The organism is Pedobacter vanadiisoli, assembly GCF_042684385.1.
GTDB lineage: Bacteria > Bacteroidota > Bacteroidia > Sphingobacteriales > Sphingobacteriaceae > Pedobacter > Pedobacter vanadiisoli.
Genome location: NZ_JBHULL010000042.1, coordinates 1 through 56,950, shown reverse-complemented (window position 1 = coordinate 56,950; position 56,950 = coordinate 1). Strand labels below are relative to the sequence as shown.

The following is a 56,950-nucleotide window of genomic DNA, read 5'->3' as shown; positions in this document are numbered from 1 at the left end:
ATTTGCTGTGCCACAGCCACTGTCTGATCCTATTACATCTATCCGCCGTAACATCGGTTCGATGTATAATACCGGTATCGATTTGCAGTTAAGCGGCGATATCGTAAGATCAGATAATTTTAACTGGAATTTATTGAGCAACTGGTCGTGGTTAAAAAATAAAATCACCAAAATGCCTGCCGAAACACCTACTGTAACCAGTGGCACCAAAAGGCTTGAGGTTGGTCGCGATATTTATGCTTATTATCTTCGTCAGTGGGCTGGTGTTGATCCGACCGATGGTTCGGCTCTTTTTGAACCTAACGCCGGCGTAACAACTGATTTACGTACTGTAAATGGCCGTGTGCTTACCACCAATATCAATAATGCCCGGTCTGATTATTCTGGTTCAGCGATCCCTGATCTTTATGGATCTGTGACCAATACATTTAGATATAAAAACTTTGGTTTATCATTCCTGATCAGTTATCAGATAGGAGGTAAATTTTACGACCAGAACTACCAGGGGCTAATGGCTACTACTTATGGATCTGCATTGCATGCTGATGCATTAAATTCGTGGATGACCCCTGGCCAGGTTACCGACATTCCGCGTTTGGATATTGGACGTTCGAGCCAGTTTAACGGAACATCGAGCCGTTGGCTGATTGATGCCTCGTACATTGCTTTCCGTAATGTAAACCTGTCGTATACTTTGCCACAACGCTGGCTAAAGGCGGCAACATTAAGTAATGTAAGGGTGTTTGCTGCAGGCGAAAACTTAGGTTTAATATCTAAGCGCAAAGGGATGGATCCAACAGAATCTTTTACGGGCTTAAACACAACCAATTATGTGCCTTCCAGGATGATCAGTTTCGGCGTTAATGTTTCACTTTAAAATTACTATCATGAACTATAAAAAATATTTACTTTTTGCAGGTTTCTGTATGCTGAGCATTAGCGCCTGTAAAAAAGATTATCTTGATACAAAACCGACAGATCAGGTTGATAATTCTGCGCTGTTTACTTCCGCTGCAAACGCCAAAAATGCCTTAAACGGGGTTTACCGATACATGTACGAACGTACCACAACCGTAGTTTCTACATCGGCACAGAATAAACCCGGAGTGGGAGGTATTATGCTTTACATGGATTTTATGGGTGAAGACCTGGGTATATCGTCATCAAATTGGTATACCTCTGATGGTGGATCGTGGATCAGTCACCGTACCGATAACAGCACCATGCTCGAATATATGTACCGTACGTATTACCGCATTATTGGCAACGTAAATTATATTATCGATAACATTGACCAGGCATCCGGCGCCGCTGCGGATAAGAATGTAGTTAAAGCCGAGGCACTCACATTAAGAGCCTATGCTTATTTCGGTTTGGTGCAACTTTTCGGCAAACGTTATGATGCGGCTGCCAAACCCAACAACCAATTGGGTGTACCGCTTTTATTAGCTTCTACAGATACCAATAAACCCAGAGAAAGCGTAGAGAATGTGTATGCTGCTATTGTTAAGGACCTGGAAACAGCCATCACGCTTAATGCAACCGCTTCTAATAAAAGCCATGCTGGGATTGCGGTAGCAAAAGGAATCAGGGCAAGGGTCGCTTTGGTAATGCAAGATTATCCTAATGCAATTAAATATGCTAAAGATATTGTGGATGCCAACCAATATCCGCTAATGTCTGTTACAGATTACCAAGCCGGATTTAATAATGCCGGTTTAAGTGAGTTTATCTGGGCTTCTATGCCAACCCTTGATCAGGGAGATACCTTTGGTTCGTATTTTGCACAGATTGCCTATAACGCGAATACCAGTTTTATGCGGGCCAATCCAAAACGGATCAACTCGGCATTATATGGCCAGATCGCTGCTACAGATGTAAGGAAAAAAATGTGGGAACCGGCACCAACAGCTGCAAATTTCCCGCTACCCGCAACAAACTTTTCCCGTCAGCCATATATGAGCCGTAAATTCTCGGTTAAAGAAGTAGGCGGACCATCTTTGGGCGACGTACCATTAATGCGTACTGCCGAAATGTACCTTATTTTGGCCGAAGCTTATGCCAAAACCCCTGGTAGTGAAGCTGCAGCGCGTACGGTATTGTTCAACCTGGTTAAGCAAAGGGATCCTGCGGCAGTAATTTCGATAAATAGTGGACAGGCTTTAATTGATGAAATCCTTTTTAACAGGAGGATTGAGCTTTGGGGTGAAGGTCATAGGTGGCTCGATTTAAAGCGGTTAAACCTGCCACTTGATAGAACAGTTGTTCCCAACTATGTTTCTGCTTCAGTTGCGGGTACATTAACTATTCCTGCCGGAGATGTTAAATGGCAGTTCTTAATCCCGAGGGCCGAGATGGAAGCCAATTCAGGCATAGCCGGTCAGCAAAATCCATAATCGTTTAAACAAAGATGATGTGATTGTTTTAGCTGTTCGTTAAAAGCTAAGGCAATTACATCATTTTTTAATTTTATCACATTTTAGTTACCTCATCATTAAGGTGTTATCGGCATATTATTTTTCTCTGATCCAGCCGAACTTTAATAAAAAAAACACCGACAATTATGAAACTAAAAGCTTTAGTGATTTTATTACTAGGTATTACAATCACCAATTATGTTGCGGCAGCAGAAAAACCAACAGCGAGCCATAAATCAGTGATCAACTATTATATGGACAGCTATATGAATTCTGATTACAAGAAATTAAAAGCCGTTTTAAGCGAAGATGCCGTTTTTACCTCAAACAGGGATGTAAGAGTAGTTAAACATAAAGCAAGTGAAATCCTGAACCAGCTGAAAAAGAATGAGGGAGTAATACAACGCGATTGTAACATCAGCTCTACCATTATATCCGAAACCGATGCACTGGTAATTGCACGGGTAGATATTAACTACGAATTATTTGATGGCGCACAGCAGAATTTTGTGGTTATCGAAAAAAATAATGATGGCGATTGGAAAATCACCAATGTTTACAAAGTATTTCTTTCAAGTGAAAGTGAAGCTAAAAAACTGGTTTCCAATATCCGTTAAAACAAAAGTCCCGGCTAAAACCGGGACTTTATATTTTTATATCGTTTTAGTTTTAAAAACTGATTGGTAATTCTACCTGTGTTTTATCCCAACCGATTACCAGGTTTGCACCATCACTAAGTGGCGTAAAGGTTAACGAAAAATATTCGATTGGTTTAACCAGCGTTTTTACCGGAACATTTACCCTTACAATATCTTTGGCCTGGTTATAAGTAAAGGCGCCCCATTTATCAGTTTCGCTGTTTACAATAATCGTCCAGGTGTCCTTATTCGGAATGGCAAACAGGCTATAGGTACCGGCTTTAATTTTTTTGCCGCCAATGTTTACTTTTTTAAAGAAATGCACCTCCGTACTTTCATTAGCACCAAAACGCCAAACCGTTCCATATTGTTCCAGTACACCGAAAATATCGCGTCCTTTTTTCTGCGGACGGGAGTAAATGATTTTTATAATCGGTTTTGTAGGATCTCCTGCTTTAGCTTTGGGAGCATTAAGCGGAAAATATACAATATCGGCCGGGCTTGGGTCGGCAGCAGGAAATTTTACTTCGGCAGCATCCGGCTGTTGTGCCTTCGCACCAAAGCATAAAAGAGCGAAAACAACAATGAAGATATTTTTCATTTATAGGTTTTTGTTTTCTGTGGCAATGCTTAACTACGATTCTAAGCCATCCCTGGCAATAACCATAATATCTTATCTGCTATGGAATTAATAGGTAAAGCTAAAAGAAACTAGTATTTTCTTCCTTTTACAATAGCGTTTAAAAATAAACCAGCACTTAGCAAACCAAAAACACCGCCTAATAAAGCGAAAATATAGTTTTGCGTAATGATGGCCCCGGTTAAAACTCCGAAGAATAAGCCTAAAGCATAATATAACCAGTTGAAATTATTGCTGCTGTTCTCTTGTACACTCATGTTTTTTGTTATTTGGAGGCAAAGTTAATATTTATTTTAAAATTTAATTTGCCAATTGCTCCAATAATCTAATTAATTATCAATCCTCTCCAATTTATAACCCGCATTTTTTAAATAGGTAATCAATTCTGCCAAGCGATTATAAAACTTATCGGATCTTCTTGCGTCTGTTCCGATGTGCAACAGCAGGATAAAACCATTTAAACCATTTGGCCTCTTTTCATTAAAGGAAGTAATCGATTTATAAATTTCATCGCTGGACCTGTAACTTCTGCCCATTTCAGGGTAGGTATAATCAGCGTTTGATCTTGTACCGGGCGTAAAGTTGATCAGTTCCAAACCGTGCTCCCTGCTCCAATCGGCAATAGTTTCATTGTACCACTCGTAAGGAGGAAGAAAATATTTTGCCTCTCCTTTCTTAATTCCAAAAGCTGCCATTGCATTGTAGTTATCGTTAAGGTCTTTTTCGAACTGCGCTTTAGTAAGCAAAAGGCTATCCCGTTTGGTCCAGTCGCAATATAATAGATGCTGATCAGAGTGAGGGCCTAAATAATTTCCCTTGCTTTTAAGCTTTCTGATCAATCCTTTAAAATTGGGGTTCCTGTAAAAATTCCCGGTAAGAAAAAAGGAAGCTTTCACCTTTTCGCGATCCAGTACCGCACTTATTTTTTCGCCCCCATCTCCAAATTCATCACCAGTAAAAACCAGGTAAATTTTCTTTTGGGTAGAATCTCTGCGGATATTAGCACCCAAATAAAAGGTTCTATGATCGGTTAAGGTTTTGGCGCCGGCCTCTTTAGCTGCCAGTAAATAAATGAGCGATGCTGTCCCATCCATGGTTGGCTCATTGGTGCTATAGTCGCCGTAATCATCATGATAAACAGCCAGGTCGCTTTGAAAATCAGCATATTCGTCCGCTTCATTTAGCTTAATGCCGATTAAAGATTTATAAATACTGGTGTACACAGGACCATCAACCAACCCTCCATTAATCGGGTAGCCTTTCAGATGGGTAAAAGCCGAATGGGGATCTATTGGCGTGTCGCCCCATTCTGGTAATCCGTAAACCATGCTCGTACCCCATGGATTACAACCAAAAAGCCAGTCGAAATTAGCCTGCCCCAGTTCTGTATAGGTTTTATCGCCACTTAAAGTAGCATACCAATCGCATTGTATGGCAAAAGCTACCGTTAAATTATTGCTGCACCAGATAAATGGAACACCGCGGTAAAAAGCGTTGTTCTTTGCCCTGTCCCAAACCTTTTCAATCCCTTGTTTATAATAATTCACCGTTGTTTTTCCTTTTTCTTGTTTGGCAACTTCGTAATGCCCTAAATTGATAAAGGGATAATATTGATAATGTGCTGCCGTATCTTTTTGCATCCATGGGGTAATGCTTTCCTGCCCGGCATACCGTAAAGCCTCAGTCACTTTCTTTTGTCGAACCTTTTCACCAGAAAAATTGAATGACGCTTCGGCCAGTTCCATATCATCCACCCAATTGTCTTCTGCATAAATGTATGGCGATTTTACTGAAGCGGTTTGGGTAACGCCCGGTTTTTGTAAAGCAAAGTGATATGCGGTTTTAGCTTTTTTAGCAAGTAGTTGAGCATAATTACGGTCTGCTTTAAACAAAACAGCCCCCAGGTTAAATGCACTTGTAAATTTAGCTGCGGTAGAGCTGGTTCCGGTGGTATTGTTCATAAATTTGCCGCGTTGCTGCGGTTCTCCGGTAATAAAATAGAGCGGGCGCTCAAATCCTTTGCCGTACTGACTGTCTTCCTTTGGTATCCGCATGCTGATGTGGTCTCGGTCATCGGCTAATTGGTTAAACATGACGTTTTTCTTCGGATGCATTTTCAGCAGCCAGTCTAAACCCCATTTTGCTTCATCCAGAATATCAGCCCTGCCATTTTTTCCATCCAGGCCATTTGCCTGTTGTTTGTCGCCAAAAACTTGCGGAAAATCACGGTAGGCCATTAATAGATGATAGGTGGCATTGGCAGTAGTGGTCGAATATTGCAGGTAATCACTCGCATCGTGCCAACCGCCCATTGCGTCAAAATGTGTGCTGTCTTTAATACCTGCTTTTGCACCATATAAGACAAAACCATCATGAGTGTGGCAACTATCTTTTAAGTATGGATTAAAACCGCTCCTTTGCTGCCGCATATATTGCAGGCAAAAATCGGCCGCTCCTTTATACACTTCATCATTAATAAGCAGCAGAGGAGAGATTGTGCCATTTGCACGGATATAAAAATTCCCCTGTTTTTTAAAATCGCTGAAGTTTAAACGGGCGGTTTGCTTAAACGGGCCGTAACTGCCAAAAGGCCTAATACGGGTTGAGGTATAAACAATGTTACCCGTTTCTTTTTCTACGATCTCAAAACTGGCAGGTATTTCATCGGTTTTACTGGCCCATACTGCTACTTTAACTGCTTCGGTAGGGTAGCCCAGCAGGTTGATCCTGATCCAGCGCTGTTCCTGTTTTCTTTTTTCGCTGATAAATGAGATGAGGAACCACGAAATACTTAGGAGAGCAACGACCAAAAGGGATTTATTTTTCATTTCGATGGATGATTGGGTGATTAAAATTAGGGTTTTATCAAGATAATGTAAAAGAAGCATCAAAACATTTGGAAATTAATCAATCGTTTGATTAATTTTGTGTCGTCAAAAAGAAATGAAAACAGAAAAAGTAGATAAAAGACAGGCCATTTTGGAGGCAGCCGAAAAGCTGTTTTGCGAAACCGGCTACGAGGGGACTTCTACCCGGCAGATTGCGAGAGAATCAGGGGCGAATATGGCCATGATAAATTATTATTTCGGGTCTAAAGAAGGGGTTTTTGTGGAGATTATGAACGAGCGTATTGCTGGCTTTGCTTCTCAGTTAAAAATCATCAATGAAGATAAGATTTCGGCATTAGAAAAATTGCACAGGGTTATAGAGGGTTATGTAAATAGAATATTGAGCAACACTGCATTTCATAAAATGATGCACCGCGAGTTGTCTTTAACCCAAAGGCCCGAAATGTACGATAAGATTAAGGGAGCCATGAGCCAGAACATGCAGCTAATCGAACGGATTATTACAGGTGGTATAGAAGATGGAAGCTTTAATCAGGTAGATGTGCGGATGGTAATCGCATCAATTATGGGGACCATAACCAATATTGTTATTGCACCCTATAAGGTAGTGTCTTGTTCTAATTTCGACCTTACCAACCCGAAAGACAAAAAAATGATTAAAGAGCGGACGATCGCTCACTTACAGGATCTAACAACAGTTTATTTAACAACAAAAAGATGATACCCAAATCGATTAGATTAATGCTTGCGGCATCATTAATTCCCGCAGCTTTGTTTGCACAGGGCAGCAAGGAATTAAATATTAACCAGGCAATAGAACTTGGCATAGCCAATAGTAAAAACTTAAAACTTTCTCAGAACAAAATTGATCAGGCTGTTGCAAAGCTTGAGGTGGTGAAAGACAATGCCTTACCAACCGGAAATGCAAGTTTTATGTACAACCATGCTGAAATTCCGACCACCACATTTTCACTGCCAGGAGGAGGATCAGCTTTCCACTTACCAAAAAGGGCAGATGCTTTTGTAGGTACAGCAGCCGTACAGGAATTGGTATATGGCGGAGGCAAATTAAAATACGCAAAAGAATCGACTAAGTTATTGGCCGAGGTGGCACGGTTAGATGCCGATAAAAGCAAAGAAGAAATTACCTATGCTGTAATCAATACCTATTACTCTTTATATAAGGTAATACAGAGCAGAAAAGTGGTTGATCAGAATTTAGAATCGATTGCCGCCCAGATTAAACAGGCACAACGTTTCTTCGAACAAGGCATTGTAACTAAAAACGATGTACTGCGTTTCCAGTTGCAACAGGCAAATGTTGAGTTAACACAGATGGATATCGAAAGCAACCGTAAGGTGATCAACTATAACCTGGATATCCTTTTAGGTTTACCGGAAGATACCGAAGTTAAAATTGTTGATCCAACCCTTGGCTTAAAAACACCAGGCTCGTTAAACGAGTACATTGGTCAGGCTTTTGCTAACCGCCAGGAGTTAAAACAGCTTGATATACAGAACAAAGTGGCTGATTTTAATGTCAAAACCGTTAAGGCAAACACTTTACCTACTGTAGGAGTCGGTGCAAACCTTTACTACATTAACCCGAGCGGCAATTTTATTCCACCAGCAAACCAGTATTTAATGCCGGTTACATTAGGCGCTACGGTTTCATGGAATTTCGGAAACCTTTGGACAAATAAAAATAAAGTAAGCCAGGCAAAAATTGAGCAGAGCGAAATTACCATCCAGAAAGATATTTTATCTGACCAGGTAAAAACCGAAATCAACAAAAACTTTCAAAATTACCAGGTGGCCATGAATAAGATCCAGCTTTTGGAAACTTCAATTGCACAGGCTACAGAAAACGATAAGTTGCTGGCATCCAAATACAAAAACAATGTGGCTTCGGTTACCGACCGCATCGATGCAGAAACTTTATTATACCAGGCAAAAATAAACTTAGAGATAGCGAAGGCAGATGCAGGTTTGGCTTACTATACATTATTAAAATCAACAGGAAAAATAACGCAATAAATACAGCAATGACAACTGAAAAGAAAAAAAAGAACGTAGTAGTACCCATCATTTTAGGTGTCTTACTAGTAATAGGTATAATCTTCGGGATTACAGAATGGAATTATTATAGCAAACACGTAGACACGGATGACGCTCAAATTGATGGCGATATCAGTCCTGTTGTTGCACGGGTAGGTGGTTATGTTAAAGACATTAATTTTGAGGAAAATACACATGTAACCGAAGGTCAGGTTTTAGTTAAACTTGATGATAACGATTATAAAGTGAAATTAGAGCAGGCACAATCTGGCCAAAAAGGCGCAACAGCTGGTGTAGGGGTGGCTCAATCACAAATTATAGCTACTCAGGCCAATACCAGCACAGCTAAAGCCAATGTTGAAGCAGCTAAAGTTAAATTAAACTTAACCCAAAAAGACTACGACCGATATGCAAACCTGGTTAAAGACGGATCGATTACCCAACAGGCTTTCGATCAGGCCAAAGCGGCTAAAGAATCAGCCCAGGCAGCTTACCAGGCAGCAGTTGATCAATACAATGCTGCGGTTAAGCAGGTGGGTACCACCCAATCGCAATTGGCTGTTAGCAACAATGTAATCAGCCAGCGCCAAAGTGATATCGATTTTGCTAAACTTCAGTTATCGTATACCGATATCAAAGCGCCTGCTACCGGTATTGTTTCTAAAAAGAATGTGCAGAAAGGCCAATTGGTACAGGCAGGTCAGTCTTTATTTTCGATCGTAAATGACGGAAGCATTTATGTAACTGCAAACTTTAAAGAAACCCAGCTTGAAAAAATCAAAGAGGGTTCTAAAGTAGAGGTAGAAGTTGATGCCTATCCTGATGAAAAAATTGAAGGAGAAGTATACAATTTTGCTCCAATTACCGGTGCAAAAGGATCTTTATTACCGCCAGATAATGCAACGGGTAACTTTGTTAAGGTTGTTCAACGTGTTCCGGTAAAAATCAAAATTCATCCATCAAAAGAGCTGTTGGCTAAATTACGCCCGGGTATGAGCGTTAAAGCTTCAGTAAGCACTAAATAAGATTAAAATGGCCGAAGTAGGTTTAAAAAAGTGGATTATTACGTTTACCGTAATCACAGCTTCTTTGTTGGAGCTGATTGATACAACGATTGTAAACGTGGCAATACCACAGATACAGGGAAACCTGGGTGCCACCCTGGAGGATGTGGCCTGGCTTTCCACCGGTTATGCGGTAGCTAACGTTATCGTGTTGCCAATGTCGGGCTGGTTGGGTAACCGGTTCGGAAGGAAAAATTATTTTCTTACCTCCATTATTGTTTTTACACTGGTTTCTTTTTTGTGCGGAAATGCAACCTCACTGGGAGAACTGGTTCTTTTCAGGATAATCCAGGGTTTAGCTGGCGGTGGTCTAATCTCAACTGCTCAGGCCATCCTGATCGAAACCTGGCCACGTGAGGATGTTGGTATTGCAACAGCCTTATTTGGTTTGGGTGCGGTAGTTGGACCTACTGTAGGCCCAACAATAGGCGGGTACATCCTGGATGTGAGTTCGTGGCCATGGATTTTTTATGTGAATATTCCCGTCGGAATAGTCGCGGCCTACTGTACATACACCTTTGTGCGGGCTACCCCGAAAGAAGGGCAGGGTCAACCTGTCGATTGGTGGGGTATCGCATTACTGGCTGTTGCAGTAGGTAGTTTACAAACCGTTTTGGAAAAAGGAGAGAGCGAAGATTGGTTTGCTACCCCATACATTACCGCTTTAGCAGTTGCATCGGTATTTGGATTATTGCTTTTCATCTGGAGAGAAATGAGTACCGACCATCCGATCGTAAACTTTAAAATTATGCGTCACCGGAGTTTTGCGGTGGGGATGTTTACTTCCTTTGTGCTGGGATTTGGTTTATACGGTTCGGTATTCGTATTCCCGGTATTCTGTCAGAATCTGCTCGGTTTTTCAGCCTTGCAAACAGGAGAGTTGCTCTTCCCGGGTGGCTTGTGTACCATTATCATGATGCCTTTTATTGGTATTATGCTTAAAAAAGGTATCCCTGCACAGTTTATGGCTACTTTTGGTATGATAGCATTCTTTATTTTCTGCTGGATGCTGAGTAACTCCACCTTACAATCGGGCACGGGCGATTTCTTCCTGCCATTGGTTATCCGTGGTATTGGTATGGCCCTTTTGTTCGTACCATTAACAACCTTAGCGATCCAGGATTTGAAAGGAGCCGAAATTGGCCAGGGTTCGGGGTTGAATAACATGATGCGCCAGTTAGGTGGTTCTTTCGGTATCGCCGCTTTAACCACTTTGATCCATATTCGCTCAGGTCTTCACAGAAGTAATCTGTTAACCAATGTGAATGAATATAACCCTGCATTTTTGGAACGTTTTAATACTTTAATTAAGGGATTTATGGCCAAAGGCCAGAGTTTATTTGAGGCTAAAATTATGGCCACAAAAGCAATGGAAGGAATTGTTACCAGGCAAACCATGTTACTTACTTATGACGATGCATACTGGGTTGCAGGCTTGATCATGCTGTTTTCAATCCCATTACTTTACCTTCAAAAGTTTAAGAAAAATGCAAACATTCCTGCCGATGTACACTAAAATTGGCAACGAAATCGCCTAAATAATGGCAAAAAACAAAAACAGCCGGTGTATTTTATCACATCGGCTGTTTTAACCCAAAAAATTAACAATCAATGCAATGCCCTTAAACATTGCAAATGTTCTTACTTAACCACATGGTGGCCAAATAAGATTTTAAAATTAAAATTTATTCTACAATTTTCCAAATTGTAAGCCTTAGAATTTTAATACCTTACGCATTTTTTGTAGTATTACGGGATACAAAACTATTGCATAAGCCATGCCTAAACTTCGTTTAACTACACAACGAGAATCTATTTTTAACAATGAGGTAATCTCAAAATTCGAACTCTTTAACAGTTTATTTCTCACCCTGCCTTTTTACAAAATTAAAGATACCGGAACCCTGCTTCCTTTGTTTTTTAAGAGCTGCGAAGAGGGCATTGCAAATGGAGAAAAACCTGCACAGATTATTGAAGGTTTTTTTGGCAAATACACCAGTTATACCGACCAAAAGGATATCATTGATTTACTTTTCAGGTTCATTCAATATATCGAACGTCAGGTAGTACTTTTCGATGCCGTAGAAGATGCTTCTTTTACCAAGTTAAATACCACCGATGAGCAGAGTACACTGGCCTTTACCTTAAAGAAAAATGCTGATAATAAACCAGTGCTGGCGAAAATCGAGAAACTGATTGATGAGCTTTCGCTCCGTTTGGTATTAACGGCACATCCTACCCAATTTTATCCGGGCAGTGTGCTGGCTATTATTACCGATTTAACCAAAGCCATCAGGGATAACGATATCATTTCGATGAACTCGCTTTTACAGCAACTCGGTAAAACCCCGTTTTTTAATAAAAAATCGCCTACTCCTGTTGATGAAGCATTAAACCTGGCCTGGTTCCTCGAAAATACTTTTTATTTTGCTGCTGCGAACATACAGGAAGAGATTGATCAGAATCTTGACGAATATAACCTGGAAAGCAAAAAAATTCTCGAACTTGGCTTTTGGCCGGGCGGCGACAGGGACGGAAATCCCAATATCCACGCCGATACCACTTTAGCGGTTTCTAAAATGTTGCGCCAGATCCTGTTCCGTTGTTATTACCGCGATTTCAGGGTGATTAAACGCCGCATCACTTTTAGAGGCGTTGAAGAAAATATTGCAAAACTGCACGATGTACTTTATCAGAATGCCTTTGATCAAAGCTGCGAACCTCACGATATTTCAGACGAATTAAAGGAAAACCTGAACAAGATCAAAGAAACGTTACTGGCCGAGCATGAAGGCCTGTTCGTCGACCTGGTAAACAACCTGATCCGAAAAATTGATTTATATGGAAATTACTTTGCTTCGCTTGATATCCGCCAGGATAGCCGCGTGTTGAGGAAAGTACATGCGTATTGCCGCGAAAATAAACCAATCTCCTCTCTGTATCCTGCAGACTATGATAAACTTTCAGAAGCTGAAAAACTGAAGCTTATTTCATTTAAAGAAGCCACAATTGCATACTCGACCGAGGCCGATGCCTTAACAAAAGATACCATAGAGGTAATTAAGGAAATTAAAGGTATCCAAAAACGCAATGGTGAAAAAGCTTGTCACCGTTTTATTATCAGTAACTGCCAGCAGGCCAGTGATATTTTACAGTTAATCGAACTTTTCCTTTGGAATGGCTGGAGCAAGGATTCGCTTACCATTGATTTTGTGCCGCTTTTCGAAACCGTTAACGATTTGAAGGGGGCCGCCGAAATTATGGATACGCTTTACAGCAATCCTTTCTATAAGGCACATTTGGCCAGCCGTGGCAATAAACAGGATATTATGCTCGGTTATTCCGACAGTACTAAAGATGGTGGTTATTTAATGGCCAATTGGTCTATTTTTAACGGTAAAACATCTCTTTCTGCGGTTTCGGCTAAACACAATATCCAGTTGGCATTTTTTGATGGCCGTGGCGGACCGCCTGCGCGTGGCGGAGGTAAAACCCACCGTTTTTATGCTTCGATGGGTAAAGAAATTGCCAATAAAAACATGCAGTTAACCGTTCAGGGGCAAACCATCAGTTCGCAATATGGTTCGGTAGAAAGTGCCGAATTTAATATCGAACAACTAATCAATGCCGGCTTAACCTCCGGATTGAAAGAAAAACACAATATTCTGCTTGACCCTGAAAATAAAGCATTGCTTGATGAAATGGCCGAAGAAAGTTATAAAGCTTTTGTCGACCTGCGCGAGCACCCGTTGTTTGTAAGTTATTTAGAGAAATTATCGCCTTTAAAACTACTGTCGCAGGCAAATATCAGCAGCAGGCCTGTAAAACGAAACGGTGGCGGCGAGATGAAACTCGAAGATTTAAGGGCCATCAGTTTTGTAACTGCCTGGAGCATGCTGAAACAGAATGTGCCTGGTTTTTATGGAATGGGAACAGCATTAAGAAGCCAGGAAAAAGCCGGGAACTGGGATAAAGTAGTTAAGGTTTACGAAGATTCTGATTACCTGAAAACCATTGTGGATAACTGTATGATGAGTATGAGCAAATCAGACTTTGTAATTACAGCCCATTTGGCGAACGATAAGGAGTTCGGTGCTTTTTGGACCCAATTACATGAAGAGTTTAAATTAACCAAAGAGATGCTCTTAAAACTCTCAGGACAGCCAACTTTAATGGCTAATTATCCTATAGATAAAAAATCGATCGCCACAAGGGAAAAAATTATCCTCCCTCTGGTATTGATCCAGCATTTTGCCCTGGAGAAACTGCAGCACGATGAAAACCAGAAATACCAACATGCCTTAGAAAAGCTGGCGGTACGAACGGTTTTTGGTATTGTAAATGCGGGAAGGAATTTAGCTTAACTTCCTGCTAAATCTGTAGGTTTTTAAAGAACAAGCTATCAAAGGTCTGTGCCCGCACAGGCCTTTTTTATTACGTCAGTCATTCTGAACGCAGCGAAGAATCTGCAAACGAAGAATTAGATAACCGAGACAAAAGATTCTTCACTGCGTTCAGAATGACAAGTCATTTATAAAAAAATCCCCTGCAGATCTTTTCATCTACAGGGGATTTTATATTCGAAAAAGCCCGATTAAAGTTTAAGACGATTATCTGTCAATCGAACCCATTACTTTCTGGCCGAAAGCATTTAATGCGTCTTTTTCGGCTGCGCCTTCGCTTACCATCTGGTGCACTTCCAGCGCACCACAAATGTTGGTAATCATTTCGCCTGCTACATCAATCTCATGCTCACTAACACCTCTAAATTCGCAAAAAGCCTCTAATACTTCCAGGGTATTCTCCAGTTGTGCAGGAGTGGTGTTTTGAAATAATTGTCTTATAACTGGAATCTTCATTACTTTATCTTATTAAATAGTTCAATCAACCTTTCTGCTTTGTTGGTTTGTACCTGATCTACCAAAGCACCACCTTCAAAAGCTGCAAAAGTTGGTAAATTATCAACGTTTGCAAATTTGCGTGAGTTCGGAAGTTTTTCGGCATCAACAATCAAGAAAGCTACATCTTCATTTTCCGAAGCCAGTTTTTTAAACTTAGGTTTCATGATCCTGCAGTTACCGCACCAAGATGCCGCATACTGAACCATCACCTTTGAATTATCGGCCAGGTATTGCTGAAGATTATCTTCTGTTAATTCTAAAAACATAACGTTTTGTTTAATTAGTTAGCGGCTAAGTACTCAGCTACGCCAGCTCTGTTTGCATTCATGGCTTCTTTTCCTTCTTCCCAGTTTGCCGGACAAACTTCTCCGTGTTTCTGCACATGGGCATACGCATCAATTAAACGTAAATATTCTTTAACGTTTCTGCCTAGTGGCATATCGTTAACACTTTCGTGGAAAACTTTACCGGTTTCGTCGATTAGGTAAGTAGCCCTGAAAGTTACGTTAGAACCTGAGAAAGATTCGTTTCCTTCTTCGTCGTAGTTAACTTCCTGATCTAAAATATCAAGTATACCAGATAATTGTCTGTGTGTATCTGCAAGGATCGGGTAAGTAACACCTTCAATACCACCATTATCTTTAGGTGTATTTAACCATGCAAAGTGAACTTCGTTGGTATCGCAAGATGCACCGATTACAATTGTATTTCTTTTTTCAAACTCAGGTAAAGCAGCCTGGAAAGCGTGTAATTCGGTAGGGCAAACGAAAGTAAAATCTTTTGGATACCAGAACAATAACACTTTACTGTTTTTATTTACAGCTTCTTCAAATACGTTGATTTTCAAGTCATCACCCATGTCTGACATTGCATCAATACTAACACTTGGGAATTTTTTACCTACTATTGCCATAATTTTTTGTCTTTAATTTTGTTGGCACAAAGGTAAGGCTAAAACAAGTGTATATCAACCCTGTTTTATCAATAGTTAATTGTATTTATTGATATCGATATAGATGAAAACTATATCGTTTGTAAAAAATATAGCAGTGTTCTATTTTGTTTGTTGTCGTCATCCCGAGTGGAGTGCAATGTAGTCGAAGGATCTACCTTAAGGCAGATCTCTCCATTCCAGTCGAGATGACAGACTTTTATTAAAAAACTACTTCTTCAAAGTATTCTCATACAATTTAAATATTCTCTTATACTCATCGGTCCAGCTGCTTGGTTCAACAAAACCATGATCTTCTACCGGATAAACGGCAAGCTCCCAATTGTTTTTGCCCAGCTCGATGAAACGCTGTGTTAGGCGCACGATGTCCTGAAAGTGAACATTTACATCAACCATTCCGTGTGCCATTAAAAGATTTCCCTTTAATTTATCGGCGAAGTAAATCGGTGAACTTCTTTTATAAGCAATCGGATCGTTATAAGGTTCATTTAAAATATTTGAGGTATAGCCATGGTTATAATGAGCCCAATCGGTAACCGAACGTAAGGCAGCACCACTGGCAAAAACATCTGGTTCATTAAACATGGCCATCAAGGTAATAAAGCCCCCATAAGAACCTCCATATAATCCTACATGCTGGGGGTTAACGCCATATTTCTCTACCAAAAACTTAACACCGTCTGCCTGGTCGGTTAAATCTTTCCCACCCATGTGGCGGTAAATACCCGTACGGTGATCGCGGCCATAACCAGAACTTCCGGTGTAATCAATATCGATTACAGTGTAACCATTGTCGGCCAGTAAATTATTGAACATAAATTCGCGGAAGTAAGTGCTCCACCCAAAGTGTACGTTCTGTAAATAGCCGGCACCGTGCACAAAAACTACAGCAGGATGGTTAGGGTGCGGATGATCTGATTTATAAACCCTTGCATAAATATCAGCACCGTAACGGTTTTTAAATGTAACCATATCTGGTTCACGCCAATGGTAAGAATTAAATTCTCCTGAAGTAGATTGAGTAACCTGTATCGCTTTAGCTCCTGCTTTATTGGCTTGGAGGTATAATTCTCCAGGTTTATTCATGTAAGAATAATTAATGGCCAGGTACTTTTCATCAGGAGAAAGGATAATGTCGTTCAAGCCTTTCATCGTGGTAAGCTGAACAAGTTCACCACCGTTTACACTGATTTTAAAGAAATTGGTAATTCCCGGATGTTCTTTGTTGGCCTTGATATAAAATGTGCTTCTATCTTTCGACAGCTGTACTGATTGTACTTCCCATTTGCCGGAAGTAAGCTGTTTTTTATCGCCCGTAGCTACATTTGCTACATAGAGGTGTGAGTACCCTGTCGCTTCGCTTTGATAATAAAAACGATTATTGTCGATCCAGCCTGTGCTGCCCTGGTAAAAACCACTAATACCCGGACCACCTATCCAAGCTTCATCGCGCTGACGGTCGATCAAAGAAAAACTCCCTGTTAAAGCATCCAGTTTCAAAATCCAGCGGTCTTTATTATCTGTCGAAGTAGCCACAACGATTGCAGAACTTCCATTATCATTCCAAAGCGGGCCAAAGAAATTTACAGGCCGATCGGCATTTTTCTTTTTTAAGGTATCCAGTTCTTTTGGATAATCTTTCAGGTAATCAGGCAGGTCTTTTATGCCTGTGATGGTCGAGGTCTGAATCGAGTAAACCGTATCCCTTTGCGTATCATATATAAAACCCTGTGAGGTGTTTTCATTTTCGCCAACTTTTGTCCTGCCCGGAATATCTTCGGTATAACCTGAAGAAGTAATGTAGTTCGGAACAATGGTGCTGTGGTTATTCTGCGCCGGCGTAGTTAATTTATAAGTAATAAAGCGTCCGTTCGGGCTAATGATTACGCCATTCAGAAACTTATCTTCCGTATAGAGTTCTTTTAATGTTTTGGTGTCTGTAGAAGGATTCGAAAAGCGGCCCCTTCCACGGGAACCGTTTTTGGCTTCGGCATTTCGTTTTTTAATAATATCGAAAAGTTCGGTCTGTTGTGCTTTTAACCATTTATCCTGGTCTGTAACGGATTTGCTGTCTGCTCTTCCGGCTTTTTTACCTTTAACAAAATTGGTAAGCTGTTTGGTTTCGGCTGATTTTAGATCAACAGCGAAAAGATTATCGCCCAATTGATAAACAACATTTCCATTTGTTAAAAAAACCGGGTTGCTTTCCCTTTCCTGTGTGTTGGTTAGGCGCGTTTCCTTATTCGTTTTGAAGTTCTGTAAATAAATATCCCCGCTTTTTTCAACTAAACCAAGTGAACGATCGGCATTGTAGGCATAATTTAAACTCAATAATTTTTCATCTTCCTTTTCCGCTGCTTTAACAGGTTTAGAAGAAGTGGCCGAAACTTTAAATAGTTCTTCTTTGGTTTTATTTTCAGGATTCCAGTTAAAGTAAAGAGTTTTGCTATCCGCGGTCCAACGGAAATTGGTTGGTGCAATGCCTATCCATTTGGGATCGCGCATTATTTTTTCGACGGTTAAAGGCGCCAGTTGTTGCGCAAAAGTATATTCGCCTGTGCAAAGCAAAAGTAAAAGTAAATATTTCTTCATGAATTTTAGGTTTGGATGCAATTTAGGCAAAGCACAAACTAATTTTAAAAGGAAATGGAAATGTTACAACACCTTATTGAGAAAAGAATTAGCCTAAGGGCACAGAATTCATGGAGAAGATTGGGTATATGAATCTATCTGTGCAAATATTTGGCAAAAAACTAACGAATCACCCTCCCGGTTTTATCCACATTCACATCGTCGAATGGCTTTAGGTATTCGTTGATGATGACCGAAAATTCGCGCCGGGTAAGTGCCTTTTTAAGGTCGTAGCTGGATTTGAACCTATAATTCTTGTCCCATTTCTTCTGAAGTTCTGCTTTTGTGGCCTCAACTGATTTATTACCCACGTAGCAGACCAGAGAAATGGTATTTTCTAAATTAATTGGGATATTCTGATGATCATCAAACCAGAGCTGTGCCTTGTAATAATATTCTTTAATCGGCTCCTTGATTTCGGCATATAAAACCTCTTTTTCAGGATTAAAATAAGCTTTGTTTTGCTTAATCTCCGCCTTGATAATTCCGGTTATTCCAACCTTTTGAATCGCCAGCCAATTAGAGTCGGCAGGTTTTACATCCTCAAAGGGCATTAATGCGTGTTTGTAGTTTAATAACTCACCTTGGATCCTTTTTAAATTCGATACACTGGTTTTGGTATCAAAAAATGCAGCATAAGCTGCAGTTGCCCCGGCTGCCGGCCCAATCTCAAACTGATCGGCAGGAATATAAAGCAGGTTTTCCTGATTGGGAATCAATAAGCTGTAAAGCGATAAAAAATTGGCCCCAGCTGAAGCAACACTGGCTACAGTAGTACGGTAAGTATTTTCGTTATAATTTAACAAGGTTGAAGATGCCGGATTTAGTACGTTAATTTTTAGTGCAGCGATCAATTTTTCGGGATTATCTGCCAGGACAAGAATCTTGGTTTTAATGCTTTTATCTTTGGTCAGTTTCACTTCCCAGCCACTTCCTGATCGTTTGATTTCAGTATAAGGGGTATTATTGATTACATTTAAAAGTAGTGTGCTATCTACAACAATTACTTTTGTCGGGTTCTTTTTATCAGGCTTTTGTTTCGGACTTTCGAGGCTTTTTGCATTTTCGGTTTCGCGTTTTAAAAAAGCCTGATAGAAGGCCTTATTGGCTGCAGTTACTTTATTTAAATCTAATTGTTCTTTTTGAGTGAGCAGAATGGTTTTTACCCCAGATTTAAAAGATTGAAAAGATGCAGCATAGGCGGCGTTGCCGTTACCGATAACCAATACATCTGTTTTTAAGGTTTGGGCATGGATAACCAGTGGAATTATGAATGCGAAAACAAAAAACAATCTTTTCATCTTTGATTATTAAAATTTGCTGCAATATGCTTTAAATGAATGAAATTTTAATGAAACACGGGCATTTTAACTAAATTTAACCTGTAATTTCAAGAAAATCGATTTTGAGGCAAAGCAAGCGTCATGCAAATGCACGACAACAACAAACCTGGTTTTGAAATTACAGTAACAACATCAATAGCGACAAGCATTATGTCTTTTTCTCTTGATCTTTGCGCTTAAAAAATCGATAATTCTCCTTATTTTGGTTTCATGGATTTAGAAAAACTCAAATATCCCATCGGTCAGTTTGCCATGCCTGATGTTTTCGATCAAAAACAGGTAGATATATGGATTTCTGAAATAGAAGCATTACCGGGCCAGATTAAAAAGGCGACAGAAAATTTAACCGATGAAGAACTGAATCAACCTTATCGCCCCGGAGGCTGGACATTGAGGCAGGTTGTTCATCACGTTCCCGATAGTCATCTCAATGCCTATATCCGTTTTAAACAGGCCATCACTGAGGACGTGCCGGTAATCAGACCATATGATGAGGAGCGCTGGGCAGAAACCGAAGAAGCCAAAAATGGCAACATTAAGCTATCACTTGATTTATTAGCCAGTTTACATATCCGTTGGGTTGCTTTTTTAAAAACATTGAGAATAGAAGATTACGAAAGAAAATACATTCATCCGGCCTACACGCAAGAGCTCACTTTGGCCAATATGCTGGGTATGTATGCCTGGCATGGAAAACACCATTTGGCACACATTACCAACGCCCTAACAAAATGAAAAAAATCTATTTGTATTGCCTGGTTTTAATTCTTGTTGGTTTTTATAGCAATATTAAAGCGCAGCAAGCACCATTAAGAATCTTTTCTTTTGTACTCGGCTCATGGGAAATGCAAACACCCAAAGGGAAGATTGTAGAACAATGGAGCGTGGGTGCTGATAAGACACTGAGTGGGAAGAGCTACCGTATAAATATGAAAGGAGATAGCGTGCTTACCGAGGTATTACAAATCAGAACAATTGGAAAAGATATTTTTTATTGTTCAACCGTAGCTAATCAGAACAATGGGAAAGAAATTTGTTTTAAACTGATTTCTACAAAAGACCAGATTTATATTTTCGAAAATAAGGAACACGACTTCCCGCAAAGAATTGTGTACCAAAACAAGGGAAAAAGTGAAATGCTCGCCTGGATTGAAGGTGAGCTTAATGGAAAAAGCCGAAAAGCGGAATTTAAATATGAGCGGCAATAATCCATTTATATGCAAATCGGAATTGTAATAAAGCTGCTTCTTGTTCATTCAAATCGTTATACGTATATTTGAGTAAATCACACGTGTTATGACAACTAAGCTAACATTGACCGTACAAAAATCGACCATAGAAAAAGCAAAACATTATGCAAAGCATACTGGACGTAGCTTATCTGAATTGGTTGAAAAGTATTTAGAATCCATTACTGTTAATGAGGGACCTGCTGTTTCGTCAGGGTTAAAAGGTATTGTAGGAGCGGTTAAACTCCCAGATGATTTTGATGAAGATGCTGAACTTCGTGATTATTTTGAGCGTAAACATCGATGAAAAGGATTTTTGTTGATACGAATATTATTGTTGATTTAATTGCAGACAGAAAACCTTTCAGCAAATTGGCTATAGAACTTTTCGAAAAAACAGAACGCAAAGAAGTTCTGTTGTTTACCTCTTCACACTCAATAGCAACAACACATTATTTGTTAAAAAAATACCTTGAAGAACAACATTTAAGGACGGTAATCTATAATTTGCTTGAATATATCCAAGTTATTGCAATAGATGAGGATATTATTAAAAGAGGATTGAAATCTAAACATAAAGACTTTGAAGATGCCTTACAGATGCTTTGTGCTTGTAAGATAGAAAAGCTGGATTACATAGTTACCAGAAATATTAAAGATTTCAAAGATTCAGAAATTCCAGTTTTTCCACCCGACGAGCTTTTGACTAAAATTTAACTACATCAAAATCAACATAGCTGCGCTCATAGAAATCATAAGTGCGTCTTCAACAATGGTTACTGTGCTCATGGGTAGGTTAAACACCGCGCCTAAGCAGGCACATTGAATTTTCTTTTTGTTTAAAACGCTTTCTAAAACCCCGAGAATACTGATGGTCATTACGATTAAGGTAACCCAATTCACAATAACAGGCGATAGGTTTAATGCAAAGGATAAGCCTAACCCTAATTCGATAAAAGCATAGATATAACCCCATGCACTGAATTTTTTAGCCACGATATCGTACATAGCATAGCTTTCGGCAAAGGCTTTTAAATTGAGCATTTTAAAGAAAGAAAAGGTAAGGAAGAAGCCGGCCATAAAAATTCGCATAAATAGCATAAAACTGATGGCATTGCCTTGCCACGAAACCACTAATGATATTGCGGTTATGTATCCGAAGATTAACAGAATAGGTTTGTAGGTTTCGGCCCACGATTTTGCTTCTTCAAGCGTTTCGTTGTGATGTGTGGCAGAAATTTGATATTTACTGCCGGTACCGCCCAAAGCTTGTTGCAGGGTGTCTAAACTAATATGTTTTTCCATGCTAATGGTGGCACTATTGGTGTCTTTAGAAACCTCCACCGAGGTTATATCTGGTAAAACAAGCAGGTTGCTTTTAACTTTATTTTCGCAATTGCCACAGGTCATGCCAGTGATTTGATAGGTATGTGTCATGATTAAATTCTTTATACAAATTTACCGCTTCATCAGCCGGTAAGCGTTACAGAATAACCATAAAGTTTTATAGAATTTTAGCTTTTGTCATTCTGAGGGCAGTGAAGAACCTTTGACCTTGGTGTAGAGTTTTTTATCATTAAGGAGTTAAGAAAATTAAGGTTGAAAATTGTTAAAACAAGTCCTTTGGTGATTCGTTTCTCCCTAAACCCTAAACCCTAAACCCTAAACCCTAAACCCTAAACCCTAAACCCTAAACCCTAAACCCTAAACCCTAAATTACCCCACCAGAACCGAGGTCATGGTTAATGAGCCGCCCACCGCTTTATCATTAAAAAATGAAATCTCTTCCTTATCATTTTTCATTCCAATGGTATAAATAAGAGGTAAATAATGTTCCGGAGTAGGGATGGCCAGCATCGCATCGCTGCCCAGGTTTCGGTAATTGATTAAAGCGTTATGATCGCCATTTGCAATTAAATTTTTGAATTTATCGTTCATTTCAACCGCCCAATCGTAACCACCTCCGTTAATCATTTCCCAGCTCAGCATGCGCAGGTTGTGAACCATATTGCCACTGCCGATAATCAGTACGCCTTTTTTGCGGAGCGCGTAAATTTCTTTGGCAATTTCGTAATGTTGGGCCGGCGACTTGGTATAATCGATACTCAATTGTAAAACCGGGATATCTGCATTGGGATACATGTGTCTTACCACGGTCCAGGTGCCATGATCCAGGCCCCAATCGTGATCTAAACCAACAGGGGTTGAATGGATTAAACCGGGTATTTCTGCTGCCAGCTCCGGGTCGCCCGGTGCAGGATACTGAACGTCGAAAAGAGCCTGCGGAAAGCCACCAAAATCGTGGATAGTGCTGGGGAAATCCATCGCAGTTACAAAAGTGCCGTGAGTGTACCAGTGTGCCGATACCACCAAAACAGCTTTTGGAACAGGGATGTGTTTAGCCAAATCTATCCAGCCCTCGCTAAACTCATTGTTTTCGATGCCGTTCATTGGTGAACCATGGCCAATAAAAACCGTTGGCATTAAATCTGTTTGAGGGAGGCGCTGAGTAAAGTTTCTGAATTGAGATAGTGCAGACATAATATCGGGTTTGTCATGCTGAGCCTGTCGAAGCGCCTACATGCATTTCGACAAGCTCAATGTGACAGATTTATTTAAATTTTTACCAGATCATCAATATGGAGAAATGATGATCCTTTATTTTATTTTCCCTGAACAAATTCAAGGTTTAATTTGATCGCAACATCTTTTGCTACACCCGCGCCGGTTGGATCATATTTAATATTATAATCTAAACGGTTAATGGTTGTGGTTGCACCAAAACCAGCTTTGGTATTGCCTTGCTGATCTTTAGCCGTGCCACCATAAACAACAGCAAATTTTACATCTTTGGTTACATCGCGGATGGTTAATTTACCACTTAACTCATAATTATTGCCGCTTAATTTCTTGAAAGAAGTGCTTTCGAATTTCATGGCAGGAAATTTCTCCGCATTAAAGAAATCATCGGTTTTTAAGTGACCATCTCTCATATCAACACCCGTGGTAATGCTGTTAACATCTACTGTAAAGCTGATTTTAGCATCGGTTAAATCCGGTTTAGACGCCGTAACCGTTCCATCGAATTTTTTAAATGAGCCGTCAACAAAAGAGATTCCCATGTGTTTAACCGAGAAGTTTACAAACGAGTGCATAGGATCTATTTTCCAGCTGGTTTGAGCAAATGACGCCACACTGATTGAGGCAGCGATCAGAAATAATAATAATTTTTTCATAGCAAGTAATTTTATTAGAACAAAATTAGCTGATTATCAGTTGGTCAGTCTTGACTTATGATAAGAAATTGTTTAGAGATGTTAATGTTTAAGTAGGTTAATCGGTTAATTGATGAATAGCTAAATGGTTAATGGTTTTTTGGTTCATAGATGCCAGGCCATCAACCACGGTCTATCTCACCATTGACCATAACTTTACCCCGCTTTCCATCCTCAAACCTCGTCAAGTGTTTTTCTGCCATCAGCTGATGCCGCTTTATAAGCAGAAGGTGTAATGCCGGTTACTTTTTTAAATTGTGCTGACAGGTGTGCTACGCTGCTGTAATTTAGCTGGTAGGCAATTTCGCTCAGCGTAAGTTCGCCATAAGTGAGCATTTCTTTTGCCTTTTCTATTTTTTGAGCAATGAAATACTTCTCAATTGTCTGGTTTTCGACCTCCGAAAAAATGCTACTTAAGCCCGTATATTCCAGCTTTAACAGTTCGCTGAGGTAAGCAGAGAGATTGATTTTTAAAGGGTCTTTGGTATAATGTACCAGGTTGATAATAGCGGTTTTAATCTGTTCTGAAATCTGGGTTTTCTTGTCCTCCAGTAATTCGAATCCAAAATGATTAAGGCGCTCCGCTATCCTGATTTTATCTTCGCTGGTAATATTTTCGGCCAGGCTAACCTCGCCAAGTTCAACCAACAATGGTTTAAAGCCGAGCTTTTCCAGCTCGGCCTTAACCACCATTTTACAACGGTTGCATACCATATTTTTGATATGGAGTTTCATCAGTTCGATTTTATGGTTTCAGAAACATCACCACAATCAAACATCATGCTTCCATAATAAGGGTTTTCAATGTTTTCTTTTTCGTTTAACCAGCTGGCTTTAGCCATTGGGCAATGTTGTACATAAACGGTCTGGCTGTTAAATTTCAGGTCTTTCAATGTTTTGATCATCGCATAAGAAATCCCTTCGAACGATTTACGCTGGGCTTTGATATCTTTTCCGGCAGCAAGTTCGGCTGCTTTAGCTTTAATTACTTTTGCCTGTCCCATCCAAAGCATATGTTGTGCAGCAGGTAAATCTTTATGCGGAATAGCCTCAACTTTGGCAGATAAAACTTTTACTTTCTCGGTAGCCAAATCTTTTTTATCTGTAGCCAATGCATTTTTAACATCGTAATAAGCACTGAGCAGCTGATTAAAAGCGGCATCAGTTTTACTTTGTGCAAAGGTAATTTTAGTAGTAGCAATGGCGATTATAGCCATCATGATCATTATTTTTTTCATTGTTATTATTTTAATACGTTATAGAAATTAAATTCTGCACGAAGCAGGTACATGTTTTTAGTGTACCGGTTATCCATATTTCCGGCAGCCTGAAAACGATAGCCTAAATCGATGCGGGTTTTACTGTTTAAGATCATTTGTAAAGCTGGGGCAATATCTAAATAAGATTGACCACTCTTTGGATCAGTTTTGCCCAGTAATTCTAAATATACATTAAAATTTGGCTGCTTGTAATCCTTATAAACCACTGGTAAGACCAAATAACCCGATGATAAACTATAGGATAGCATATTCTTTGGCTGCGGCATTCCGGCAATTTGCCTGTCGCTGTTTTCGAAAGCATGTGCGTAGCCCAGGGTTGATGACAATGCCAGTTTATGTAGAAGCTGAGTGAAAATCAATCCTCCCTGTACGCCACTATTGTCGCCCTCAAGATTAATGTCCCTGGTATATGTTGGCCTTCTGCTGGTGCTTATCCTTCCAAAAGCCGATGCCCTGAAATGGCTATGTGTTTCATCCAATGATAAGAAACGGTATTTCGCATATAAACTACCTCCTTCTAAGCGGTATTTTCCATCCATATCGGATAAAAAAGCCTGTGCATGCATCATCAGGTTTTTATTAAAACCGATCATCACTTCCGGAATGGTGCGGCTTACATAACCGGGATTATTGAATATGCCCTCGTTGGTTATCCTTACACCGATTGATTTGGTAGGCATATTGCTCGCTGGTTCTGTAAATACATATAATTCTTGTGCTGCAGCGATGCTATAAACACCGATAAGCATCAGTGCCAATACGAATATCTGCTTCATCTTAAGAAAGAACTAAGTGGTAAATACGGGTTTTTTTGCCGTTTACTATTCCTGTGCCGCTTGCATAGGCATCAGAATTAGCCGTTGCCGCCTGTTTTTTAAATGCCGAACCGGAAATGAAATCTTTATCCACCACACTGGCCTTTACGGCACCACTAAGCGTTTTACCTTTTACATTTACAAAACGGTACACATTGCCATTAACAACAGCCTGACCTTTATCGTCTACTTTTACCTCGTTAAAATTGAAAATAACGGTTAAACCGCCTACTGAAAAACCGGCGTCCTGAACTTTTCTGCGAACTTGATCAAGATTAACATTGGCATCTTTTTTAAAGGTTAAAACAAATACGTTTTTATTTAAATCCGGTTTTATATTGCTGATGAAGTTTAAGGTTTCTAAAGATTTTTGAGTAGCGTTTGAGCACATTGAGCAGGTTAAACCCGTTACCTGTAGATCGGCTGTAGCTATTTGTTGTGCAGAAACGTTAACGGCGAAAAACAGCATAATAATGCTGAATATTTTTATTGCTTTCATGATTTTTTGAATTAAATTTTTAAACTGTTACTTCCCATAATCCATTTTAGGTGGGTATGGTAAAATTGGTCCTGAAACCAGTTCAGGACGGCGAAGAGAACAGAAATCCTAATTCCTAAAAATGCAATTGAAAATGTGCAAAGCAATCCGCGAGGAGAGGGGCGGAGCTTTATTTGGGATAGTTGTAAAAAATTTTGGGGTAATATTGGCTAAAAATGCTAATACTGGCGGGTGAAGAAAAAGCTGGATAGAGAAAAGCTTTGGCAGCTGTACCGCTGCCCCCGCCTGATGGCTGTCTTTAACCTTAACAGTTACCTGTGTGTTTTTACAACAACCATCATCTTTTTTTTCAGCAGGAATATCTTTGCAGAATTTGCACGCAGACTCATTGCTAAAAAGTTTAACGTTTTCGAGTTTACCCCCACAAAAATGAAGACTTAAAGCCAAACCCATCACACTAACTGTATAGAATACAGCTAAAGAAAGTGCTATTTTTTGCTTTAACTTCATGATTACAAAGGTAAAGCAAAAATTATTGAATAACGCAGTTATTTCTTTACTGAATTTCATTTTTTAGCTTAATTTAGCCTCAAACACCAATTAGATGAAGAAAATAGTATTATTCCTTTGCGCTTTTTCTGTGCTTTCTGCCTTTGCTGCAAAGCCTAAGAATCAATATGTGCGCATTAAAACCGAATTTGGAGAATGCATTGTTAAACTATATAACCAGACGCCTTTACACCGCGATAATTTTTTAAAATTGGCTAAAAGTGGTTATTATAACGATCTTTTGTTTCACCGGGTAATCAAAGATTTTATGATCCAGGGAGGCGATCCGGATTCTAGGAATGCCAAACCCGACTCTTTATTGGGCAATGGCGGGCCGAAATATACGATACCCGCTGAATTTAATGATAGTTTGTTTCACAAAAAGGGTGTTTTAGCCGCAGCACGCGAAGGTGATGATGTTAATCCGGCAAAAGCATCAAGCGGTAGTCAGTTTTACCTCGTGCAAGGAAAGGTTTTTACCGATCAGCAGTTAAACAGCGTTGAAGAGAAACGGTTAAAATTTAAAATTCCTGAATGGCAACGGGAAGTTTATAAAACCATTGGGGGTACGCCGCATTTAGACCGGAACTATACCGTTTACGGAGAAATTGTGGTAGGCCTGGATATGGTAGATAAAATAGCGGTTTTGGCGACTGATAAAAACAACCGCCCAAAACAAGACGTGAAAATGGAAGTTACCGTTTTAAAAAAGCGGGAAGCGAAAAAATTGGAAAAGCGGCTGTTGCTTGGTTAATTAATGTAATTGTTGTTTAAATGAAAGCTTCTTGATTGGCGTCATCTCGAGCGGAGTGCAACGAAGGCGAGAGATCTATGGAGGCAGATCTCTCCATTCCAGTGCGTTACAGTCGAGATGACGATCGTAAATAAATATCACTAATTGGATTGCCAAGCATTTATGCAATTAATTTCTAAATTTACCGCCCACAACAATTGAAATTTATTGAATGAAGATTATTTCCTATAACGTAAACGGGATTAGGGCAGCAAGTACCAAAAATTTTTTTGGCTGGTTACAAGCTACAAATGCTGATATGGTCTGTTTGCAGGAAGTAAAGGCGATGCCTTCGCAAATCCCTGAAATTATTGCACTGATTGAGCAGCTGGGCTACCATCATTATTGGTTCCCTGCAGAAAAAAAAGGATATAGTGGCGTAGCCATTTTATCTAAAATTAAGCCCAACCATATAGAATTTGGCTGCGGTGAAGAATGGATTGATAAAGAAGGCCGGATTTTGAGGGCTGATTTTGACAATTTCTCCTTAATGAGCTTATATATGCCCTCCGGATCGAGCGGTGATGAAAGGCAGGTGAAAAAATATGAATTTATGCGGTTCTTTGATCAATATATCGGCGAATTACGCAAAAAATACCCGAACTTAATTGTGAGCGGCGATTATAACATCTGCCATACCGCTATTGACATCCATAATCCAAAATCGAATGCCAACTCTTCGGGGTTTTTACCAGAGGAAAGAGAATGGATGCAATTATTTTTGGATAATGGTTTTATCGATACTTTCCGCCATTTTAATAAAGACCCACATCATTACACCTGGTGGAGTTATCGCGCCGGATCAAGGGGCAAGAACCTGGGCTGGCGTATCGATTACCACCTGGCAACAAGGCCTATGGAAAACCGGCTTAAAAATGTAAGGATTTTACCCGATGCCATGCATTCGGATCATTGTCCGGTGCTTTTGGAAATAGATTAAGTTTTGGGTTAACCGGTTAATTGTTTAAATCGGTGAGCTGTAATCAATCAATTAACCAATTTATACCATTTGAACAATTAACCTTTAGCGAATGCTGATCACCAATATAAAAGGCCTTGTAGGCCTTCATCCTAAAGATAAATTAGTGCTTCGTGGCGCGGAACTGAATCATTTACCCGTGCTTGAAAATGCCTGGATCTTAATAGAAGATGGCTTAATAAAAGATTTCGGTGAGATGAAGCATTTTCCATCTTCTATTGCACACCTTCCTTCTTACAGTGCCGAAGGCCGCTATGTTTTTCCTTCCTGGTGCGATAGCCATACCCATATTGTTTTTGCCGCCTCGCGCGAAGAAGAATTTGCAATGAAAATACAGGGAAAAACCTACGAAGAGATTGCTGCTGCAGGTGGTGGGATTTTAAATTCGGCCAATAAACTTCAAAAAGCAACAGAAGACGAATTGTTCGAAAGTGCTGCAACGAGGTTAAAACAGATGATTCTGCAAGGAACGGGAGCGGTTGAAATAAAAAGTGGTTATGGCTTAACTACTGAAAGTGAAATCAAAATGCTCCGGGTTATCCGCAGGCTTAAAGCTCATTTTTCAATCCCAATAAAAGCCACTTTTTTGGCTGCACACGCCTTTCCTGCTGAATTTAAGGACGATCACCAAGGTTATATCAGCCTGATTATTGAAGAAATGTTACCCCGTATCGCAGAAGAAAAGCTGGCCGATTATATAGATGCTTTCTGTGAAAAAGGATTTTTCTCCGTAGAGGAAACCGATCAGATACTCAAAGCAGGGGCAAAATATGGATTAAAGCCAAAAATACACGCGAACCAGCTTTCAGTTTCGGGTGCTATTGAGGTTGCGGTTAAAAATAAAGCCATTTCGGTCGATCATTTGGAAGAAAGTAACCCTGAAACCATTGAGACATTAAGAAATGCCGATACCATTGTAACATTACTGCCTTCGTGTTCGTTTTACTTAGGTATACCATTTGCAGATGCTAAAAGCTTTATTAAAGCCGGTTTGCCTGTGGCTTTGGCTACCGATTACAATCCCGGCTCAACACCTTCTGGAAATATGAATTTTGTAGTATCGTTAGGTTGTATTAAAATGAAAATGTTCCCGGAGCAGGCCATTAATGCGGCTACTTTAAACGGTGCAGCAGCAATGGAGCTAAGCAACAGTCATGGAAGCATAGCCATTGGGAAAAATGCAAATTTATTTATTACAAAACCGATGCCTTCTATAGCCTATTTACCATACAGTTTTGGCGAGAGCCAGGTTGATACGGTGATTTTAAACGGTGAGATTTATCATGGATAAGCTTAAAATATTTTCACAAAGCGACATTAAGCATTTAATTATCCATCGTGATGGTGAAACAAGGCTTGGTGAAAGGGTTAATATCTACCCGCATGAAGTAATTTCGGTAGATGGGTTAAAGGCGAACGATTCAAAATTTGTGTTGCTGGGCATTCCAGAAGATATAGGGGTAAGGGCAAATGCGGGTATTGCTGGTACCGCATCGGCATGGCGGACCAGTTTAACCGCTTTTCTGAATATTCAGAGTAACCGCTTTTTAAATGGTGAAGAAATTTTGGTTTTGGGTTATTTCGAAATTGATGAACCTGAAGAATCTACAATTAAGGCATTAAGAAATAAGGTAGCCGAAATTGATGAATTGGTTTATCCTGTGATCGAAAAAATTGTAGCTGCAGGGAAAGTCCCAATAGTGATTGGTGGAGGTCATAATAATGCTTATGGAATAATTAAAGGCACATCTTTAGCCAGTAAGGGGCCGATTGATGTACTAAATGTAGATGCGCATGCCGATTTGAGGGAATTAGAAGGCAGGCATAGCGGAAATGGTTTTTCTTACGCCCTAAAAGAAAACTATCTTGAACATTATTTTATGTATGGCCTGCATCAAAATTACAATAATGAGGCAATTTTAAGCCAGATCGAGAGCAATCCTAAGCTAAAGGCTGTGTTTTTCGATGAGATTTTAATGGGTGCCCATGCCAAGGGCTATTTTGACGAATTCGGACCGGTTACGGGTTTGGAAATTGATTTGGATTGTATCCAGAATGTGCTTTCGAGTGCTGAAACGCCTTCAGGATTCGAGGTTAACGATATTAGGAAACTGATTTTAATGCATGCCAAGAAATTTTCTTACCTGCACCTTTGCGAAGGCGCTACACGGATGCTCGACGGGAGGGTGAGTAAGCTCACGTCTAAATTAATTGCCTATTTGGTGAGTGATTTCGTAAAAGCGCATATTTCTTAGGTTTAGCCACGGATGCAGGAATTATTTCGCTAGTCTCTTTACCCTGAACTTGTTTCAGGATCTTTCTTGCTGTAAATACCTTTTATATAGCCCCTGAAACAAGTTCAGGGTGACGAACGTATATGAAAAACCTACAAATGCTCTGCTTCGTATTTCTCGCCAGCTTTTAACATCAGTTCAATCTGCTTTAGGTCTTCTGGTGTTAGATCTTCCTTTTCCTGCAGTTCAAATAGCGCAATCATGTTGTCTTCGTACTGTTTTTCGGTTTTGAGAACAATTTCCTGTGGCATTGTGCGGCAGCTTAAAATTTTATAATTCCTGTTGGTGTAATGCAAAAATCGAGTTTAATGTCGTATTCATTTACATCATCGATTTTTTCGATTGCAGGGTACAAAGATAAACCTATTTTTTGAGCATTTATACCTTGGAGAAAACGATCGTAAAAACCTTTACCGTAGCCCGCACGATAGCCCTGTAAATCGAATGCCAAAAGCGGAACAATTACCAGATCAATTTCGCCTTCATGCAGTTTCCCTTTTTGCGGTTCGAGGATGTGGTAAGTGTTTTTCTTTAAATCCCCGGGTCCGACATATTCATGATGGGTCATCAATGCTGTTTCGAAATCGGCTTTAGGAACAATTATTTTAATTTCCGGATGGTTTTTGGCCAGCCAGTCAATCAGCAGGAAGGTATCAGGCTCTTTCTTTTCGATAATGGGCAAAAATATGTGAAGCATTTTAATTTTGCCAAAATCAAGCGTTTTAAACTGGTTTAATAGCGATTTATTCAGCGCATCGTATGCTGAATCGGTTAGTAATAATCTGTCTTTCAGTACTTGTTTTCTGATTTCGGCTTTTAACATAAAACAAAGATAATATTTTTGAAACCCCGGAGGTTTCGAAAAACCTGCAGGCTTTTGTTAAATAAACCCGATAGCAGCGTAAAACCCGAAGGTGAGGCACGAGCCAAGGCTTTGAAGCGAATAGCGGGGCTGTCGTAAACAGAGTGCACTAGCCCTGCTTTCCTAAAAAATGACGATTTAAGTCATCTTAATAGATCTAAGAGATACAGTTTCAAAAATCTCATAGTCTTAAAATAAAAAAAGCCCCTAAAAAACTAATTTTAGAGGCTTTTCGGTATTTCGTTTAACTTACTTTACACGCTCAACATAATCGCCGGTGCGGGTATCAATTTTAATTTTATCTCCCTGGTTCACAAACATTGGAACCTTAACTTCAACACCATTTTCTAATGTTGCTGCTTTTAAAGCATTGGTAGAAGTATCGCCTTTAACGGCTGGCTCTGAATAGGTAATTTCAAATTCTGCAAAGTTTGGCAATTGCGCCATAATGGCTTCGTCGCTTTCCATAGAAACGAGGATATTCATTCCTTCTTTTAAGAATTTAATAGCCGAACCAAATAACGCTTTTTCAACATTAAACTGTTCGTAAGTATTATTATCCATTACTACCAGATAATCACCTTCTTCGTATAAATATTGGTAATCGTTGGTTTCAACGCGGCAAATTTCTACAACCTCGTCGGTGTTCATACGGGCTTCAACAATTCTGCCCGATTTGATGTTACGGAATTTACCTGTGTAAAACGCCCCTCCTTTACCCGGGGTACGATGGTTCCATTCGTCAACAGTAACCAATTCGTTGTTTACACGAAGGATGTTTCCTGTTTTTATTTCTGATGCTTTTGCCATATAGTTTTATTCCCGAACCGGGTTTTGTATTTTAATTTTTTGTGACGGCAAAGGTAAAATTATTTTGATAAAAACCTATAAAGGTTTAGGGCATAAGGCTTATCCTACGCCACGATATGCTATTTTACCCTTTCCATATAATCACCCGTCTTGGTATCAACCTTTACTTTGTCGCCCTGGTTGATAAAAAGCGGAACCCTGATTTCTGCACCGGTTTCTACAGTGGCATATTTTAAAGCACTTGTAGAAGTATCGCCTTTTACGGCTGGCTCTGAATAAGTAATTTCAAGCTCTACACTGTTCGGCAATTGTGCCACAATCGGTTCGTCGCTTTCAAAAGCGATGGTTACATTCATCCCTTCTTTTAAAAATTTGATCGAACTGCCAAAAAGTAGTTTAGGGATATTGTATTGCTCAAAAGTGTTATTGTCCATCACCACCAGGTAATTGCCATCCTCATAAAGGTATTGATAATCATTAGTTTCAACACGGCAAATGGTAACCTCCTCGTCTGTACGGAAACGGTATTCTACAATTTTACCTGTTTTTACGTTCCGCATACGTGCCTGATAGAAAGCCCTTAAATTTCCGGGTGTACGGTGGATGTATTCCTCCACACTTACCAACTCTCCGTTAAAACGAAGAACGTTTCCGCTTTTTACTTCTGATGCCTTTGCCATTTGATTATGAAATATTGTTTTGTCAATTTTTAAACCCCAAAGTTAAAAAAAATGGTTCATTGGTTCAATAGCCGTTGGTTCATTGGGGCTGGGTGCATAATCTAGATCTGGCAGATTTGATTAGATGTTTAGAAATTTAAAATCTGTAAGGTTTTTTCGGACGAAAAAACAGCGTATAAAAGAAATGCCTTTGGGAACCACTCCAAAGGCATAATCAACCTAAACCTCAAACTAAACTATGAAAAACTCTTTGCCTTTTCAGGGCTATTTTTAATTCTGTAATACAGAGAATATAATCGTTTCCTTTAAGAGATAAATTAAATAATTTGTTTCTCTTTTTGGTGGTGCAAAGGTAGGTATAATTTTTTAACTGCAAAATTTTTTTTCAAAATTTTGTTTTTAGTACAAATGTATGACAAAACAAAGGCCGAAGGGGATTTAAATATGATAATAACTTACTTATAATCTGATATTTGTATCTGTGTGGTGCAAAAATCGTATTCCTGTACTTGGTTAGAGCCGATTATCATTAAGCGGTCTTTTCCGAAATTTTTGATCAGTTCGCGGTACCAATTTACGCCCTGAACATCTAAATTGCTGGTTGGTTCGTCTAAAAATAAGATTGGTGTATCTGTGCAACAGGCTAAGACAAGTTTGGTTCTCTGCTTCATCCCTGATGAGAAGTATTTAATTTCTTTATTCCTGGCTTTTTCCAAACCTAATATGTCAATCAACTTTTTGGCATCGAGTCCATTGGCAAAATTTTTAAACTTAAAATGAAAATCTATCAGCTCTTTTAAGGTCAGGGTTTCAACAAGTTCGAGGTATGGGGCCGCAAGACTGATGTATCTGTAAATATTTTCGACTGGGATTTCTTGTGTATCCGAAAATGTAATTTTCCCTTCAGAAGGAGATAGGCTACCGTTTAACACACTTAACAATGTTGATTTGCCCGAACCGTTAGGACCCAATATGGCATAACTGTTGCCGGATGAGAATTCGGCACTTAAATTTTTGAAGATCCATTCTTTATTAAACCTTCTGCCAACATGTTGTAAAGAGATGTTCATTTGGGTTAAACATTAAGCGGTTTGGCCATGCAGACACTATTATCGACACCGATGTATTGGCCATAGTTGGGCGTAATACGATAACCGATTTTCTGATAAAGCGCAATTGCTTCGGGTTGTTTTTTGCCTGTTTCAAGCACCGTGGCCGAAAAACCTATTTCCATTGCCCAGTTTTCCAATGCAGTTACGATTTTAGCGGCAATCCCTTTATTCCGGTGGTCTGGCTGTACAAACATCCTTTTTACCTCGGCTTCAGAGGCGGAGAAAGGTTTTATGGCACCGCAACCAACGGGTATATTGTTTTGGTAGGCAACAATCACTTCTTTAATTGCATCAACTTTGTTAAACTGTGCATAAAAAGTATGATCGTCGCCATCTCTAACGGCTAAATCCTGATCCAGTAAAACCACCAATTTTCTAAAATCGGCATTGTCTGAATCTGTTCTGATTAGCGTTAAATCACTCATGAATATTTATTTGAATTTGGTTAAGGCAATGGGTTTTACTCCCCTACCTTAAACCCTTCAGCCTTCTACCTTTATTAACTGCCCATGCCAAAACCCTTCATTACCCCACGGTTAGAGTTACGGATAAAATCAACAATTTCATCACGGATTTCTGTTGGTTTAAATTCAGCTTCGATCATGTCCAAAGCTTTGGTTACATTATTATGTTTCACAAAGAGTACGCGGTAAATTTCCTGTATCTCATCGATCTGCTCGTTGGTAAACCCTCTTCTACGCAGGCCAACAGAATTGATACCGGCATAAGAAAGTGGTTCGCGGGCAGCTTTAACATAAGGTGGAACATCTTTGCGTACCAATGATCCCCCCGTTACGAAAGCGTAAGATCCCACCTTAACAAATTGGTGGATGGCCACCAAACCGGCCAGTACCACATTGTTGCCAATGGTGATATGCCCAGCTAAAGTAGTGCTGTTTGAGAAAATACAGTTGTTTCCAACCTCACAATCGTGTGCAATGTGCGAATAGGCCTGGATAAGGCAATTACTGCCGATAACGGTTTTCCATTTGTCTTTGGTGCCGCGGTTAATGGTTACACATTCGCGGATGGTGGTATTGTCGCCAATTTCGGCCGTAGTTACCTCGCCGGCAAATTTTAAATCCTGTGGTTCACCGGAGATAACGGCCCCAGGAAAAATGCGGCAATTTTTACCGATACGTGCGCCATCCATAATGGTAACGTTCGATCCGATCCATGTTCCTTCTCCAATTACAACATCTTTATGTATCACTACAAAGGGCTCGATTACCACATTTTCGGCAATTTTTGCCTGAGGGTGTATATATGCTAAAGGTTGTATCATTATTGGGCGGGTTCTGCTTGTTTAACTTTTGAAATTTGGGCCATCATTTCGGCTTCTACGACGATTTTTTCGCCAACCATACCTACACCTTTCATCTGGGCAATTCCCCTTCTGATCGGTTCGAGCAGATCGCAACGGAAAACAATCGTATCACCAGGAAGTACCTGGGCCCTAAAACGTACATTGTCTATCTTTAAGAAATAGGTGAGGTAGTTTTCAGGATCAGGCACAGTACAGAGTACAAGGATTCCGCCTACCTGTGCCATGGCCTCGATCTGCAATACGCCTGGAAATACCGGAGCGCCCGGAAAGTGGCCTTTGAAAAATTCTTCGTTCATGGTAACGTTTTTAACACCTACCACGTGGTTTTTAGAAAGTTCCAAAATTTTATCGACGAACAAAAATGGCTGACGGTGAGGCAAAATTTCCATTATTTTCACTACATCGAACAATGGTTTTGCACTTGGATCGTATATTTTTTGTATTTTTTTGTTTTTCTCTTTTTTAATGGCTGCTTTAATCTTTTTGGCAAAAGCAACGTTTGCTGCATGACCAGGGCGTGCGGCCATAATGTGGCCCTTCAGGTGCATACCCACCAGCGCTAAATCGCCAATCATATCCAAAAGTTTATGACGGGCAGGTTCGTTCTGGTAACGCAGTTCCATGTTGTTCAAAATCCCTTGCGGGGCAACATCAATGTCTTTGCGGTTAAATAATTTTGCCAAATGGCTTAATTCATCTTTGGTAACCTCTTTATCTACAATTACAATGGCGTTATTTAAATCGCCGCCTTTAATCAGGTTATGAGATAACTGGTATTCCAGTTCATGCAGGAAACAGAAGGTACGGCAGGATGCAATTTCCTTTTTAAATTCTGCAATGGTATTGATTCCGGCATGTTGGCTGCCCAAAACAGGAGAGTTATAATCGATCATGCAGGTAAAACGATAATCGTCTAAGGGCATGGCCACAATTTCTACCTTCCTGTCTTCTTCGGTATAAGTAATATTATGGGGAATAGTAAAGTATTCACGATCGGCATTTTGTTCAACAGTGCCTACTTCTTCCAATAAATCAACAAACTGGATTGAACTACCATCCATAATCGGGGTTTCAGGTCCGTCTAATTTGATAAGTATATTATCAAGGTCCATACCAACCAAAGAAGCCATTACATGCTCTACGGTACTTACGCTGGCACCATTTTGGGTAAGTGTTGTTCCGCGGGAGGTATCGGTTACGTTATCTGCATCAGCTTCGATAATCGGATGCCCGTCTAAATCTATACGCTGAAATTTAAAGCCGTGATTTTCGGGGGCTGGGCAAAATGTTAAAGTAACATTAGCGCCAGTGTGTAAACCTACACCAGACGCTGATATTTCTTGTTTAATCGTTTTTTGTCTAACGTTCATTGTTTATTGTATTCTTTTCCAGTTCGGCTGTAAGCCTTTTCAGTTCCTCTTCGAGCGCGTTTATTCTTTTTTCTACATCAGGAAGATGCTTGAAAATTACGGAGGCACGCATCCAGTTGCGCAAAGGCTGCGCAGGGCTTCCGTGCCATTGTTTATTTTCCTCTAAAATATTGAAGTTGATGCCGGCTTGAGCACCAATCTGTGTGCCTTTTGCCAGGGTTAAATGCCCTGCAATGCCAACCTGACCACCAACAACACTATTAGGGCCAATTTTTGTACTGCCCGAAATACCCGATTGGGCGGCTAAAACAGTGTTTTCGCCAATTTCTACGTTGTGGGCAATTTGGATCAGATTGTCGATTTTGGCACCTTTTTTTACAATTGTTGATCCCATTGTAGCACGGTCAACAGTTGTATTTGCACCAATTTCTACATCGTCTTCAATAATGACGTTTCCAATTTGCGGTATTTTATTGTAGGTGCCGTCTTTTTGAGGGGCAAAACCAAACCCATCGCTACCGATAACGGTATTGGAATGAATGATAACCCTTTTGCCGATTACCGAATTATGGTAAATTTTTACTCCAGGGAAAAATGTGCTGTTTTCGCCGATTTTAGAGTTTTCACCAATAAACGTCTGTGCATTTATTTTGCAGCCATCACCTATTTCTACATGCTCTGCAACATAAGCAAAGGCACCGATAAATACATCTTTGCCGATTTTTGCCGTTGGGTGCACAAAAGCTAATTTATCAATTCCAGATTGAGCTTTTTGCGCGTTTAGGGCTTCGTTATACTTATCCAATAAAATAGTAAAAGCACTATATGGATTTTCAACACGGATTAATGTACTGGTGTAAGGATGCGTGGGGGCGAAATCTTTTGATACGATGATAACAGAGGCCCGGGTAGAATACAAAAAGTGTTCGTACTTAGGGTTGGAAAGAAAAGACAAGGAGCCTTCTTTCCCGTCTTCTATTTTAGAAAGTTCGGTAACGGCCGCATCAGGGTCTCCATCAATGGAGCCGTTCAAAAACTGACTTATCTGCGTGGCAGTAAATTGCATCGTACAAAGGTATATGTTAAATTGATATGAACAAAAAAACCTGTTAGGGTTAAAGGGTGTATATTTTACACAATAATAAGACTTTAAACGGCAGTAAAAGTTAAATGTTGTTAAATAAGCTTAAATGCCCCTTGGGTAACAGAGTATATATTTTTCTACAGTTTTCTGCAGCGACTCCAAATTGGATAAATCTGATGCCTTCGCAATATCTAAAATATCGTTGTTTTTCATTAAAATCTTAATGTTACCCACTCCGGCGTTGTATGCACGGTTTTGGATCGAATCGGTAAAAACAAAATATCTTGCCTCCTCGGGTTTGATCTCCAGTAATTTGACAGCAGCAGTCTGCAAAAAATGAAGACGGTCATTGCCCACTTTTTCATTACCCATTTCCACTTTGTAAAGGTTTCTGGAAGTAAGCATTTTACAAAGCGTAGACAAAATCTTGTCCGGATGTTTGGCCCAAACCTTAACTGCAGCATAAATATCCTGGTCGTCCAGGTTGGTAAAATGTTCCAGGTTTTCGTGCTGGGCAAAGAAATTCGCTTCGTTGATATCATTTTTTAAGAAATGGCTTAACGATGGCGAGGCAAATAAATCCACGCCTTCCGCTGATAGCTCTTTAGCTCTTTCTAATAATTTTACCAGGATCATTTCGCCCGATATTACCGTTTTATGCAGGTAAACCTGCCAGTACATCAGCCTGCGGGCAATTAAAAACTTCTCGATGGAATATATTCCTTTTTCTTCGATAACAAGGTCGTCTTCATGGATGTTAAACATCTTGATGATCCGGTCGGAACTGATTACACCTTCGCTTACACCTGTAAAAAAGCTATCGCGGTTGAGGTAGTCCATTCTATCCAGATCCAGCTGACCTGAAATTAACTGGTGAAGAAACTTTTTATGATAGGTGCCGTTAAAAATTTCGATGGCATGGCTCAATCTCCCTTCGAAGTGGATGTTGAGATCGTTCATCAGCTTTGCAGAAATATCTTCATGCCTGATCCCTGTAACCAGAGAATGTTCCAGTGCATGCGAAAAAGGTCCGTGGCCGATGTCATGCAGTAAAATAGCCAAAATGGCGGCTTCTTCTTCGCCTTTGGTTATGCTGTGTCCTTTACTCTTTAACAGGTTGATGGCCAAACTCATTAAATGCATAGCGCCCAAAGCATGATGGAAACGGGTATGCAGGGCCCCCGGATACACTAAGTGTGTCATCCCCAATTGTTTAATGTAGCGCAAACGCTGGAAATACGGATGTGAAATTACATCATACACCAATTCGGATGGAATGCTGATGAAACCGTAAACCGGATCATTTATTATTTTCTTCTTATTCAATCGTTAAAAATAGTTAAATAGACAGATACGGTACAAAAATTGCTATTTTTATTCACAGTTTGATTTACCTGCCAAAATTAAAGGGCAATACACATCTATTTTTACAAAAACATGCAAGAAACTAAGATATTATGGGCCGATGACGAAATCGACTTATTAAAGCCACATATATTGTTGTTGAATGATAAAGGTTATAATGTAACCACATTTACCAACGGAAACGACGCCCTGGAAGCATTTGGAAAAGAACACTTCGACCTGGTTTTCTTAGATGAAAATATGCCGGGCATGAGTGGAATCGAAACGCTTTCTGCCATTAAAAATTTAAACCCTGATGTGCCCGTGGTTTTGATTACCAAAAGCGAGGAAGAAAATTTGATGGAGGATGCAATAGGCAGTAAAATTGATGATTATTTGATCAAACCTGTAAATCCTAAACAGGTTTTGCTTACCATAAAAAAACTGATTGATAACAAGCGTTTGGTAAGCGAGAAAACCTCTATGGCTTATCAACAGGATTTCCGTCGTTTGGGTATGACTTTGGGCGACAGGCTTAACTACGAAGAATGGGTTGAGGTCTATAAAAAAATTGTTTTCTGGGAACTTGAACTGGAAAAACTGGACGACCCTCAGATGCACGAAATTTTAACCATGCAGAAACAGGAGGCCAACACACAGTTCACTAAATTTATCGAAGAAAATTACCTCGACTGGATCAAGAATAAGGAGAAAGCGCCTTTACTTTCGAATGAATTGCTGAAGAAAAAGGTTTTCCCTCATATTAACGATACTACACCTGTATTCTTTATCCTGATTGATAATTTACGTTATGATCAGTGGAAAATCATTAATCCATTAATTTCCGAATATTTCAGGATTGATGAAGAAGACATGTATACGAGCATTTTGCCAACGGCAACACAATATGCCCGTAATGCCATTTTTTCGGGTATGATGCCTTTGGATATGGAAAAACGTTTTCCCCAGCTCTGGCAGAACGATGATGATGAGGGTGGAAAAAACCTGCATGAAGAGACTTTTCTTGCCGATAATATTAAACGTAGCTTAAGGAAGGACTGTAAATTCAGTTATCATAAGATTTTAACTTTTGAGCAGGGGAAAGATCTTGTTGATCAGACAAATAATCTGTTACAAAACGATTTTAACGCCATTGTATTCAACTTTGTTGATATGCTGAGCCATGCCCGTACTGATATGCAAATGATCAGGGAGCTGGCCAATGATGATGCAGCTTACCGCTCGTTAACCTTATCGTGGTTTGAACATTCTCCACTGTGGGATTTATTGAAAAAAATCTCTCAAAAACAGGTTAAAGTGATCATTACAACCGATCATGGGACTATTCGCGTTAAAAAGCCTATTAAAGTGGTTGGCGACAGGAGTACCAACACCAATTTACGTTATAAGCAAGGTAGAAACCTTAATTTTAATGCAAAAGAAGTATTCCTGATTAAAAATCCGCACGATGCGCTGTTACCAAAAATCAATATCAGCAGCAGTTATATTTTTGCAAGGGAAGATAGTTATTTTGTATACCCGAATAACTACAACCAGTTTGTAAACTATTATAACGAAACCTTCCAGCATGGTGGAATTTCGCTGGAGGAAATGATTATTCCGATAGTGACTTATTCGCCTAGGTAGTTTCAGAGATTTTAGATACTAGATTTGAGACATGAGACTGTTTATTTTTAATAGGGTCGTCATCCTGAACTTGTTTCAGGATCTGTTTCATTCAAATTTAATTCGGAAGGCAAAAGCAATGCAGTTATGTGTTATTTTTGCCTTTATTTTATAAAATGGATATCGAAGTAAATAATTTAGCCGATCTACCTGCTGTAGCACAACAGCTTTCAGATTTTGCAGGCAATGAGAAAGTCTTCATTTTCGAAGGCGATATGGGGGCCGGAAAAACCACTTTTATTAAAAATTTCTGTAAACATTTAGGGATAACCGATGTGGTTTCGAGCCCGACCTATTCTATCGTAAATGAATATAAAAGCCCTTATGGTCCTGTGTTTCATTTCGATTTTTACCGTATAAAAGATATCAGAGAAGCTTATGATCTTGGTTATGAGGAATATTTCTATGGCCATGGCACCTGTTTAATAGAATGGCCGGAAAGGATAGAGGAATTACTGCCAGAAAACCACATCAAAGTAGAGATAAAAGTGCTGGATCAAGACCGCAGATTATTCAGGCTTTCGAAGGTATAACAATTAATTATCAATAAATTAACAGATTTTCCGTACCTTGAACAACCTAAAATTACCAAAATATTAACTCAGCATGGCTACAGGATTACGCGAAGGAATGGCCGATATAGCTCGTCAAGGTTTATTGCAAACACAAGAGGCGAAGCTGGAAACCAGAAATAAGAAAAACAGTCTTTATATAGGAATACCCAAAGAAATATCTTTCCAAGAGAACAGGATTGCGCTGACTCCATTATCGGTAGCTTTACTGGTAAACAATGGTCATCGTGTGGTTTTGGAAACGGGAGCGGGTATCGCAGCCAATTTTTCTGATACCGAATATGCCGAGCAGGGTGCGAAAATCGCCTACGATAAAAAGGAGGTTTTTGCCGCTGATATCCTGATGAAAATTGCCCCGCCCACCTTAGAGGAAATTGAGATGATGCATAAAGGGCAAACGCTTATTTCATCTTTGCAGACCGGAACGTTAAAGCAGGATTATCTTAAAGCTTTGATGCATAAAAAAATAAACGCATTATGTTTTGAAAACCTCCGCGATGAAGGCAATATTTTGAGCGTGGTACGGTCAATGAGCGAAATTGTGGGGTCAACATCTATTTTAATAGCGGCAGAATACCTGAGCAATGTAACAGGAGGTAAAGGATTAATGCTTGGCGGTTTCACTGGTGTTCCGCCAACTGAAATTGTTATTCTAGGCGCCGGTACCGTTGGCGAATATGCTGCGAGGACGGCTTTGGCATTAGGAGCAGAGGTAAAGGTTTTTGACAGCTCTATTTACCGTTTACGCCGCCTGCAGAATAACCTGGGCAGTAGGGTTTTTACCTCTGTAATGCAGCCTATCGTACTGAACAAAGCAATTACAACCTGCGATGTGGTAATTGGAGCCATCCGTGCCAGTCATGGCCGTAGCCCCTGTGTGGTAATGGAAGAAACGGTTGCCAGGATGAAGCCGCACTCGGTAGTAATTGATGTAAGTATAGACCAGGGTGGTTGTTTTGAAACTTCCGAAGTGACCAACCATGCCAATCCGGTTTTCAGAAAGTATGATGTAATCCATTATTGTGTTCCCAATATTGCCTCGCGCGTGCCAAGAACGGCTTCGTATGCCTTAACCAACATTTTTGCACCTATTTTATTGGATATCGGCGAATATGGGGGATTAATGAATATGGTTTGGAACAATCCTGGTATACGGGAAGCACTTTATATTTACCAGGGAAACTGTACCAATAAAGACCTTGCCGATATGTTTAACCTCCCGTTTAAAGATTTGGAACTTTTGGTGGTTTCTAATCAATAAAAATGTAAAGTGGATGATGTGGAGATGGAAAATGGGATAGGTTTCTGACGCCTGATTCTTACCGCTTGATAATGTTATGATAAAATTCAACCTGCTCGCTTTATCCCTTTTTCTTTCACTTGTTGTAAGTGCTCAGAATAAACCATCTGCTATAAAAAAGCTGGTTATCGTAAGTTCTTACCAACAGTATCAGGCTTCCGTAAAATCAAATCCGGATAATGAACTGATTGAAATCAAAAAAGCTATTCCTACGGTTAAGCTGGATATACGTTATGCTACCAGGAACAATTTTATGCACCAGGTAATGTATAAACAGGCGAGGGCTTTTGCCAGGAAACCTGTGGTGGAAGCCTTAAAGAAAATTCAAAAGGAATTAAATAAAAAAGGTTATGGCTTAAAAATATTTGATGGTTACCGCCCTTATGCCATTACGGTTGAATTTTATAAAAAAGCAAGCGATAAAAATTTTGTAGCCAATCCGGCTAAAGGATCTAAGCACAATAGGGGCTGTGCGGTAGATTTAACCCTGATTAATCTAAAAACAGGTAAAGAATTAGCAATGCCAACGCCTTATGATAGTTTTTCGGCTGCTGCCGCCGCAAAATATGACAATGTATCATCAGAAGCCAGGAGAAATCGCGATTTCCTGATGGCCATAATGGCAAAATACCAAATGAATGTGCTGGAAAATGAATGGTGGCATTATGATTTCTCAAATTGGAGAAGGTACGATTTAATGGATATTCCTTTCGAAAAACTTTAGCGGTTAATTGGTTCATTCGCCAATAGTTCATTGGGTGTGATGCATATCCTCACCATTAGTCATTGCAAAGAGCAAGCCGTTGAGTTCAGGTTATTAGTATAAATCTTTCTGCTTTTTAGGAAATGAAGGAGCAGCATTTCATGGAGGGCTGTAGTCCCGCCATACGCTTTACTTCGTTGCACTCGTGTTCGCTCCTGTCGGGTTTAGTTAACAACGGTTTGTTTTTAGTGCACCGCCTGGGTTAAATAAACCCGATTGTCGGGAAGAGCTTCCGATTCTTCATCGGAACTCGAACCAAAAGCGGGACTGAAAAAGCCAAAAGCACAGAACCACTTATTTCCTATTAACCTGAGTTCTATATTTAAGGGCCTATCTATGCCATGGTGTAAGTTGCTATCTTACTACATTGTTGATATTTAGTCTAACGGTTGTCAGGTGGTTACACCTTACATCACAAACTACAAATGATGTGGCCTGCCGTATTGATCCATTTTTACCCTTGCTCTATCTTCTTTTACCGATAATTCGAAAATGTAATCGTAATCATCATCTGTTAATTCTTCCTTAGGCCTTTTGCCACCAAGGGCTTCAATAATTTCGAGAACGGTATTGGAGTGAGCTGCAACCATCACTGTTTTGCCCGAGTAATTGGTTTTAATGTTATCAACAAGCGATTTAATGTCTTTATAATCAATTACTTTCGGGATTACCAGCGAATCTAAAGTTTGATGGGTTCTTTTGGTTGGAGTGGCAAAGGCAACATCAAATTTTACCTTTTTTAAATATTTTGCCAAATCGGCCACACGGATTTTCCCTTCGTCAGATAAGCCGGGGTCGGTATCCTGTGGGTTTGACTTATCTTTTTCAGCATGTCTAACAATCCAAACGGTGGTGGTTTGCGCAGAAATTACATGGTTAAAAAACAGACTTAATAACAGGAATACAAACAGCTTTTTCATGTTATAAATATTCGAAAATTAATTGGATAAGTAAAGGTTAAAAATTTAAGGCTTTTATTAAGTAATCAATATCTTCTTTTTCGTGCCAGCTGCTCAAAACAATTCGATTTATTGGTTCAGATTCGGGCTTGGGGTACGGGAAAGATGAAATGAGGATATTTTCTTTTAACAATTGCTGTGCTAAAGTATTGTCCTGAGCCAGGAATGCCGGAAACCCGGTTTCAAACGCCCATGTTTTATTTAAATTGGCGGTAAGCAGCTTTATATTGTCCTGCAATCTTGTCCATGCATTATGGTATATTTTTTCTGCGTGAATGAAAGCAAAAAGGCTGGCCGCGGGTGGAGGGGAAGCTCCAATAAAAATATTGCTGTTTTTTAATTTAGCGATAATGGCATTAGAGCCCAAAACCAATCCAGCGTCAATTCCTAATGCCTTTGCCATTGAGGCAACAACAACCCTTTCGATATTTGCTTTAACCTGAAGATTGACAAATGCACCCATTCCGTTATTATTGACGCCTATACCATGCGAGTCATCAACAATTAAGATAATTTCTTTTTCTGGTTGTATTCCGGTTAAGAAGTTAAAATCATAAATTTCAGGAAAAAGATTGTTCATGGAATTGCTGATCAATACCCATGTTTTTTCTACTGAAGCATTGATGAGAGCTACTGTTTGCTTCTTCCAATCATTAAATGTTTGCTGAATTGCTGGCTGATCGGTTAGCCAAAGCGCAGGGTGCGTAGCCGGAGCATAAATTATTTTGCCTAACGCAGATAAGCTTTTAACCGTAAGCTGGGCGGCTAAATAACCGCTTGAAGTAATGAGCGCAGCTTCGGCTCCATATCGTTCGGCAGCTACTTTTTCAGCATCATCGTAAATACCTAACTGAATGTTGTTGGTACGGCTGGTGCCGTTGTTTAAACCGAATTTTTTGATCCCTTTTACGTGTAGGTTGATAAAATCCTGATTTTTTGGGATACCCAGGTAGGCTGTTCCGCCAAAATATAAATAGGTGTTTCCCTCAATTTTTATTTGGTTAGAAAAGGGCTGATCAATCGATTTAAAGTTAAGCTTCATGTTAATTGTAGTTTCTGCCAAGCTCATCATTTGCAGCACGGATAATAGATTTATCGCCATTATCATCATGGTAAAATTCCCAGAACATGATTCCATTTGCAATGTCTTTGGCGAGTTTAGCTTTTTTCCTGGTTGTTACAGTTCCGTTAAAGTAAAATTGAACGCCATCTATTGATGCATTATCTAGGCTTACATCAGCACCGGCGGCTACAAAATCACGATAAGCTTTCGCCGAATTATTGGCATTTTTACCATAGGCCGGGATGCCTAAAACGGCTTTCTCCTTTGGCATACCGCGCGTGCTTAACCAATAATTTAAACTGGCAACGGCCATATTGTACGATGCATGTTGAAAAGGCTCGTTTTTATCCCAACCAATGCCGTCATAAACCATAATATTAAAGAAATCCACAACCGGGAAAACTTCCGATTTTAATCCATCACGAATACTGCCCGCATATACCCCCGGGGTTATAGCCGCGCTTAAAAATTTATTGTATTTGTGTAGCGAATCAGAAAGTTCTTTCATTAGCAAGACGTAATTATCTGCTGATCCGTCGCTGGTACTTGGATATTCCCAGTCCATATCTACGCCGTCAAGATTATTTGTTTTGACAAAAGTTACTACATTTTTTACAAACAGGTTTCTGGCTGTTTCAGATGCCGCCATAGTTACAAAAATACTTTTCGTGCCAGATATCGAAATGCCTGTTTTTACACCATTTGCCTTTGCTTTTTGTATTATGGTTGTAAATCGGGCAGGTTGTGCTAATGCTGCCAAACTCCCATCGGTATTGGGATTTAGAAAAGCATAAAACAGGTGGGTAATCATTTTGAACTTCGAATCTGAAACACCGGCCGGATCCCGGTAACTTGGAAAATAGCTTATAACTTTAAAACTATTGTCGGGCACGTATGGTGTAGTAGGCATAAGAGGTTCAGTAGGGGCTGTTATGGGATCGTTTTTCTTACAGGATAATAGGACAAGCAGGGTAGAAATGCCAATCAATAAGTAGATTTTTTTCATAGGTTAGGTATTTTTTTATGCTACATACGTTTAAAAATTATCGTGTATATAAGTTACTATCCTCACCATTTCGGTTCGCACCTCTGCCGTTGGCTTTACAAAATTATTGTTCATAAAAGAATAGATATAGGTTTTCCCTTTTTTGGTTATGATATATCCACTTTGATTATGAACCCCGCCGAGCGATCCTGTTTTTCCGAAAACAAAAGGTTTATCGGTTTTTGGGTAAGCATTTTTTAAGGTTCCGCTTTTCCCCCCGGCAGGCAGCATATCGAATAGCTTTTCCGGATTATTTACCAGTTTATAAATGGAATCGAGCAGGTAAACATTATCGCGGGGAGTAAATAAATTCTGACGGGATAAACCAGATCCATCAACCCATTTTACTTTATCAGGTAGAAAAGAAAGGTAATTTTTCGTAATGTAATCAATCGCTTTTATTGTACTTAATGTATCGCCAATCTGGTTGGAACAAACCAGCAACAAATGTTCGGCAATAAAATTATCGCTGGGCAGCATCATATGCTTTAAAACCGAATCGCGTTTTGCCCCCGGTAAGGTTTTTGCATCCGAAGGAATTTTAAGGTGAATAAGGCCAATAGGCTTGTGCAGGGTATCTGATAATACTTCAACGCTAACCTGTGCACTGGTTTTATAGGGATTTTGCTGGCTATAACCTGGTTTGACTGCAACGTTGGGATAATGGAAGCTATTGGTTAAAAAATCCCTGCTTACCTGAAAGTTCCCCGTGGTTTTTGCCGAATCCGGTTTAAAGCATGGTGCAAAAACTTTGGGCTCGATGTTTATTTTATTTGTACCGGCGTAAGTAGAGGTAATCATGTTATCCATAATTGGCATTTCGGTAATTTCGGGCTGATAATAATAATCGTAATCATCCCAGGCCCAGCCATCGCCGAAAAAACTGCCCGAATATCGTCCGGGAGAAAAGAACAGTTTTTTATTTGATGCCAAAAGAAAATTATAGGCCGATTTATCCTTTACGGCAAACTGCAAAAAAGACGGATCTCCGGTTCCCCAAAAAATCAATGAATCGTTCTGTTCGATATATCTTAAAGCCGGCATTAAATCTGGCAACATCTTTAAGCTTGCAAAAAAGGTATAAAGTTTTGTATTAGAGGCAGGAGTAAAATATTTATTGGCATCTTTCTCAAAAACCATCTTTTTATCGGCAGGGTTGTAAAGTGCAAAACCAACCTGGTATTGTTTGATTACCTGCGATTTTTTAAACTCCTTAGCTACTTTTTTTGAAACCATTTTATTGGCAGAACAGGCTGATAGCAGGCAAATAGATAACACAAATACCAGAAAAGTGAGATTTTGATTTTTTAACCGGAACATCTTCTAAGTTTAGGGGTACAATTATCAACTAATTTATTAAATTTAGTTTAATGTTGGCCAAATATAACCCCGGTGTAATAATCTGTTTACGCAAACTAACCATTGGTTTGGGGTTGATATTTCTTGCTTTTTCCGGTTTTGGACAAGAATTCCTTTTTAAAAGAAACCGGCAAAAACAGTCTATCCCTTTTAAATGCATTAAAAACCTAATGGTTATTCCGGTATATGTAAATGGAAAGGGGCCATTTGATTTTGTTCTTGATACCGGAGTTGGACCAATGATTATTACAGACCCCTCCATTATAGATTCATTAAATTTTAGCAAACTCCGTAAAATTACAGTTTCTGGCCTGGGGATCGAAACCGTTGAAGCCTATGTTTCTCAAAGTTTAGATGTAAAGGTGGGCAGTACAAATATTGAGCGTATACCAACGGCCATTTTAAAAGAAGACCTCTTTAACCTGTCGGGGCATTTAGGATTGAAAATTTATGGTTTGCTGGGTTTCAGTTTTTTTAACAGTTTTATTGTTGATGTAAGATACAGTGAAAGTAGATTGATTATTTATGATCGCAATGCCAAAATTAAATACCGCGGAATGAAAATCCCAATCGAGATTGAAAATCAGAAGCCTTACATTATCGGAAATGTTGAGCTTCCGGACAGGAAACTAGCTAACGCCAGGTTTTTAATGGATACCGGTGCCAGTCATGCCCTTTCTCTTGAAATGTTTCAGGGAGGAGAATTCCCACTGCCAGAAAAAAAAATAAAGGCTAATTTGGGGATGAGCCTTAGCGGACAGATTAAAGGTTATGTTGGCCGGGTGGCTAAATTGAGTTTAGGGAATTATGTTTTTAATAATGTTGTAACCGGATTCCCTGATTTTAAAACCATTGCTGAAAAGATTAACCTATCCAAAAGGAACGGAAATTTAGGCGCCGATCTGCTGCGGAAATTCGATATTCAGTTTAATTACGCAGAAGGTTTTATCTATGCTAAACCGAACAGCTTTAGCAAGGTACCTTTTGAACACGATATGGTAGGTATGGTTGTTTATCTGGATCAAAAGGAATATAAAAGGGTACTTATTGGAGAAATTGATGAAAACAGTCCTGCAGAAAAAGCAGGCCTTTGTCCTGATGACGAAATAATTGCAGTAAACTTTAAAAGTATAGATGCTTATTCTTTAAATGAGCTTAGCGAAATGTTTAAATCAAAAGCAGATAGAAATTTGATTTTTGAAATTTTTAGAGACAATCAGGTCTATTTTAAGGTGGTTCGTCTTGAAAAAAGGATCTGAGAGCGTAATTTTCCGGTTACAAATTGATTGTCGTGTAACAAGATTCTAACTTTAACCTCTTATTGCCAAGCAAACTAACTTTTATATACACATGAAGAAAAACTTTAAGGTGCTTGCCTTAGCAGGTATCGTAGCGTTTGGTGTAGCAGGATCAGGTTCCGTGTACGCCCAAAAAAAATCTAAAACCACTAAAGGAGCCGCTCCGGCTACTCCAGCTGCAGCCCCGGCGGCAGCACCCAAAAAAGAAGGAATTAAACCATTCTCTGAAGTAATTACCGCAAAAGCGAGAACAACAAACGGTTTATTCAAAACACATAAAGTAGATGATAAGTGGTATTTTGAGATTCCAGATTCGATGATCAACCGCGAAATGCTTGTAGTTACCCGTTTGGCAAAAGCGCCTGCAGGAGTAAAAGTAGGCAATCAGCAATATGGTGGAGAAGAATTAAACGAACAGGTTTGGAAATGGGAGCGTAGAGGCAAACAGGTTTATATCCGTGTACCAAGCTACTCAACCAAGGCAGATCCAAACAGTGATATGTACCAATCGGTGCAAAACTCTAACCTGGCACAGATTTTAGCCAGTTTTGAAATTAAAGCTTATAATAAAGATACCACCGGTGTGGTGATTGATGTAACCGATTTTTATAACGGCGATGTTATGGCCATCGGTGCTACTGATCAGATCCGTAAAGCGTATAAAGTAACGATGTACGATGCTACCCGCTCTTACATTGATACAGTTAAAACTTTCCCGATTAATATTGAAGTAAAAACGGCTAAAACTTATCGTGCAGCAGAATCGCCAACCGATAACAGCAATGGGGCGGTAACTTTCGAATTCAATACATCAATGTTGTTATTGCCGAAAACGCCTGTAAAAGCCAGAATAATGGATAGCAGGGTTGGCTTTTTTGGTCAATCTCAAATTGATTATGGAAGCAACGCACAAAAGGCAGAGCGTACAGCCTACATTCACCGCTGGAATTTGGTTCCTAAAGATACTAATGCCTATAAACGCGGCGAACTGGTAGAACCGGTTAAACCTATTGTAATTTATATCGACCCTGCAACGCCAAAAAAATGGGTGCCATTTTTGATCCAGGGGATTAACGATTGGCAGGTAGCTTTTGAGGCTGCAGGTTTTAAAAATGCCATTATGGGTAAAGAAGCACCAACACCACAACAAGATCCTCAGTTCAGCGTAGAAGATTCGAGATATTCTGTTGTTCGTTATTTTGCTTCAGATATTGCAAATGCATATGGGCCGCACATCAGCGATCCTCGTACCGGACAAATTTTAGAAACGCATATTGGTTGGTACCATAACGTAATGAATCTATTGCGTAACTGGTATTTTGTACAAACAGCAGCCATTAATCCTGAAGTGCGTAAAGCTAAATTTACCGATGCACAAATGGGCGAACTGATCCGTTTTGTTTCTTCACACGAAATTGGCCATACTTTGGGTTTGCCACACAACTTTGGTTCAAGCTATGCTTATCCTGTTGATTCGTTACGTTCTAAAACCTTTACCGATAAACATGGTACTGCGCCATCTATTATGGATTATGCACGTTTTAACTACATTGCACAGCCGGGTGATGGTGTAACCAAACTTTACCCTCAAATTGGCGAATACGATAAATGGGCAGTAAAATGGGGATATTCCTGGATCCCAGGAAACAAAACCGCTGAACAGGAAAAAGAAATTTTAGATCAGTGGACTTTGAAAAATGCTGGTAATCCATTGTATTTCTATGGTCGCCAGGGAACTAGCTTAGACCCAAGGTTACAAAGCGAAGATTTAGGTGATAATGCCATGAAAGCAAGTACTTATGGTATTGCCAACTTAAAACGCATTTTACCTAACGTAGAAAAATGGACTTACCAAAAAGGAAAAGATTATAGCGATTTAAAAGAAATCTATACCGAAATAGTAGGCCAGTTTAACCGTTATATGGGGCATGTGGCAACAAACGTTGGCGGATTAAGCGAAAATTTTAAAACTTATGAGCAAAGCGGGCCGGTTTACGCCTACTTGCCTAAAGCGAAACAAAAAGAGGCTGTTGCGTTCTTCAACCAGCAATTATTTACTACGCCACTTTGGTTAATTAGTAATGAGCAGCTGAGTAAATTTGATAACGGAGTACTATTAAACCGAATTAAAGGTGTTCAGACCAGTACTTTGGCAAATCTTTTATCTGCTTCACGTATAGCGCGTTTATTAGATAACGAAACTAAAAATGGTACGGCAAAAGCCTACACTTTACCTGAATTATTTACAGACTTAAGGTCATCGGTATTTGTTGCAGGAAGAGCAGATGCCTTTAAACGCAACTTACAACGTGCTTATGTAGACCGTTTACAGGATCTGATGACTAAAGAAAACGAACTTCCGGTTGGATTCCCTGCTGATTATGCAGCAAGTTATGGTTTAACTCCAATCAATGTTGGCTTATCTGATATCAGACCATTGGTTAGGGCAGAGCTAAAAACCTTATTGGCTACCACAAAAGCAAGGGCAGTTGCGGGCGATGCCATTACCAAAGCACATTACGAAGATTTAAGTATCCGTATTAAGGATATTTTGGATCCGAAGAAATAATTAAAGATTCAATAATCCAAAACTTGAAAAGCGGAGCAGATCATGAAATTGATCGTTCCGCTTTTTTATAAGCCAAACCTATCGGGTTTAAATTATTAATAACCTTTGTATAATTCTTGATGCTTTAACTGTAACACCTAACAGTTTTTTATTTTTAGGGCAAAATAAGGTTATGCTTAAAAAACTATTATTTGCACTTGCATTATTAACCTCCGGTTTCTTAGCCTTTGGCCAAAATACCGATTCCATTACCGTTGTTAAAACCAAATGGAAGAGAAACAAAATTGCCAAACAGGTTATTTTATTCAGGCATCATTTTGATCAGAAAAACCTTTTCGCAGCCAACGAAAATATTTCGTTTTTAGAAATCAAAAACACGGGACGTAAAGCCGTATTTGCCCTTGCTGCAGAAGAAAAAGCATTAATCACCACCAGTAATTTTGGCTTAAGAGATACCGCAATTGCTGCTATAAACGGCAATTTTTTCGATGTGAAAAACGGAGGATCGGTAGATTTTGTCCGTGTAAACGGAAAAACAATCAATATCAACCGTTTGGATAAAAACGGAAACCGGGCCAGGCATCAGGAGGCGGCAATCGTAGTCGATAACGGAAAAATTTCGATCAAAAAGTGGGATGGATCAGCCGATTGGGAAACCAGATTAACGGAACAAAATGTTTTGCTAAACGGACCGTTATTAACCTTAAACAATGTTGACGAAGTTTTGGATACGGCTGGTTTTAACCGCTTGCGCCATCCGCGTACCTGCCTGGGCATAAAACCAAACGGAAGGGTGATTTTGCTGACCGTTGATGGAAGGAATGAAAATTCAGCCGGGATGAGCCTGTTCGAGCTCACCAAATTAATGCGTTGGTTGGGCTGTAATTCTGCTATAAATTTCGATGGCGGTGGTTCTACTACTTTGTGGGTAAATGGAATGCCCGACGGTGGTGTAATCAATTATCCAACAGATAATAAAAAGTGGGATCATGAAGGACAACGCAAAGTGGCCAATGTTGTTTTGGTAAAGAAGCAGGTTAAAAGATAAAATTCACTGCAACACAACACTACTTAAAAAAACTTATTTTAGCCGAAGATTTTGTTGAAATGATTAAAAATTCGATATACCTTTCCTTTTTTGTGCTCATGCTCAGTGCCTGTAAAATGGGCACCAAAACCAGCGATCCAACCCTTAGGGATTTTACTTTTGAACCTGTTAAAGGCATCCGTTACGTTGAAGTAAAACGCCGGTTTAAAAATGGATATTCTTTTAATCAGGAAGGTTTTATGCAAAAACCATCTTGGATAATAGAAGTGGTTAAAGAAGATACCATGTCGGCCTGGAGCCCCCAGAAACACAGGATGCAGAATTTTTACCTGCAATACGATCATGGTAATGTATATAACTTTGCTGCCGAATTTTTTAAGGTAAAACACATCAGTAAAGACAGTTTGGTTTTTCAACGGATCCAGGTTGACGGAAAAGTGATTGCCTCGGATGTACGCTCGGATGTAAACATGACTTTCTATGCGCAGGATTACATTAAAAACAAGTTAAAAGCCAAGGCCGAAGACCTGCAAAAACCTACCAAAGCCGATACTGCTTTTATCGAAAAACGTTCTGCCAGGGTTAACCTGAATAGCGATAGCGCGTTTGCCGCTACAGACCCGGTTCAGTTTATATCAAAAAGTAAAATTGCGAGGGTAGAAAAAATAAGTACCGTAGACCGGACAAACAACCGGACAGAGGCTTACGATTACATGTTTCCGCAATATATCATCAGGATTGATAAAGCTTATAAAGATTTTGCCTATCAGGTTGCCGCTATTGTAGATTTTCAAGGTGGGATACATGTAAAAACCATTTATAATGTACTTCCTGAAAATAAGGAGGCGAAAAAAAAGGTGGCTCAGGGCATTGCCGATATCTATGTCAGGAACCTTTTTAATGTGGCTCCGGGAACCACATTGGGTATCCCCCATAATAGCGAAATTACGTTGACTATGATTGGAAAGGCAATTAAAAAGCCTTAATAATGTGGTATTTACAAATTTTTAATGTTAAAAAATGTTAAAAATTTATTTTGATTTTAAAAATTAAAACTTACCTTGCATTCTTAATTTTAATATTTAATACAATGCAAGAAGGCACAGTAAAATTCTTCAATGTAACTAAAGGTTTTGGCTTTATCATCCCTGCGAATGGCGATAGCGAAATTTTTGTTCATTCAACAGGTCTTATCGATGAAATCCGTGAAAACGACAAAGTACAGTACGAAGTTGCTAACGGTAAAAAAGGCTTAAATGCCGTTAATGTGAAAGTAATTTAATTTATTTATCATATTTACAAACAGCCTCGATCACCGTCGGGGCTTTTTTGTTTTCTGTTGTTTACATTAATCCATTTCATAGCTTTTATGACTCATTATTTTATTGTTCCAGGTTTGGGTAATTCGGGTCCGGATCATTGGCAAAGTTATTTCGAAAAATCAGGAGATAATTTTATCCGCATTAACCAAAAGGAATGGGATGCGCCATCTAATCAGGATTGGATCGAAACCATAGAATCGGCACTCCACTCATATCACCTGGATAATGTGGTTTTAATTGGTCATAGTTTGGGTTGTGTGGCCATTGCCAATTGGGCAAAAGCCTACAAAAAGAAAATTAAGGGAGCTTTATTGGTTGCACCAAGTGATATAGAAGCCCCAAAGTATAATTTTGATACACCTGGTTTTGATAGCGTACCTTTAGATAAAATCAACTTTAAAACCATTTTGGTAGCCAGCACAAATGATGAATGGGTAACGATGGAAAGAGCTGAATTTTTCGCCAAAAGCTGGGGCAGCGAATTCATCAATATTGGAGCCTCCGGACATATTAATGCCAATGCAGGTTTCGGGGAGTGGCCTGAAGGATTGGAGATCCTTAAAAAACTGGGCTAAAAGTTTCCCGCAGATTTCGCAGAAAGCACAGAGGTCAAAATAAATCTGTATAAATCAGCTTAATCTGAGGGCATATACAAGTTAGGCTTTAATGTTTATTTATCCTTTTCCTCAAAAACTGATCAAGAAATATCAATCCGATCACCAGATCGATAAATAAGAAGCTATATAGCACAGTAGGGGTAATGTATTGATCTAAATTATAGTTCAGGTTAACATTAAAGTCGAATTTAGGCATACTAAGGTCCGAATGGTAAAGCACATAGCCAAATAAGGCTAGTAATGAGATTACGAAAAAACCTCCAATGCAATAGATAATCTTTTTATTAACCCGTGTTTTCATGGCAATTGGCGCGGGTACTGTGGCTACACTTTCCATTACATTCCGCGTAAAAGACATGGAAGGCTCATCAAGGTCGAGTTCGCCAAAAGCCGAATTAAGTTTTACCAGGTCCTCATAAAGCGATTTAATCCCCGCATCCGATTCAATTTTTTCTTCAATCGCCTTTTTTTCGGATCCGCTTAAATTCCCGTCTATGTAATCCCAAAGCTGTTGTTCTATTGTATTCATAGTAACTCCTTTACTTCATCTTTTAACAAATATTGTAATTTTTCTTTAAGCCTTTGCCTGGCCCTGTGCAGCTTTACTTTTACTGTGTTTGACTCCATTCGCATTGCCTCGCCAATTTCATCTAAACTCTGTTCGCCTTTATAAAAAAGGGTAATAATGGCAGCATCATCGGGCATTAACTGGCCAATGGCCTGGTTTAAAAAAGTATGGGCATCCTGTTTTTCGTAGTTATTGGCGTTTAAACTCGAGGTATGGTTTTCAAGTTCTAAAAATGTTTCTTCATCATGGATGGAGTTTGTGTCTAACCTCTTTTTCCTTAATAAAGTCATGGCTGTAGTATAAGTAATGGTATATAACCAGGTACTGAATTTCGATGTCTGTTTAAAGGTGCCCAGCGCCCTATAAGCTTTAACGAAGCAATCCTGGGCTACTTCTTCAGCATCTTCACGGTTTTTTAAAAATCTTAAAGCAAGGGTAAATACAAAGCGTTGATGGCGTTTCACCAGCAAAGCATATTGTGCGGTTTCGCCCGCCAATATATTTTGGATCAGCTCTAAATCTGTAAGTTTTTGCTCCATCTTTAGCTGTAAGACTACATTAAAGATACGCAGGTTACACGTGAAACATAATTAAGGGAGATTATTATTGGTGAATAATGTAGATAGCACAGGCCCTGCGCTCCAAAAGGATAAAACCGCTCTATATTTTTTATGATTTGGAAACGAAAGGGCAGCTTTTCATCGGTTAGTGGGGCCCTGCTGTTCGCTGTAGCCCTCATGCTTCGGGGCTGTCGCTTCCATCAGGTTTATGAACCATGTTGGTGCGCTTTACAAAACCCTAAAGTGAAATACTGTCTTTGCCCTTTAGCCCCGGGTGAAGCGGTACCCTGCAGGCCAGCGCAGCGGCCGAAGCGTAAAGCGTAACACGGGTACTTCGTTGTTTTTAGCACAGGCCCTGCGCTCCAAAAGGATAAAAGGTATCATATATTTTATATGATTTGGAAATGAAAGGGCAGCTTTTCATGG

The 56,950-nt window shown here is 39.6% G+C and carries 58 protein-coding genes (1 of these 58 cut by a window edge); 26 read left to right on the top strand and 32 right to left on the bottom strand.

The features are described from left to right. From ACFSR6_RS20045 to ACFSR6_RS20035, 3 genes are all read left to right on the top strand, one after another. Positions 1-877, top strand: the 3' end of a protein-coding gene (locus ACFSR6_RS20045; RefSeq protein ID WP_379082226.1) for a SusC/RagA family TonB-linked outer membrane protein. 2,300 nt of this gene lie to the left of the window's left edge; only the last 877 of its 3,177 coding nucleotides appear in the window; the start codon falls outside the window, past its left edge; the stop codon is at positions 875-877. A gap of 10 nt (positions 878-887) precedes the next feature. Next, positions 888-2,396, top strand: a complete 1,509-nt coding sequence (locus ACFSR6_RS20040; protein WP_379082224.1) for a RagB/SusD family nutrient uptake outer membrane protein — start codon at positions 888-890, stop codon at positions 2,394-2,396. A 167-nt stretch (positions 2,397-2,563) separates the two neighbouring features. Continuing rightward, entirely contained in the window at positions 2,564-3,034 is a 471-nt protein-coding gene (locus ACFSR6_RS20035) for a nuclear transport factor 2 family protein (RefSeq protein ID WP_379082221.1), read from the top strand. Positions 3,035-3,086: 52 nt separating this feature from the next. Here ACFSR6_RS20035 and ACFSR6_RS20030 read toward each other — a convergent pair whose 3' ends face one another. The 3 genes from ACFSR6_RS20030 to ACFSR6_RS20020 form a co-directional block, all read right to left on the bottom strand. Next, positions 3,087-3,656, bottom strand: a complete 570-nt coding sequence (locus ACFSR6_RS20030; protein ID WP_379082219.1) for a DUF2911 domain-containing protein — start codon at positions 3,654-3,656, stop codon at positions 3,087-3,089. A gap of 110 nt (positions 3,657-3,766) precedes the next feature. Then, positions 3,767-3,952 (bottom strand): hypothetical protein, encoded by a 186-nt coding sequence (locus tag ACFSR6_RS20025; protein ID WP_047799688.1) that lies wholly within the window; start codon positions 3,950-3,952, stop codon positions 3,767-3,769. Positions 3,953-4,024: 72 nt separating this feature from the next. After that, complete coding sequence (locus ACFSR6_RS20020) at positions 4,025-6,523, bottom strand: glycoside hydrolase family 9 protein (protein ID WP_379082216.1); 2,499 nt, start codon at positions 6,521-6,523, stop codon at positions 4,025-4,027. 115 nt (positions 6,524-6,638) lie between these two features. Here ACFSR6_RS20020 and ACFSR6_RS20015 point away from each other — a divergent pair, with 115 nt between their 5' ends. From ACFSR6_RS20015 to ACFSR6_RS19995, 5 genes are all read left to right on the top strand, one after another. Next, positions 6,639-7,265, top strand: coding sequence for a TetR/AcrR family transcriptional regulator (locus ACFSR6_RS20015; protein ID WP_379082213.1), 627 nt, complete (start codon positions 6,639-6,641; stop codon positions 7,263-7,265). Continuing rightward, positions 7,262-8,581, top strand: a complete 1,320-nt coding sequence (locus ACFSR6_RS20010) for a TolC family protein (protein WP_379082211.1) — start codon at positions 7,262-7,264, stop codon at positions 8,579-8,581. Before ACFSR6_RS20015 ends, ACFSR6_RS20010 begins: the two co-directional genes overlap by 4 nt. 8 nt (positions 8,582-8,589) lie before the next feature. Beyond that, entirely contained in the window at positions 8,590-9,627 is a 1,038-nt protein-coding gene (locus ACFSR6_RS20005; RefSeq protein ID WP_379082209.1) for an HlyD family secretion protein, read from the top strand. 7 nt (positions 9,628-9,634) lie between these two features. Beyond that, the gene (locus ACFSR6_RS20000; protein WP_379082207.1) at positions 9,635-11,182 is read left to right on the top strand and encodes a DHA2 family efflux MFS transporter permease subunit; all 1,548 of its coding nucleotides are present in this window, start codon (positions 9,635-9,637) and stop codon (positions 11,180-11,182) included. A 262-nt stretch (positions 11,183-11,444) separates the two neighbouring features. Next, positions 11,445-14,030 carry a phosphoenolpyruvate carboxylase gene (locus ACFSR6_RS19995; RefSeq protein WP_379082204.1) on the top strand — a complete coding sequence of 862 codons (2,586 nt, stop codon included), beginning with the start codon at positions 11,445-11,447 and terminating at the stop codon, positions 14,028-14,030. Between the two features lie 246 nt (positions 14,031-14,276). Here ACFSR6_RS19995 and ACFSR6_RS19990 read toward each other — a convergent pair whose 3' ends face one another. The 5 genes from ACFSR6_RS19990 to ACFSR6_RS19970 all read right to left on the bottom strand — a co-directional run bounded on the left by ACFSR6_RS19990 (position 14,277) and on the right by ACFSR6_RS19970 (position 19,451). Next, positions 14,277-14,525, bottom strand: a complete 249-nt coding sequence (locus ACFSR6_RS19990; RefSeq protein ID WP_183766532.1) for a DUF6952 family protein — start codon at positions 14,523-14,525, stop codon at positions 14,277-14,279. After that, a complete protein-coding gene (locus ACFSR6_RS19985; RefSeq protein WP_379082201.1) occupies positions 14,525-14,833 on the bottom strand; it encodes a thioredoxin family protein in 309 nt (102 codons plus the stop codon). Before ACFSR6_RS19985 ends, ACFSR6_RS19990 begins: the two co-directional genes overlap by 1 nt. A 14-nt stretch (positions 14,834-14,847) precedes the next feature. Further along, positions 14,848-15,480, bottom strand: coding sequence for a peroxiredoxin (locus ACFSR6_RS19980; RefSeq protein ID WP_183766528.1), 633 nt, complete (start codon positions 15,478-15,480; stop codon positions 14,848-14,850). Between the two features lie 249 nt (positions 15,481-15,729). Next, on the bottom strand, positions 15,730-18,111 hold the full coding sequence (locus tag ACFSR6_RS19975) for a S9 family peptidase (protein WP_379082199.1): 2,382 nt from the start codon (positions 18,109-18,111) through the stop codon (positions 15,730-15,732). 161 nt (positions 18,112-18,272) lie between these two features. Next, on the bottom strand, positions 18,273-19,451 hold the full coding sequence (locus tag ACFSR6_RS19970) for a hypothetical protein (RefSeq protein WP_379082197.1): 1,179 nt from the start codon (positions 19,449-19,451) through the stop codon (positions 18,273-18,275). A gap of 252 nt (positions 19,452-19,703) precedes the next feature. Here ACFSR6_RS19970 and ACFSR6_RS19965 point away from each other — a divergent pair, with 252 nt between their 5' ends. The 4 genes from ACFSR6_RS19965 to ACFSR6_RS19950 all read left to right on the top strand — a co-directional run bounded on the left by ACFSR6_RS19965 (position 19,704) and on the right by ACFSR6_RS19950 (position 21,439). Then, positions 19,704-20,228 (top strand): YfiT family bacillithiol transferase, encoded by a 525-nt coding sequence (locus tag ACFSR6_RS19965; protein ID WP_379082194.1) that lies wholly within the window; start codon positions 19,704-19,706, stop codon positions 20,226-20,228. Next, a complete protein-coding gene (locus ACFSR6_RS19960; protein ID WP_379082192.1) occupies positions 20,225-20,701 on the top strand; it encodes a DUF6265 family protein in 477 nt (158 codons plus the stop codon). Before ACFSR6_RS19965 ends, ACFSR6_RS19960 begins: the two co-directional genes overlap by 4 nt. 88 nt (positions 20,702-20,789) lie before the next feature. Next, positions 20,790-21,029, top strand: a complete 240-nt coding sequence (locus tag ACFSR6_RS19955; RefSeq protein ID WP_379082190.1) for a DUF6364 family protein — start codon at positions 20,790-20,792, stop codon at positions 21,027-21,029. After that, entirely contained in the window at positions 21,026-21,439 is a 414-nt protein-coding gene (locus ACFSR6_RS19950) for a type II toxin-antitoxin system VapC family toxin (protein ID WP_379082187.1), read from the top strand. The genes ACFSR6_RS19955 and ACFSR6_RS19950 overlap by 4 nt, the downstream gene beginning before the upstream one ends. Here ACFSR6_RS19950 and ACFSR6_RS19945 read toward each other — a convergent pair whose 3' ends face one another. The 8 genes from ACFSR6_RS19945 to ACFSR6_RS19910 form a co-directional block, all read right to left on the bottom strand. Further along, positions 21,440-22,159: a heavy-metal-associated domain-containing protein gene (locus ACFSR6_RS19945; RefSeq protein WP_379082185.1), complete on the bottom strand. Its 720-nt coding sequence runs from the start codon at positions 22,157-22,159 to the stop codon at positions 21,440-21,442. Between the two features lie 279 nt (positions 22,160-22,438). Then, positions 22,439-23,263, bottom strand: a complete 825-nt coding sequence (ygiD, locus tag ACFSR6_RS19940; RefSeq protein ID WP_379082183.1) for a 4,5-DOPA-extradiol-dioxygenase — start codon at positions 23,261-23,263, stop codon at positions 22,439-22,441. A 122-nt stretch (positions 23,264-23,385) separates the two neighbouring features. Next, positions 23,386-23,958, bottom strand: coding sequence for a YceI family protein (locus ACFSR6_RS19935; protein ID WP_379082180.1), 573 nt, complete (start codon positions 23,956-23,958; stop codon positions 23,386-23,388). A gap of 213 nt (positions 23,959-24,171) precedes the next feature. Continuing rightward, positions 24,172-24,732 (bottom strand): helix-turn-helix domain-containing protein, encoded by a 561-nt coding sequence (locus ACFSR6_RS19930; RefSeq protein WP_379082178.1) that lies wholly within the window; start codon positions 24,730-24,732, stop codon positions 24,172-24,174. After that, the gene (locus tag ACFSR6_RS19925) at positions 24,732-25,235 is read right to left on the bottom strand and encodes a DUF3347 domain-containing protein (protein WP_379082177.1); all 504 of its coding nucleotides are present in this window, start codon (positions 25,233-25,235) and stop codon (positions 24,732-24,734) included. The genes ACFSR6_RS19930 and ACFSR6_RS19925 overlap by 1 nt, the downstream gene beginning before the upstream one ends. A gap of 5 nt (positions 25,236-25,240) precedes the next feature. Then, the gene (locus ACFSR6_RS19920; protein ID WP_379082175.1) at positions 25,241-26,053 is read right to left on the bottom strand and encodes a transporter family protein; all 813 of its coding nucleotides are present in this window, start codon (positions 26,051-26,053) and stop codon (positions 25,241-25,243) included. A 1-nt stretch (position 26,054) separates the two neighbouring features. After that, on the bottom strand, positions 26,055-26,591 hold the full coding sequence (locus ACFSR6_RS19915) for a heavy-metal-associated domain-containing protein (protein WP_379082173.1): 537 nt from the start codon (positions 26,589-26,591) through the stop codon (positions 26,055-26,057). Between the two features lie 108 nt (positions 26,592-26,699). Beyond that, positions 26,700-27,161, bottom strand: a complete 462-nt coding sequence (locus ACFSR6_RS19910) for an HYC_CC_PP family protein (RefSeq protein WP_379082171.1) — start codon at positions 27,159-27,161, stop codon at positions 26,700-26,702. A gap of 34 nt (positions 27,162-27,195) precedes the next feature. Here ACFSR6_RS19910 and ACFSR6_RS19905 point away from each other — a divergent pair, with 34 nt between their 5' ends. The 4 genes from ACFSR6_RS19905 (at position 27,196) to ACFSR6_RS19890 (ending at position 31,167) form a co-directional block, all read left to right on the top strand. Next, positions 27,196-27,894: a peptidylprolyl isomerase gene (locus ACFSR6_RS19905; protein WP_379082169.1), complete on the top strand. Its 699-nt coding sequence runs from the start codon at positions 27,196-27,198 to the stop codon at positions 27,892-27,894. Positions 27,895-28,105: 211 nt separating this feature from the next. Next, on the top strand, positions 28,106-28,873 hold the full coding sequence (locus ACFSR6_RS19900; protein WP_379082167.1) for an exodeoxyribonuclease III: 768 nt from the start codon (positions 28,106-28,108) through the stop codon (positions 28,871-28,873). A 91-nt stretch (positions 28,874-28,964) separates the two neighbouring features. Beyond that, complete coding sequence (gene hutI / locus ACFSR6_RS19895) at positions 28,965-30,203, top strand: imidazolonepropionase (RefSeq protein WP_379082165.1); 1,239 nt, start codon at positions 28,965-28,967, stop codon at positions 30,201-30,203. Beyond that, the gene (locus ACFSR6_RS19890; RefSeq protein WP_379082163.1) at positions 30,196-31,167 is read left to right on the top strand and encodes a formimidoylglutamase; all 972 of its coding nucleotides are present in this window, start codon (positions 30,196-30,198) and stop codon (positions 31,165-31,167) included. The genes hutI and ACFSR6_RS19890 overlap by 8 nt, the downstream gene beginning before the upstream one ends. Positions 31,168-31,298: 131 nt before the next feature. Here ACFSR6_RS19890 and ACFSR6_RS19885 read toward each other — a convergent pair whose 3' ends face one another. From ACFSR6_RS19885 to ACFSR6_RS19840, 10 genes are all read right to left on the bottom strand, one after another. Further along, complete coding sequence (locus tag ACFSR6_RS19885; protein WP_379082161.1) at positions 31,299-31,457, bottom strand: hypothetical protein; 159 nt, start codon at positions 31,455-31,457, stop codon at positions 31,299-31,301. Positions 31,458-31,468: 11 nt separating this feature from the next. Further along, positions 31,469-32,029, bottom strand: a complete 561-nt coding sequence (locus ACFSR6_RS19880; protein WP_379082159.1) for a 5-formyltetrahydrofolate cyclo-ligase — start codon at positions 32,027-32,029, stop codon at positions 31,469-31,471. Between the two features lie 288 nt (positions 32,030-32,317). Continuing rightward, a complete protein-coding gene (gene efp, locus ACFSR6_RS19875; protein ID WP_379082157.1) occupies positions 32,318-32,878 on the bottom strand; it encodes an elongation factor P in 561 nt (186 codons plus the stop codon). Positions 32,879-32,997: 119 nt separating this feature from the next. Beyond that, positions 32,998-33,558, bottom strand: a complete 561-nt coding sequence (efp, locus tag ACFSR6_RS19870) for an elongation factor P (RefSeq protein WP_343522735.1) — start codon at positions 33,556-33,558, stop codon at positions 32,998-33,000. A 455-nt stretch (positions 33,559-34,013) separates the two neighbouring features. Continuing rightward, entirely contained in the window at positions 34,014-34,628 is a 615-nt protein-coding gene (locus ACFSR6_RS19865; RefSeq protein ID WP_379082154.1) for an ABC transporter ATP-binding protein, read from the bottom strand. 5 nt (positions 34,629-34,633) lie between these two features. Next, positions 34,634-35,095, bottom strand: a complete 462-nt coding sequence (locus ACFSR6_RS19860; RefSeq protein WP_379082152.1) for a GNAT family N-acetyltransferase — start codon at positions 35,093-35,095, stop codon at positions 34,634-34,636. Between the two features lie 74 nt (positions 35,096-35,169). Then, complete coding sequence (lpxA, locus tag ACFSR6_RS19855; RefSeq protein ID WP_010599175.1) at positions 35,170-35,955, bottom strand: acyl-ACP--UDP-N-acetylglucosamine O-acyltransferase; 786 nt, start codon at positions 35,953-35,955, stop codon at positions 35,170-35,172. Then, positions 35,955-37,367 (bottom strand): bifunctional UDP-3-O-[3-hydroxymyristoyl] N-acetylglucosamine deacetylase/3-hydroxyacyl-ACP dehydratase, encoded by a 1,413-nt coding sequence (locus ACFSR6_RS19850; RefSeq protein ID WP_379082150.1) that lies wholly within the window; start codon positions 37,365-37,367, stop codon positions 35,955-35,957. Before ACFSR6_RS19850 ends, lpxA begins: the two co-directional genes overlap by 1 nt. Further along, the gene (gene lpxD / locus ACFSR6_RS19845) at positions 37,357-38,433 is read right to left on the bottom strand and encodes a UDP-3-O-(3-hydroxymyristoyl)glucosamine N-acyltransferase (RefSeq protein WP_379082148.1); all 1,077 of its coding nucleotides are present in this window, start codon (positions 38,431-38,433) and stop codon (positions 37,357-37,359) included. The genes ACFSR6_RS19850 and lpxD overlap by 11 nt, the downstream gene beginning before the upstream one ends. Before the next feature lie 120 nt (positions 38,434-38,553). Beyond that, positions 38,554-39,777, bottom strand: a complete 1,224-nt coding sequence (locus ACFSR6_RS19840; RefSeq protein WP_379082146.1) for an HD domain-containing protein — start codon at positions 39,775-39,777, stop codon at positions 38,554-38,556. Positions 39,778-39,888: 111 nt separating this feature from the next. Here ACFSR6_RS19840 and porX point away from each other — a divergent pair, with 111 nt between their 5' ends. The 4 genes from porX (at position 39,889) to ACFSR6_RS19820 (ending at position 44,077) form a co-directional block, all read left to right on the top strand. After that, on the top strand, positions 39,889-41,442 hold the full coding sequence (porX, locus tag ACFSR6_RS19835; RefSeq protein WP_379082144.1) for a T9SS response regulator signal transducer PorX: 1,554 nt from the start codon (positions 39,889-39,891) through the stop codon (positions 41,440-41,442). A gap of 155 nt (positions 41,443-41,597) precedes the next feature. After that, entirely contained in the window at positions 41,598-42,014 is a 417-nt protein-coding gene (gene tsaE, locus ACFSR6_RS19830) for a tRNA (adenosine(37)-N6)-threonylcarbamoyltransferase complex ATPase subunit type 1 TsaE (RefSeq protein ID WP_379082142.1), read from the top strand. A 73-nt stretch (positions 42,015-42,087) separates the two neighbouring features. Then, positions 42,088-43,314: an alanine dehydrogenase gene (locus ACFSR6_RS19825; RefSeq protein ID WP_379082140.1), complete on the top strand. Its 1,227-nt coding sequence runs from the start codon at positions 42,088-42,090 to the stop codon at positions 43,312-43,314. Positions 43,315-43,390: 76 nt separating this feature from the next. Continuing rightward, positions 43,391-44,077, top strand: a complete 687-nt coding sequence (locus ACFSR6_RS19820) for a M15 family metallopeptidase (protein ID WP_379082138.1) — start codon at positions 43,391-43,393, stop codon at positions 44,075-44,077. 458 nt (positions 44,078-44,535) lie between these two features. On the opposite strand, the gene ACFSR6_RS19815 is transcribed toward ACFSR6_RS19820, so the two are convergent. From ACFSR6_RS19815 to ACFSR6_RS19800, 4 genes are read right to left on the bottom strand one after another with little or no spacing between them, the layout of a single operon-like run. Continuing rightward, a complete protein-coding gene (locus ACFSR6_RS19815) occupies positions 44,536-45,036 on the bottom strand; it encodes a phosphoglycerate mutase family protein (RefSeq protein ID WP_379082136.1) in 501 nt (166 codons plus the stop codon). A gap of 37 nt (positions 45,037-45,073) precedes the next feature. Further along, positions 45,074-46,117 (bottom strand): aminotransferase class I/II-fold pyridoxal phosphate-dependent enzyme, encoded by a 1,044-nt coding sequence (locus tag ACFSR6_RS19810; protein ID WP_379082133.1) that lies wholly within the window; start codon positions 46,115-46,117, stop codon positions 45,074-45,076. Between the two features lies 1 nt (position 46,118). Continuing rightward, positions 46,119-47,144: a glycosyl hydrolase family 18 protein gene (locus tag ACFSR6_RS19805; protein ID WP_379082130.1), complete on the bottom strand. Its 1,026-nt coding sequence runs from the start codon at positions 47,142-47,144 to the stop codon at positions 46,119-46,121. 30 nt (positions 47,145-47,174) lie between these two features. Further along, a complete protein-coding gene (locus tag ACFSR6_RS19800) occupies positions 47,175-48,503 on the bottom strand; it encodes a D-alanyl-D-alanine carboxypeptidase (RefSeq protein ID WP_379082128.1) in 1,329 nt (442 codons plus the stop codon). A 50-nt stretch (positions 48,504-48,553) separates the two neighbouring features. On the opposite strand from ACFSR6_RS19800, the gene ACFSR6_RS19795 reads away from it, so the two are divergent. The 6 genes from ACFSR6_RS19795 to ACFSR6_RS19770 all read left to right on the top strand — a co-directional run bounded on the left by ACFSR6_RS19795 (position 48,554) and on the right by ACFSR6_RS19770 (position 55,354). Then, positions 48,554-49,801, top strand: coding sequence for an aspartyl protease family protein (locus tag ACFSR6_RS19795; RefSeq protein ID WP_379082126.1), 1,248 nt, complete (start codon positions 48,554-48,556; stop codon positions 49,799-49,801). Positions 49,802-49,892: 91 nt separating this feature from the next. Beyond that, positions 49,893-52,409, top strand: coding sequence for a zinc-dependent metalloprotease (locus tag ACFSR6_RS19790; protein WP_379082124.1), 2,517 nt, complete (start codon positions 49,893-49,895; stop codon positions 52,407-52,409). 172 nt (positions 52,410-52,581) lie between these two features. After that, positions 52,582-53,457, top strand: a complete 876-nt coding sequence (locus ACFSR6_RS19785) for a phosphodiester glycosidase family protein (RefSeq protein ID WP_379082122.1) — start codon at positions 52,582-52,584, stop codon at positions 53,455-53,457. Positions 53,458-53,516: 59 nt separating this feature from the next. Continuing rightward, positions 53,517-54,443 (top strand): hypothetical protein, encoded by a 927-nt coding sequence (locus tag ACFSR6_RS19780; RefSeq protein ID WP_379082120.1) that lies wholly within the window; start codon positions 53,517-53,519, stop codon positions 54,441-54,443. A 104-nt stretch (positions 54,444-54,547) separates the two neighbouring features. Next, on the top strand, positions 54,548-54,739 hold the full coding sequence (locus tag ACFSR6_RS19775; RefSeq protein WP_010599196.1) for a cold-shock protein: 192 nt from the start codon (positions 54,548-54,550) through the stop codon (positions 54,737-54,739). 87 nt (positions 54,740-54,826) lie between these two features. Continuing rightward, positions 54,827-55,354: an RBBP9/YdeN family alpha/beta hydrolase gene (locus ACFSR6_RS19770; protein ID WP_379082117.1), complete on the top strand. Its 528-nt coding sequence runs from the start codon at positions 54,827-54,829 to the stop codon at positions 55,352-55,354. Positions 55,355-55,442: 88 nt separating this feature from the next. On the opposite strand, the gene ACFSR6_RS19765 is transcribed toward ACFSR6_RS19770, so the two are convergent. Continuing rightward, positions 55,443-55,925 (bottom strand): anti-sigma factor family protein, encoded by a 483-nt coding sequence (locus ACFSR6_RS19765; protein ID WP_379082115.1) that lies wholly within the window; start codon positions 55,923-55,925, stop codon positions 55,443-55,445. Continuing rightward, on the bottom strand, positions 55,922-56,503 hold the full coding sequence (locus ACFSR6_RS19760) for an RNA polymerase sigma factor (RefSeq protein ID WP_379082113.1): 582 nt from the start codon (positions 56,501-56,503) through the stop codon (positions 55,922-55,924). The genes ACFSR6_RS19765 and ACFSR6_RS19760 overlap by 4 nt, the downstream gene beginning before the upstream one ends. Positions 56,504-56,950 lie beyond the last annotated feature (447 nt).

What these genes read in the sequence shown, in the direction of transcription:
- ACFSR6_RS20040 (WP_379082224.1), top strand. Translation starts at nt 888, where the DNA reads ATGAACTATAAAAAATATTTACTTTTTGCAGGTTTCTGTATGCTGAGC.
- ACFSR6_RS19930 (WP_379082178.1), bottom strand. Translation starts at nt 24,732, where the DNA reads ATGAAACTCCATATCAAAAATATGGTATGCAACCGTTGTAAAATGGTG.
- ACFSR6_RS19885 (WP_379082161.1), bottom strand. Translation starts at nt 31,457, where the DNA reads ATGCCACAGGAAATTGTTCTCAAAACCGAAAAACAGTACGAAGACAAC.
- ACFSR6_RS19770 (WP_379082117.1), top strand. Translation starts at nt 54,827, where the DNA reads ATGACTCATTATTTTATTGTTCCAGGTTTGGGTAATTCGGGTCCGGAT.
- ACFSR6_RS19765 (WP_379082115.1), bottom strand. Translation starts at nt 55,925, where the DNA reads ATGAATACAATAGAACAACAGCTTTGGGATTACATAGACGGGAATTTA.
- ACFSR6_RS20010 (WP_379082211.1), top strand. Translation starts at nt 7,262, where the DNA reads ATGATACCCAAATCGATTAGATTAATGCTTGCGGCATCATTAATTCCC.
- ACFSR6_RS19950 (WP_379082187.1), top strand. Translation starts at nt 21,026, where the DNA reads ATGAAAAGGATTTTTGTTGATACGAATATTATTGTTGATTTAATTGCA.
- ACFSR6_RS19900 (WP_379082167.1), top strand. Translation starts at nt 28,106, where the DNA reads ATGAAGATTATTTCCTATAACGTAAACGGGATTAGGGCAGCAAGTACC.
- ACFSR6_RS20030 (WP_379082219.1), bottom strand. Translation starts at nt 3,656, where the DNA reads ATGAAAAATATCTTCATTGTTGTTTTCGCTCTTTTATGCTTTGGTGCG.
- ACFSR6_RS19990 (WP_183766532.1), bottom strand. Translation starts at nt 14,525, where the DNA reads ATGAAGATTCCAGTTATAAGACAATTATTTCAAAACACCACTCCTGCA.
- ACFSR6_RS19945 (WP_379082185.1), bottom strand. Translation starts at nt 22,159, where the DNA reads ATGACACATACCTATCAAATCACTGGCATGACCTGTGGCAATTGCGAA.
- ACFSR6_RS19790 (WP_379082124.1), top strand. Translation starts at nt 49,893, where the DNA reads ATGAAGAAAAACTTTAAGGTGCTTGCCTTAGCAGGTATCGTAGCGTTT.
- lpxA (WP_010599175.1), bottom strand. Translation starts at nt 35,955, where the DNA reads ATGATACAACCTTTAGCATATATACACCCTCAGGCAAAAATTGCCGAA.
- ACFSR6_RS19825 (WP_379082140.1), top strand. Translation starts at nt 42,088, where the DNA reads ATGGCTACAGGATTACGCGAAGGAATGGCCGATATAGCTCGTCAAGGT.
- ACFSR6_RS19850 (WP_379082150.1), bottom strand. Translation starts at nt 37,367, where the DNA reads ATGAACGTTAGACAAAAAACGATTAAACAAGAAATATCAGCGTCTGGT.
- ACFSR6_RS19810 (WP_379082133.1), bottom strand. Translation starts at nt 46,117, where the DNA reads ATGAAGCTTAACTTTAAATCGATTGATCAGCCCTTTTCTAACCAAATA.
- ACFSR6_RS19975 (WP_379082199.1), bottom strand. Translation starts at nt 18,111, where the DNA reads ATGAAGAAATATTTACTTTTACTTTTGCTTTGCACAGGCGAATATACT.
- porX (WP_379082144.1), top strand. Translation starts at nt 39,889, where the DNA reads ATGCAAGAAACTAAGATATTATGGGCCGATGACGAAATCGACTTATTA.
- ACFSR6_RS19980 (WP_183766528.1), bottom strand. Translation starts at nt 15,480, where the DNA reads ATGGCAATAGTAGGTAAAAAATTCCCAAGTGTTAGTATTGATGCAATG.
- ACFSR6_RS19780 (WP_379082120.1), top strand. Translation starts at nt 53,517, where the DNA reads ATGATTAAAAATTCGATATACCTTTCCTTTTTTGTGCTCATGCTCAGT.
- ACFSR6_RS19995 (WP_379082204.1), top strand. Translation starts at nt 11,445, where the DNA reads ATGCCTAAACTTCGTTTAACTACACAACGAGAATCTATTTTTAACAAT.
- tsaE (WP_379082142.1), top strand. Translation starts at nt 41,598, where the DNA reads ATGGATATCGAAGTAAATAATTTAGCCGATCTACCTGCTGTAGCACAA.
- ACFSR6_RS19785 (WP_379082122.1), top strand. Translation starts at nt 52,582, where the DNA reads ATGCTTAAAAAACTATTATTTGCACTTGCATTATTAACCTCCGGTTTC.
- ACFSR6_RS19915 (WP_379082173.1), bottom strand. Translation starts at nt 26,591, where the DNA reads ATGAAAGCAATAAAAATATTCAGCATTATTATGCTGTTTTTCGCCGTT.
- ACFSR6_RS19910 (WP_379082171.1), bottom strand. Translation starts at nt 27,161, where the DNA reads ATGAAATTCAGTAAAGAAATAACTGCGTTATTCAATAATTTTTGCTTT.
- ACFSR6_RS19935 (WP_379082180.1), bottom strand. Translation starts at nt 23,958, where the DNA reads ATGAAAAAATTATTATTATTTCTGATCGCTGCCTCAATCAGTGTGGCG.
- ACFSR6_RS19925 (WP_379082177.1), bottom strand. Translation starts at nt 25,235, where the DNA reads ATGAAAAAAATAATGATCATGATGGCTATAATCGCCATTGCTACTACT.
- ygiD (WP_379082183.1), bottom strand. Translation starts at nt 23,263, where the DNA reads ATGTCTGCACTATCTCAATTCAGAAACTTTACTCAGCGCCTCCCTCAA.
- ACFSR6_RS19800 (WP_379082128.1), bottom strand. Translation starts at nt 48,503, where the DNA reads ATGTTCCGGTTAAAAAATCAAAATCTCACTTTTCTGGTATTTGTGTTA.
- ACFSR6_RS19920 (WP_379082175.1), bottom strand. Translation starts at nt 26,053, where the DNA reads ATGAAGCAGATATTCGTATTGGCACTGATGCTTATCGGTGTTTATAGC.
- ACFSR6_RS19880 (WP_379082159.1), bottom strand. Translation starts at nt 32,029, where the DNA reads ATGTTAAAAGCCGAAATCAGAAAACAAGTACTGAAAGACAGATTATTA.
- ACFSR6_RS19985 (WP_379082201.1), bottom strand. Translation starts at nt 14,833, where the DNA reads ATGTTTTTAGAATTAACAGAAGATAATCTTCAGCAATACCTGGCCGAT.
- ACFSR6_RS19890 (WP_379082163.1), top strand. Translation starts at nt 30,196, where the DNA reads ATGGATAAGCTTAAAATATTTTCACAAAGCGACATTAAGCATTTAATT.
- ACFSR6_RS19970 (WP_379082197.1), bottom strand. Translation starts at nt 19,451, where the DNA reads ATGAAAAGATTGTTTTTTGTTTTCGCATTCATAATTCCACTGGTTATC.
- ACFSR6_RS19805 (WP_379082130.1), bottom strand. Translation starts at nt 47,144, where the DNA reads ATGAAAAAAATCTACTTATTGATTGGCATTTCTACCCTGCTTGTCCTA.
- ACFSR6_RS19775 (WP_010599196.1), top strand. Translation starts at nt 54,548, where the DNA reads ATGCAAGAAGGCACAGTAAAATTCTTCAATGTAACTAAAGGTTTTGGC.
- ACFSR6_RS20005 (WP_379082209.1), top strand. Translation starts at nt 8,590, where the DNA reads ATGACAACTGAAAAGAAAAAAAAGAACGTAGTAGTACCCATCATTTTA.
- ACFSR6_RS20035 (WP_379082221.1), top strand. Translation starts at nt 2,564, where the DNA reads ATGAAACTAAAAGCTTTAGTGATTTTATTACTAGGTATTACAATCACC.
- ACFSR6_RS19965 (WP_379082194.1), top strand. Translation starts at nt 19,704, where the DNA reads ATGGATTTAGAAAAACTCAAATATCCCATCGGTCAGTTTGCCATGCCT.
- ACFSR6_RS19760 (WP_379082113.1), bottom strand. Translation starts at nt 56,503, where the DNA reads ATGGAGCAAAAACTTACAGATTTAGAGCTGATCCAAAATATATTGGCG.
- lpxD (WP_379082148.1), bottom strand. Translation starts at nt 38,433, where the DNA reads ATGCAATTTACTGCCACGCAGATAAGTCAGTTTTTGAACGGCTCCATT.
- ACFSR6_RS19905 (WP_379082169.1), top strand. Translation starts at nt 27,196, where the DNA reads ATGAAGAAAATAGTATTATTCCTTTGCGCTTTTTCTGTGCTTTCTGCC.
- efp (WP_343522735.1), bottom strand. Translation starts at nt 33,558, where the DNA reads ATGGCAAAGGCATCAGAAGTAAAAAGCGGAAACGTTCTTCGTTTTAAC.
- ACFSR6_RS19795 (WP_379082126.1), top strand. Translation starts at nt 48,554, where the DNA reads ATGTTGGCCAAATATAACCCCGGTGTAATAATCTGTTTACGCAAACTA.
- ACFSR6_RS20015 (WP_379082213.1), top strand. Translation starts at nt 6,639, where the DNA reads ATGAAAACAGAAAAAGTAGATAAAAGACAGGCCATTTTGGAGGCAGCC.
- ACFSR6_RS19815 (WP_379082136.1), bottom strand. Translation starts at nt 45,036, where the DNA reads ATGAAAAAGCTGTTTGTATTCCTGTTATTAAGTCTGTTTTTTAACCAT.
- ACFSR6_RS20025 (WP_047799688.1), bottom strand. Translation starts at nt 3,952, where the DNA reads ATGAGTGTACAAGAGAACAGCAGCAATAATTTCAACTGGTTATATTAT.
- ACFSR6_RS19820 (WP_379082138.1), top strand. Translation starts at nt 43,391, where the DNA reads ATGATAAAATTCAACCTGCTCGCTTTATCCCTTTTTCTTTCACTTGTT.
- efp (WP_379082157.1), bottom strand. Translation starts at nt 32,878, where the DNA reads ATGGCAAAAGCATCAGAAATAAAAACAGGAAACATCCTTCGTGTAAAC.
- ACFSR6_RS20000 (WP_379082207.1), top strand. Translation starts at nt 9,635, where the DNA reads ATGGCCGAAGTAGGTTTAAAAAAGTGGATTATTACGTTTACCGTAATC.
- ACFSR6_RS19860 (WP_379082152.1), bottom strand. Translation starts at nt 35,095, where the DNA reads ATGAGTGATTTAACGCTAATCAGAACAGATTCAGACAATGCCGATTTT.
- ACFSR6_RS19865 (WP_379082154.1), bottom strand. Translation starts at nt 34,628, where the DNA reads ATGAACATCTCTTTACAACATGTTGGCAGAAGGTTTAATAAAGAATGG.
- hutI (WP_379082165.1), top strand. Translation starts at nt 28,965, where the DNA reads ATGCTGATCACCAATATAAAAGGCCTTGTAGGCCTTCATCCTAAAGAT.
- ACFSR6_RS19960 (WP_379082192.1), top strand. Translation starts at nt 20,225, where the DNA reads ATGAAAAAAATCTATTTGTATTGCCTGGTTTTAATTCTTGTTGGTTTT.
- ACFSR6_RS20020 (WP_379082216.1), bottom strand. Translation starts at nt 6,523, where the DNA reads ATGAAAAATAAATCCCTTTTGGTCGTTGCTCTCCTAAGTATTTCGTGG.
- ACFSR6_RS19955 (WP_379082190.1), top strand. Translation starts at nt 20,790, where the DNA reads ATGACAACTAAGCTAACATTGACCGTACAAAAATCGACCATAGAAAAA.